This window comes from Cyclobacterium salsum (assembly GCF_010119245.1).
Taxonomy (GTDB): Bacteria; Bacteroidota; Bacteroidia; order Cytophagales; family Cyclobacteriaceae; genus Cyclobacterium; species Cyclobacterium salsum.
Window position 1 is genome coordinate 403,699 of sequence record NZ_WNKG01000003.1, and the last position, 57,671, is coordinate 461,369.

Consider the following 57,671-nt stretch of genomic DNA (forward strand, 5'->3'; position numbering starts at 1 on the left):
GCATTGGAAAAATACGTGGCCCGGGGAGGTGGATTATATATCCTTCATTCGGCCAACAACGCATTTGCCCATTGGGAAGCATACAATGAAATGATAGGGTTGGGTTGGAGATCCCAGTCGGTGGGCACGTCATTGGAAATCGATTCAAAGGGAAATATAAAGCGATATTCCCCGGGTGAGGGGAGAGGCACCGGGCATGGTGAGCGCTTTAATGCCCTTATCCAGATTTTAAACCGACACCCGATCAATCAGGGTTATCCCGAAGCCTGGCAGACGGTGAATACCGAAGTTTACTACTTTCCACGAGGGGACGCAAAAAATATTGAGGTGTTGTCTTATGCTAATGATAGCACAAGTACCCAACAAAACTGGCCAGTTGAATGGGTGGTTGAGTACGGGAAAGGCAGGGTTTATAATTCATCACTGGGGCACCTTTGGGAAGGGGAGATCTTTCCTCCGGCTTACCGCTGTGCGGGTTACCAAACCACTGTGGTCCGGGTCACCGAATGGCTGGCCACAGGCAAAGTGGATTTTCCGGTTCCATCTGATTTTCCTACTGCTGGTTCGCCTAGCCTGAGAAATCCAACTATGGAATAGAAATAGAAAGCCATAAGCACTTAAAAATCAAACCAAATTAAATGAAGAACCTGTTTGTTTGCCTATTCAGCCTGCTTTTGTGTAGCGGCATCTATGCGCAAGAGTTCGAAAAGCAGCCCGCTGCCAATTTTGATCAAGAAAGAACCGGAATTCCCAAGGGAAAAATAGACACCATTCACTATGACTCAAAAACGGTGGATACAGTCAGGCGGGCTTTCGTCTATTTGCCCCCTGGATATTCGGAGGCAAAGGACTACCCCGTCTTGTACTTGTTGCATGGCATAGGTGGAGATGAAGAAGAGTGGTTGAGGGGCGGGGCTCCCCAGGTTATTTTGGATAACCTTTATGCGGATGGAAAGCTTGAGCCCATGATCGTAGTCCTTCCCAATGGCCGGGCCATGAAAGATGACCGTGCCGGAGGAAATGTGATGGAGCCCGAAAAAGTGGCCGCTTTCGCCACCTTTGAGAAAGACCTATTGAATGACCTTATTCCTTTTATTGAAACCAATTACAGGGTGATAAAGGATAGAGAAAGCAGGGCTTTAGCCGGTTTGTCCATGGGAGGAGGGCAATCTCTTAATTTTGGGCTTGGTAATCTGGATACGTTTGCCTGGGTAGGTGGTTTTTCCTCTGCTCCCAATACCAAGGCACCTGAAGCGTTGATTCCCGACCCGGAGGCAGTAGAGGACCGATTAAAGGTGTTGTGGCTTTCCTGCGGAGATGAAGACCGGTTGCTCCGCTTCAGCGAACGCACCCATGAATACCTCGAACAGCATGGGGTTCCCCATATTTATTACATCGAACCGGGTGGACATGATTTTAAAGTATGGAAAAGTGGGCTCTACCTTTTTTCCCAATTGCTCTTTAAACCGGTGGACCCGTCGGTTTTTGGAAGTTATGAAGTTTCAAACTGATTTAGTTTTAATTAAGGAAGATATCTTAACAATTAAACTCTTTCAAGTTTCCATTCAACCTGTCGCCTGCGGTGCCTGAGCTCGCCGAAGGCCAATCCCTCTCAATCTCCTCCAATCTCTTTCAATCTCCTTCAATCTCTTTCAATCTCCTTCAATCTCTTTCAATCTAATTCAATCCCTCTTCAATCTCCTCTCAATCTCCCTTCAATCTAATTCAAACCCCTACAACTGCTTCAGCGGATTCACCAAGGGCTTCCCCAATTCCGGAATGGATATTTCAAACCGATCTCCGTCCCGTACATCAATGCCATCGGCAAAGCTGGCCACGGCGGTGCCAAAATAATGGACATGCACATCGCCAGGCTGCTTGAAAAGCTCGTATTTGAAATGATGGTGTTCCAGGTTGGCTATATTGTGACTCATGTTGGCATTTCCTGTTAGAAAATTCTTTTGCCAGACCACTTTACTTCCCCTTTTGATTGCACTTACTCCCTCCAGGTGATCCGGCAGTTCACTGATCAGCATTTCCGGACCGTAGGCGCTTTGGCGGAGTTTGGAATGGGCCAGGTAGAGGTAATTGATTTTCTCCATTTTGTGGTCTGAAAACTCATTTCCCAGGGCGAAGCCCACCCGAAAAGGGTTGCCATCAGGATCGATAACGTAGAGTCCTGCGAGTTCGGGTTCTTCTCCGCCATCCAGGGCGAAAGAAGGGGAGACCAGGGGATGACCGGAGGGCACCACACATAAACCGTTGCCCTTGTAAAACCACTCGGGTTGCACGCCGGGTTCACCATCTACCATTTTGCCATCGTCCAGCCCCATCTGAAACATTTTCATGGAATCGGTCAGTTCATCAGGCGCTGCACTTTCCAGTTTCTGGTGCATCTTGTCCCGGGAGGCAGCAGATCCCAGGTGGGTTAGTCCTGTTCCTGTAATCCACGATCGATAAGGGTCTGGATGCGCCAGGGGCAGCAGGATTTGGTTGTTGGCGATTAGGGGCTCATAGGGCACCTTTTCCTTGCCTACCAATTCTTCAACCAGTTCAACGAGGGACTTGTCCGTCTCAAATGTTTTTTGGGTCAAGCCATAGGTGCTTTTAATATCCTTTAAAACACGAAGATGATCCCCGTCTACCAGGCCTACCTGGCTGGTTTTGTCTTTATTTTTAAATTGTACGATTCTCAATTTTATATGGATTAATGGTTAGAAAAGGGAGAAGTTAGCATGGTCAGGGATAAAAGACAAGAAAATAGGCATCTAAACGGATTTCTCAATTCGGAAAAAGGAGCGGCTGTTTCTTCTAAACAGAAATTTTCCGGTTACCTGAAGTCTGATTACCAAAGAAACTATTCTCTTTCCCCAGCCCATCAATCTGATACCTGAGCCTGCCGAAAGCCCACCTCCCCTCAATCTCCTTCAATCTCCTTCAATCTCCCATCAATCTCCCTCCGAATTCAACCCCTCCAAATAAGCGGTAAGATGTGCCACATCGCTTTCATTCATGTCCAATTCGGCAGGTTCCGGCATGATGCTGCGGGCAAACCGCTTCCGGGAAGCAATATCTTCGGAAGGTATATTGTAGGCTTCATTTTGCATGCCTTCCAGTACCACAATGGGCCCATCTGCCTGGAGAAAACCGGCGGCTACCGTTCCATCTTTTAAGGTAATCAGCCACATTTCATAGCCAAAAGCTACCCCTGCACTGGGATGGATGATGGCATCCAATAAGCCCTCCTGATCCAGTTTGGCTCCGATCATGCTCAGGTCAGGACCAATGTTCCGTCCTTCCTCACCAATGCGGTGACAAGTGGCACACTTGCCCTGATAAACCAGCTTTCCTTTGGCAGGTTCGCCTTCCAGGGCGGTAATTTCCGACACGGATAGCGGGGCAGGTTTGGATGGATGGGTGAAATAATCTCCGGCCAGCACCCGCGTGGCTTGCTCCGGATTTTTGAATAGCTCCCCGCTGATTTCTGTTTTCAAATCTTCCGACAGGGCTTCTTTGTCTGCCAGGGCCAGCAACATTTGACCGCCAATTCGGTCCCCTGCCATTGTTTTAGCAGCCTTGATTTTATCAGCTTCGGAAACGTTGGTACTTACCAGGACGGATTTTAATTCCAACATTTCCTGCTGGATTTCCGGGCTGAGATTGGCTTCCAGCTCCGGTATTTCCATGGTAAAGGCATTCCATTCATTGTTTCTGCGGTAACGCAGCCACCAGAGCGCCCGTTCGTTTACTCCTAACAAGTCCGAGGCGGCTATTTCCTGCATGGCATTGACCGCTTCCTGATCATGGATAAATCCCAGCGTTGCTACCGACTGCTGCCGCTCGGCAGCGGATAGTTCTGGGGAAAGTGCCCTTTCCTTTAGGCTTTCGATCGCCTGATTTGGGTGCAGGCGCCAAATCAGGTCGGCATATCCAGGTTGCCAGGTAAGTGGATCGCCTCCCATTTCTTGTTGCAATACCGGGAAGATTGCTTCTTCTTTTCCATCCATGGCCAATCCCAACGCTTCTACGTAGTACCGGTCACCGCCTTCGTGCTGGGAGGCCAGGGCAATTAAAATTTCTTCTACTTGATCCTGGGGTAGATCCCGAAGGGCCACCGCCACTTCACGGCGAACTGCCGGAGAGGGATCGCTGCTCAATTGACGGGCATAGGGTAAAAAATCATCCTTCGCCTGACGCAACGCACGGAAAGCAGTTAGCCTTAGGTCTGGATTGTCGGCATCCAACTGACTTTCAACGGCCGCTATTCCTGCCTCACCCATCGTTGCCAGCAACCAAATAGCGCGGGCCTGATGGTAAGGGTTTTCGTCAGTCAAAATTTCCTTTACCGCTTCCACAGCTGCGTCTCCTTTTTCAGCCAACAGCGCAAAACCCGCATTTCGCACATTAACGGCTGGATTCAATAGTGCTGCTATTTGCCCTTCCGTGCTGTTTAGGTCAATTTCAGGTTTGGGCAGGTTTTTACCCTTGGGGGTAATGCGGTAAATTCTCCCGTATCCGGTACTGTCAATCATGCGATGACCTCCTACCATGCCGTCATACCAATCGGCCACATAGATGGCTCCGTCCGTGCCCACCACTACATCACTGGGCCGAAACCATTTGGATTTATCTTCATCTGTTGCCCGGCTTTGGGCTTCTTCTACCTCTTCTTCCCTGAGAGACGTGATCAGATTATGGCGTTTTAGTTTAAATCCGGCTCCCGTTGGTTCGGGTTTGTAGGCAAGAATTACATTACGGCCTGCCTCACCCGCAAGTAAGGTACCGCGGTATTTTTCTCCCATTAAATCACTTTCGTAAAAGGTGACTCCGGTAGGCGATCCGGCACCCGTACTGTCTCCCATTGGGATGACTCCCGGATCATCCTGGTGCCAGTGAGCGGTTACGGTAGACTGACCCGGACGACGGTCTGCCTGCCACCTTCGCGATCCATCCGCATTGAAATAGCCCATATTGCCCCCTTCCATCAGCCAGGAAACACGTACGCCTTTATTTCCATCATCGTCGTTGTCATTTTGCCACATATTCCCATAGGAATCAAGGGCCAGCTCGTAGGAATTTCTAAAATTATGGCCCAGCACTTTCATTCCGGTGCCGTCCGGATTGACCCGCAAGGCAATGCCTCCCACCCACATTTTCCCATCGTCGCTGACCATTCCCGGCTTGTTATCTTTCATATGCGGCGAACCACCATTGTATAAGCTTCCGGAGCGGAGTGTCCAGCCGCTTTTATCGGTGACAATATGTGGCCCGGCATTGCCAGCATTGAAGTAGTATTTACCGTCGGGTCCGGCCACCACTGCATGCAAGCCGTGGTCATGGTCCAAGCCCCCAAAACCCGTTAAAAACACTTCTTTATTATCCGGATTATCATCCCCGTTTTCGTCGGTATAAATGATAATGGAGGGACCACTGGAAACGATGACCTTGTTTCCAATAACCGAGATGCCCAATGGAGCCGTCAGATCACTGTCCTGAACAAATACTTTTGATGTATCCGCTACCCCATCTCCGTTCGTGTCTTCCAGAATCATCACCCGATCCCCTGCTTCATGGTTTTTGAATTTTTCCGGATCATTTCGGAACAACCGGTAATTTAACGCTTCGGTCACCCAAATCCGGCCCCTGGCATCCACATCCATATTGGTAGGATTAAAAAACTGAGGGGATTCAGCCCATAAGGTGGCTTCCAAATCTTCCGGTAAATACAATTGGGTGCTGTCTGAATAATATTTTTCACTCAATGAAAAAGGAGTTTCCGGTTCCTCTTTTTTACAGCTGAATGTAACTAACGAAATGACCAGAATGGTCATTCCATAAAGGGCTTTTTGGAAGATTTCCGGGCTTGATGTAAGCAAATTGCTAGGCATGTTGGGTGAAATTTAATTGGCCAATTGAGGGCGTTAATACTATGATTAATTTACAATTAGCTTTAAAAGTAATAAAAAATGAAATCAAAGGAAAGTATTGTTTTTTCAGGTCATCACTATTTTTATTCTTTCGGAAATAAATGGTAATTGAGCCCGAAAGAGATGCCCATCAGGTGATACCGATGGAAATTCCAAGTTTTTCAGCAATTTCCTTGTGGCTGAAAGCTTCTACCACATGTAGGGTAAAGACCATCCGATAGGCCGGAGGGAGGCATTGCACCAATTTAAGGATATCTTCAGCATGCAATTGGGATAGGGTCTTTTCAGCATCCGGCCGGTCTACATCCTGCACGATTTCCACATGTTGGTCATTGTATTTTTTATTTTTCCGATAATGGTCAATAGCCGTATTGATTAGGATTCTTCTTAACCAGCCGGCAAAGGATAGGTCAGGTGAATACCGCTTGATCTGCGTAAAAACTTTCAGGAACCCGTCATTGAGAATTTCTTTGGCTTCTTCAGGACCGGATGAAAAGCGAGCGCAAATACCCATGGCGTAGGGATAGGTATGTTTGAATAGCTCATATTGTGCTTTGGATTGGCCCTGGCAGCATTGGTCAATGATTTTTTTTAGTTTAGGGGAATCGTGCAGGTTCATATGTAACTACATCACGTTAAAAAGGAATGGATGGGTTGCCTGAGGGGCAAAAAGATTTTTGAACGGAGTATTAAATGCCTTGAATAGTGATACAAGTAGATAAAATTTCCTATTAAAGTGGGCTGGAACATGCTATATGGAAAAATTCACGAAACTAAAAATTGTTGTTTTCATTTTAATTAGTTAAAATAAACGATTAATATCCTGATTATACCAAGCTAATTACCTAATCTCATGACAAAACGCAGAGAATTTTTAAAGAAATCCGCCATAAGTTCCGCAGGAATTACCATTGGGGGGTTGGGATTCAGTGCAAAAAGTTATGCTTCCATCATAGGGTCAAATGATCGCATTAACCTTGCTCAAATTGGAATACGAAACCAGGGAACTGTACACATTAATGATTATTGCAGCCTGAAGGACAGTCATAATGTGGTTTTAAAGGTGCTTTGCGACACCGATGAAGCACTCTTTGATTCCAAATCCAAGATAGTTGCCGATAAGACCGGCACCAGGCCTGAGCTGGAATGGGATCTAAGGAAGGTGCTGGAAAACAAGGAAATCGATGCGGTATCCATGGCTACACCCAATCACTGGCATGCCTTGGGGACTGTTTGGGCCTGTCAGGCAGGAAAGCATGTCTATGTGGAAAAGCCTGCATCCCATAACCTATGGGAAGGTAGAAAGATGGTGGAAGCTGCCCAAAAGACTGGGTTGACGGTGCAGGTGGGGTTGACCAACAGGGCCTATAATAATGTAAGGGAAGCCATGCAGTTCCTTCATGAAGGAGGTATCGGAAAGCTATACATGGCCCGTGCGCTTACGTACAAATTACGCAATTCCTACGGCACCGCAAAAGATTCCAAGCCCCCGGCCAATTTTCACTATGACCTTTGGTTGGGCCCGGCACCTTACCGCCCCTACAATGAGAAGCGCAGTCACTACAACTGGCATTGGTTCTGGGATACGGGAAACGGCGATTCGGGAAACACAGGTACCCACCAGCTGGACATTGCGCGTTGGGGACTACAGAAGCATGAACATCCCGAAACCATCTATTCCATGGGAGGTTTATACGGTTTCAATCAGGATGAATGCCAGCCCGACAACTGCAGCCCCGGCACCATGGTTTATGGAGATGTGGAAACCTATGGGCATGACAAATCCATGCAGGAAACCCCCAATATTCAGACTGCCCTATTTAAATATTCAGATGGGACCCTTCTTGAATATGAGGCCCGGGGCAGGTATACCAACCAGGAGGGGAGCGACGGCAAGGAAGTGGGTAACCTCTTTTACGGATCGGAAGGTTGGCTGGAAATCGCCGGTAATAGCTGGAGAGCGTTCCATCAGGGGGAATCCCAACCATTTGCCAGCTCAAAAGACAGCAGTTCTGCGCAGGAGGCCACGCTGTTCTCCAATTTCATTGAATCAATCCGTTCCGGGAATCATAAGCTGCTCCAGTGTGATATGCGGGAAGGTTTTTATTCCAGCACCTTGCCCTTACTGGCCAATATTTCCTATCGGGTGAAGCGGGAACTGAAATTTATGGGCGATTATGAAAAATTCGCCAACGATTCAGAGGCGGACATCTTGCTTTCCAGGGTATACCGGGAGCCTTATTCCATTCCTAATTCGCTTTGATAGATCAATCTTTACGCATAGTTATTTACATTCGGAATTTTGGGGCTTTTCAATTTCGCATCATTTGCTCTGGCCGTTCCAATCGACGATGTTGCCAATTTTAAAGTAAAAACCTTGATTTTACTCTCCTGAATTATCTGGATATCGCGTATATTTAGCTATTTGAACGATTCAATTCCAATTGAAATGTTTCTAACACAAAAAAATAAAACAATGTTAAGAAAAAAGAAAATATTTACTACCCTCTTTATCCTCGTGATGATCAGCCTGGATAGCCTCCTGGCCCAGGGCAACCGACCCATTTTCGAAGAAATGCCGGGAATGGTTTCCTATACCTACCGGGATAGCTTCTCCAAAGACGTGGCAGCCACCCTCGACACCTTGCAGGCTATGGGCATCAAAGACATGGAATTTTCCAACCTCTTCGGTAAAACCGCTGCGGAAATAAGGCAACTGCTCGATGAGCGGGACATGTTTTGTTCTTCTTTTGGAGTCGGTTATCCTGATTTGGTCAATAAAACGCAGGAAGTGGCGGAGAATGCTAAAATCCTGGGGGCAAAATTTGTCCGTGTGGCCTGGATACCCCATGAGGCACCTTTTGACCTTTCAGATACCGAAAAGGCCATTGCGGATTTTAATAAAGCAGGAAAAATTTTAAAGGAGGAGCACGGGCTCACTTTTTGTTACCATAACCATGGGTATGAATTTTATCCCCATGAAAACGGGACCCTCTTCGACTACCTGATGGAACAGACCGACCCGGAATATGTAAGCTACGAAATAGATATCCTGTGGACCTTTTTTCCAGGTGTAGACCCTGCCGCCTTGATCCATAAATACCCAGACCGCTTTAAATTGATGCATCTGAAAGACCTTAAAAAAGGGGTGGAGGGCAACATGTCAGGAGGCACACCGAAAGAAAACGACGTGGTGCTGGGTACGGGCCAACTGGACCTTCCTGCCATACTTAAAGCAGCAAAGGAAGCGGGCATTGAGCATTTCTACATAGAAGATGAAAGCCCGATATATTACCAGCAGGTGCCCAAATCCATAGCATTTTTACAGGGTTTGAGGTATTGACCTTACCAAATTACCGTCAAGAAATCTTCTTGAATGGAAAATCCGTATTGTATTGTGTCAATCCCGCAAACAGGAACATGACACCCAATCTGGTGTCGTGATGGAGCGGGTTTTGATCGTGTTGATTGGCAGGATATCCGGACTCAAAGTTTGGATGATTGCTTTTAGCCGTTTAATTGGCTAATTTTAAGAAGGTAAATTATTAAATACCATGGCAACTGAAGTAGTGAAACGCTTGATCAATGTGGATGAATATTACAAAATGGCCGAAGTTGGAATCCTAAAGGCAGAAGATCCGGTAGAACTTATTCACGGAGAAATTTTTCAGATGAGCCCGATAGGAAGCAGACATGCAGCGATAGTTGATTCCCTTGCCAAGGTAATGATTCAACTTTTTGATGGTGAAGCCATTGTCAGAGTTCAAAATCCAATTAGATTTGATAATAATAATGAGCCAGAGCCAGATATCTCCCTATTGAAATATAGGTCGGATTATTATGCTACCGCACATCCAGGATCTGCGGATGTGCTTGCCCTTATTGAAGTGGCGGGCGCTTCCATCCGTTTTGACAGGGAAGTGAAAGCCCCACTGTATGCTGCACATGGCATTCCGGAATGCTGGATAATTGATCTGGAAAACAATCAAATCGAATTCCTTTCCAAACCTCAAGTGGATGCCTACACCGAAACCCGTGTTTTTGGGCCTGGTGATGAGGTATGGCTAATAGGTGAAAAATTTTCCGTAAATGAATTGCTTATTTTGGACTAAAAAAACATGTGTTGTGAATTGAGCCAGTAGAACCCGGAACTTTTTCTTATTGTGAAAAGCTTCATACTATTCCTAAGTTGAAAGATTTTTATTTGATTGGAGGTGCTGCCTTATCCTTTTTTTTAATAAGCTTAGGATTTCGATAGCTTTCGAATGGTTAACAAAGCAGGTTTTTAATAATCAACTTTTTGTGGTTCAAAAATTGCAGGTAGTTCTTCAAATTTGAAATATGAAACTTTTCCAATGCCAGCGTTGCGGGCAGCCAGCCTATTTTGAAAACACAAGCTGCAGTAATTGTAAAACCTTACTGGGTTTTGATCCCATTCAGTTGGACCTGCTTGCGCTTCCTGAAATGGGAAAGGAGGGAGAATTTATAGATACAGTTGGCAATGCTTACCGCTATTGTCAAAACCAAAAACAGGAAGGCTGCAATTGGTTGATTTCCCAATCCGATCCCAGTCGATTTTGCAGGGCTTGCGCCCTAAATCGGGTCATCCCGGATTTGGCTAACCCAGCCTACAAAAGAAGGTGGCAAACCATTGAAATGGCAAAGCACAGGTTGATCTATGCCTTATTGCGCTGGGACTTGCCGTTTTTTCCGCGGAATGAAACGACCGGAAGCGGATTGGGCTTTGATTTCAAGGCAAGTCAAAATCAGGAAAACGTCCTGACCGGGCATGCCTCCGGTATCATCACGATGAACATCGCTGAAGCAGACGATGTGGAACGGGCCATGGCTAAAAAGGAAATGGATGAGGTATACCGTACTGTTTTGGGCCATTTCAGGCATGAAATAGGACATTATTATTGGGAGGTCCTGGTCGCTGGATCGGAAGGCCTGGAAGAATTCAGGTCTCTTTTTGGAGACGAGCGGGTTTCTTACGCCAATGCCCTGAAAATACATTATCAAAATGGTGCTCCCTCCAATTGGCAACAAAACTACATTTCTTCTTATGCCAGTTCCCACCCCTGGGAAGACTGGGCAGAAACATGGGCGCATTACCTGCACCTGGTTGATACTCTGGAAACCGCCTTTTCCTTTGGATTGACCATCAATCCAAAGCTAGAAAATCATCCCGCCGGTACTTCCACCCTTATTTCGGAAGATCCTTATCTTTGCGCTGATTTTTCAAAGTTGCTCCATCAGTGGATACCCCTGTCTCTGGCATTAAACAGTCTGAATAGAAGTATGGGCCTTCCTGACAGTTATCCTTTTGTCATTTCACCCGTAATCGCTAAGAAAATGGCATTGGTTCACAAACTAATCCGAAAAGGAGCCGTTAGCCATTAATTCTTCTTTTTTTCCGTTGAATATTCCGGTGGGATACGCTGCTAATCCTATTTTTCCTGCTGTAATCGATTGGATCTTTGGTTCAAAAAACAGGGCAATGTTAATAGGTAGTTGAGTAACAGAAACAGTACTATAAATGGATAAATAATGTATTCGTAAATAATAGTACCTACTTGTATACGTAATTCATTATAAAATTCTATATTTATCCTGAATTTAAATTTTTATTGATTAAAATACAGATAAAAATGACGCGCATTTATTCACTTTTTTTAAGTCTGTTTGCTGCCGGATGGTTGCTGGCTTGTTTGCCGGAGGAGGGGGATACGAATCCACAAGCCAATTTACCAGCGAAAACACTTACAAATCAGGCTTACGGAACTCATCCGCGCCAAATTTTTGATATCTACCTTCCAACCAACCGGCATGAAAATACCCCCACCCTGATTCTGGTTCATGGGGGAGGCTGGAAAGAAGGTAATAAATCGGACATGAATCCATTCCGGGATTTTTTACGTGAGCAGCTTCCTTACCTGGCGGTAGCCAATCTTAATTATAGGCTGGCAGATGCTTCGAACAAGCCCTATCCTATGCAAATCGAAGATATCAGTTCCCTGGTGGCTTATTTGGAGGAACATCGGGAGGAATATCAGCTTGGTAGTCGGCTGGGCTTTCTTGGAGTTAGTGCTGGAGGCCATTTGTCGCTGCTATGGAGTTATGCCCATGATACGGAAAGCAGGGTAGAGATGGTTTGTAGTGTGGTAGGCCCGACTGACTTATTGGATGAATCCTACCGAACCACCACAAATGAATACTTGCGGGAAATGTTGGACTTATTTGGGGGAAATGAAGAGCTGCTGACGGCAGCGAGCCCGATCTATCAGTTGCAAGCCGAGTCGCCTGCTACCCTACTTTTTTATGGGGGGAATGATCCGTTGGTTCCCAGTTCGCAAGGAATGCGCCTTAGGGACAGGTTGTCGGAGCTTGAAGTAGCACACGAATTTCATTTTTATCCCAATGAAGGCCATGGATGGCTGGGATTGAATTTGCTCGATAGTATGGTTAAACTGAAAGCGTTTATAGACAGACAGCTCCCGGATATACCTTGAAACAGGGCGTTTGCTTTGTTTCAGGGATGGTAATTTTTAAGGGGCTGAAAGAAATCAGACGGTTTATTTTTGAATTTTTCCGGGATCGGGGAGTCATATTTTCAAATTCCGAAAAAAGATTTAATCCCCTACGAAATAGTATATTAGTTTTAAATTGATAAATAAAATAGCATATTAACAATAATTTTTAAGCTATTTCATTCTTAAGCAAATTTTTATAGCTTTGTCTTTATTGTATCAAACGAAGAACGAATGCATTATATGCTATTTTTGGTCTTACTTTTTGGAATTTCCCTAAAAGCTGAAGCAAAAGAAGATAGTTTAAAAAAAAGAGAGCACAATCGGGTACTGAAAATTGGCCAGGATTATGGTACAGATAAAAGTAGTCTGGAATTGCCGGTGAGCAGTCGTACGGAATTTTTGAACCGGGACACCACCTGGTTAAAGGTAGGAGGGGCTTTTCGCCTGAATAATATTTACACGCACTACGAAGGAGAGACCTTTCCTTTAGGAACTTTTTTAAGAAATGAATGGACCTGGGACACCTGGAGAATAAATGTGGATGCCTATAGTGAAGGGATTCAACTTTCCTTTGAATACCGGTTTTACCCAACCTTTAACACCCATTTTCTAAAATACGGTTGGTTAGGGTACCGGTTCAATGAAAAAACCAATCTTAAAATGGGGGTGACGCAAGTTCCATTTGGTCTGTTAACCTATGCTTCACATAGTTGGTGGTTTCAGCTCCCATATTACCTGGGGTTGGAAGATGATTTTCAGATGGGATTTCATCTTTCCCACCAGATAGATGACTGGCGACTGGATGGGGCCTATTTTTTATTGGCTGAGCCCAGAGGCACCAATGAAGCTACTTTTGGAGCCTTTTCTACCGCCAGGTACTCTTATGATGTGGTACCCATTCCTGGAAACTCCAACATCGAGCGGCATCAGGTCAATCTCCGGGCAGTAAGAACCTGGTCCGGGCATGAACTTGGAATTTCCCTGCAGCACCATGAATTGTATAATTTGCAAACCGGTCATAAGGGATCGAATTTGGCAGCATCAGTACATCATGAGGCGAATTGGGGTAATTGGAATTTGAAAGCAGAGGCGATTTATTATACCTATGACGATGTAAGAAACGATGATGGGGAGGTACTGGATGTGGTACAAATGGGTGCTTACGGCTTTGGCACGTATGATGTGGCCAATAGCGCAGCACTTTACGTGATTGGATTGGCCTATGACATTCCGTTGGATTGGGGGCCGGTCAGTAACGTTCAGTTGTACAATGATTACACCTTGATGGAAAAATTCACTTCAGAACAGGGACGGCCAGCCTTTGCCTACCGAAAATCCCAGCAAAATGTTTTCGGAGCATTGGTGAGCGCCGGTCAGGTATACGCTTATTTTGATGTGGCCATGGGCTACAATCATCCCTGGTTGACCAATACATTTGGTGGAAATGCCTTGGGTACCGGAAGGGGAGTCGATTACAGGCAGCCCATTTCGGATCTAAACCCCACTGCTTCTGATCCAGGTTGGAATACACGTTTGAACATAAATATTGGTTATTATTTCTAAATAAAAGATTTTATGAAAAATAAATACTTCGACATTCATGCGCCGGTATTTTGGCCTTCGGTAGCTTTGATCATCTTGTTTATAACGGTCACGCTTTGGGTGGGAGAACCCATGGAATTGATCTTTGCCTCCAGTAAGGCCTTTATTACAGATAAGACTGGCTGGATTTTTATTATCGCAGTAAATGCCTTTATAGTCTTCTGTTTTTACCTCGGATTTAGCAAGTTTGGATCCATTCGTCTGGGAGGCAAGGAAGCCCAACCGGAATTTTCTACAGGAGCCTGGTTTGCCATGCTTTTCAGTGCCGGTATGGGTATCGGGCTTTTATTTTGGGGGGTAGCCGAGCCGGTTTACCATTACGCTATTCCGCCATATGGGGAGGCTTATTCACTGGAAGCCGCCAAAAGGGCAATGAATCTCACCTTCTTGCATTGGGGCTTCCATGCATGGGCCATTTACGCCGTGGTGGGCCTATCGTTGGCCTTCTTTGCCTATAACCGAAAGTTACCTCTCACCATTCGTTCTGTGTTTTACCCCTTGTTGGGAGAAAGGATGAACGGATGGATGGGCAACGTTATTGATGTTCTGGCCGTACTGGCCACGCTTTTTGGTCTGGCTACTTCTCTGGGACTGGGCGTACAACAGATCAGCGGTGGCTTATTTTACCTTTTCGATATTCCCAATACCATTACTACGCAGGTGTTGCTGATCGCAGGAATTACCTTGGTGGCTACTATTTCGGTGGTTTCGGGTATCGACAAAGGAGTGAAATTTCTTAGTCAGTGGAACGTCCGAATAGCAGCGATTTTACTGATTTTTGTTTTGATTATGGGACCTACATTGTTTGTCTTTCGTTCGTTTGTCCAGAATATGGGCAACTATTTGGGAAGCATATTGGAAGTATCTACCTGGACGGAAGCCTATCGGGATAATGGCTGGCAAGGGGATTGGACCGTGTTTTATTGGGCCTGGTGGATTTCCTGGTCTCCTTTTGTTGGCATGTTCATCGCCCGGGTTTCCCGAGGCCGGACGATTCGTGAATTTATTTTTGGGGTATTGCTAGTCCCTTCTTTATTGACCTTTTTATGGCTTACGGCGATGGGTGGAACGGCGATTTTTCTGGACATGCAGGAACAAGTGCTCTCTGGGAGTCATATCTTAGCGGAAACCATTACGGGGGATGTTTCGATCGCCATGTTTGTTTTTCTTGAAAATTTCCCGTTTAGTGGAATCGGTTCTGTTATTGGCATTTTATTGGTAACCAGTTTTTTCGTTACCTCTTCTGATTCTGGATCCCTGGTGATAGACAGCATTACTGCGGGAGGTAAACTGGATGCTCCGGTGGGACAACGAATTTTCTGGGCTACGACGGAGGGAACGGTGGCTGCGGTATTGCTTATTGGAGGCGGGCTGACGGCCCTTCAAACCGCCGCGATCACTACGGGTTTACCGTTTTTGCTAATATTGGTTATCATGTGTTATTCTTTACAAAAGGGGTTGAGTCAGGAATATGCCCGTCTCAGCCAGTATGATAAAGATTTGGATCGTAAGTCTTACGAAAAAAGGTTGTCGGATGTGATTATGAAGAAACTGGAAAAAGAAAAGAAGTCATGAAAAAACTAAAGAAAATAGGGTTGTTTATTGACCTGTCGGATCTGGATGAACTGCTGTTGCAATACATCCAGCAACTGGATGAAAAATTTGATTTTGAGCAGCTGACCTTGATTCATTTTGTCGCTCTGGAAGAAATCTCCAAAGAAATAGGGGATATGTTGCCTTATTTGGATAAATCGTTGGATGAAATCCTGGAAGAGGAGGCCCTGGAAAAAGTAGAAGCCGTCTTCAACGAAAGGAAAAGCAGCATCAACGTCAAAGTCTATTCCGGGGGACAACTGGATCAGTTAGTGGAATGGGTAGATGCCCAGAAATATGACCTGGTGTTATTGGGAAAAAAATCGGTACATGGCGGGACAGGTATATTTAGCAGTAAGGTGGTTCGGCTAACGTCCTCCAATACCCTTTTTATTCCGGAAACTTCCAAGGCTTCCATTCAAAAAATTGTGTTGCCACTTGATTTCTCAGATTATTCCGAAACCCTGGCTGAAATGGTAAAAACCTTGTCTCAGCATACGGGAGCAATCGTATTGCCAATGCATGTTTTAAAAGTGGGCATGCAGTATTTTCCTTATATTCGTAAACCCTCTGAATTTCAGGAGGCGCTCGAAAAGAAAGCCATTTCAAATTATGCGAAACTTAAGAAGAAAACCGGGTTAGTCGAAGATTTGGAAATAATCAAAGGACAGGACGTACCGGTGAGCAGGAGTATTTATGACTATGCTATACGGAAAGGGGCTGACCTGATCGTGTTGGGAAATAAAGGAAAAACAGATGACGATACCCTTTTAATTGGATCTGTGGCCGAACGTCTGATTGCTTCGGATAAGCATTTACCAGTTCTGATTGTTAAATAAAAGTACAGTTTGCAGAATAGTTTTATAATTTTGTATTGCAATTGAATTTTCACTTTGAAATGGACTTATGCAAGCCGATATAAAAATAGCTGTGCTGATAGATGCAGACAACGTTCCTTCCAATCAGGTAAAAGAGATGATGGAAGAAGTGGCCAAGTATGGTAATCCCACCATCAAACGAATTTATGGGGACTGGACCAAGCCACAGTTGGGAAAGTGGAAGACTGTATTACTCGAAAATGCCATCAATCCCATCCAGCAATATGGCTATACTTCTGGCAAAAATGCCACTGATTCGGCCATGATCATAGATGCCATGGATATTCTCTACACCTCAAGAGTGGATGGGTTTTGTTTGGTGTCGAGTGACAGCGATTTTACCAAGCTGGCCACCAGACTCAGAGAGGCCGGATTAATGGTGATCGGGATGGGGGAGAAGAAAACGCCCGATCCGTTTATTGTCGCCTGCGATAAATTCATTTACCTGGAAATTTTACAAAAAGATGGGGATGGTCCGGAGGACAATAAGGAAAGAACCAAGTCCAGGCCCCAGGTCGACAAAATCAATCCAAAGCTTATCCGGCTGATTTCTTCTACCATTTCAGATTTGGCCGATGATGATGGTTGGGCATTTATGGGAGACGTGGGCAATCTGCTGCAAAAAAAACAACCCAATTTTGATTCCAGAAATTATGGTTTCCAGAAGTTAACACCCCTGATCGGATCCATAAACAAATTCGAAGTCGAGCAGCGGGAAAACCAAAAAGGTAAGTATAAATTAATATATGTGAGAAATAAGGTATAGGTTAATTATTGAGGATCAATTTTGGGGATGGTAAAGAAAAAGGAGGTACCCAGGCCTTCGCGTGATTCCAACCAGACTTCTCCCCCCAGATTTTCGATGATTTTTTTGACAATGGCTAATCCCATACCGGTTCCCTGATACTTATCCTTTTGATGAAGCCGCTGAAATAAGACGAATATTTTCTGAAAATAATCCGGGTGAATACCGATCCCGTTGTCAGTTACCTTGAAAAGCCATTTGCTCCCCTGATCCTCGCAGCTTAGGTGAATTTTGGGAGGGACATCTTTCTTGGAATACTTGAGTGCGTTACCCATGAGGTTTTGAATCACAAGCGAAAGAAAGCTGGAGTGGCTGGTTATTTTGGGTAGCGACCCATGCGTAATTTCCGCCTTAAGAGTCTCAATTTCCTCCGCCAGTGTGGTTTTGGCCTCCTCCCACAAAACGCTCATATCCACTTCATGAGCGGGGTCCTGAATGGATTGGATCCGGGAGTATTTGAGGAGGTCCAGGATCAATTGCCTCATTCGATTAGCACCATCCACTGCGTGCATGATATAGGATTTCCCTTTTTCATCGATCAGGTTTGCGTAGCGCTTTTCTATTAATTGCAGAAAACCGGTCACCATTCGTAAAGGCTCTTGCAAGTCATGGGAAGCCACGTAGGTGAAGTGTTCCAGTTCTTCGTTTTTCGATTCTACTTCCGCCAGGGATCGCTTTAAGGCATTTTTTTGCTGTTCTAGCTCTTCCCGGAGTGAATACTGCTCTTCCAAACTTGTCTGAAGCCCCTTGAAAAGGATGGGAATCAGTACGATAAAAACGACGTTTAAAAAAATCAGGTTGGTGAATATAGCGACCCACGTTTTTATATCTACCGACGCAGCGTACTGCGATTGAAACGGGTTACCTGCCTGAATTAGCCAACCAAAAACCAGACAACTGGCCATATTTAAATACAAACTTACCCAGCGGCTTTTCCCCGGTAAAACCAGGACCATAAAAACCGAAATGGCAAGTAAGTACAGCAGGCCTGGTCCGAAATTACCTAAATAGTAAATCAGTACAATCCCTATACCGTAAGTGATGCCTATAAAAAGCCACTTTCGGATGACAAGCCGAATACCCGGAAGATGGGTTATAAGCAGTAGCCCAGCAATGGCAACTCCGTCAACTACAATTAAACCATTAAGTGAGGTAATATACGAAAGGTATACACCAGGTATCAGCGTGATGAGGCACAGGGGGATGATGAAAAGAAGTGTAGTGACAAACAGGTAGTCTCTCCAGTAGTTGAGGGGGTCTTTGATTTTTCCGGCTTCCAGACAGGTACTGAAAACATGATGCCGGTATTTTTTCCATGCCCTTCCAACCAAACCTTCGCCGACGGTACGCCCCTTTTCCATTGATAATACAGCTGTGTAACAAAATAAAAATAACTAAAAATGACTTTTAGATACTTTTCAAAAGTAACCAATATTTTTCACAACTCTTACTTCTTTTACTTATGGGTATATGGAGGGACTTTAATCGGTAACTTCTATTTTTTTTCCTGGGTTGGAAGGTAAATTGGTAGTGAAGTATGTGGAGTCATTCAAAAGATGCATCATTTTTGTACCTTTCAGTAAAAACAAGGTTTTGAAAAGTAACATTGGAAATACCTCTCTTCTGCTGGCGATTGTTGGGTTTATAGCCCTGGAGGTAGGCATCCATGGCGGCTGGCTGGAGGGGGCTTTTTGGCGTATTTTAGCTACGGGGTTTGAAGCAGGGACCATTGGAGGGTTGGCTGATTGGTTTGCCGTCAGCGCACTTTTCTACGAGATCCCCATCCCATTTGTTCGTAAGCATACCAATATCATCGTCAAAAACAGAGAAAAGTTAACCGAAGGAATCGTGGAATTGGTCACGACCAAATGGTTATCGCCTGAGGTTCTTCGGGAAAAACTGGCAGGACTATCCATAGCTGATTCCTTGCTTCGATCTATGGAGGAAAAAGCGCAGGTAGAAAAGTGGTTGAATTTTATACGGTTGGTGCTTGTGCGATTAACAGGGGAGTTAAACCATCCGAAGCTTCCGGTTTTTTTGCAAAAAGTGCTTAAAGACCGGGTGCAACAAGTGGATATTGCCGGGCCTTTGGGCCGTTGGCTACAAGCGACGATCAGAGAAAAAAAGCATCATGGCCTGGTCCAAATGGCACTGGATCAATTTTCCCTGTCGATTCAGGAGCCGGACACCCGGCAATTAGTGCTTCAAAAATTACACGCCGCCCTCAAGCAATACGCGGAAAAAGATTGGGTAAAAAAATCGGCCGTTTGGCTGGGACAAAAAACCGGCGGGATAGATCCCGAAGTGCTTACCGATCGGATTCTTGATTTGGCACTGCTCCTGCTGGAAGAAGTAAAAAATGACCCCTCCCATCCGCTTCGGGAAAAACTGGACCAGTACCTGCTGGAATTTGCCAACAATCTAGAGAAAGGGGAAGAAAAAACCCTTGCGTATTTGGAAAGGTTGAAACAAAGCTGGGTACTGAATGAACAAACCAAAGCCATGATCCAGCAGGTGCTGGACCGGTTGAAAGACGGGATGCAGGCGCAACTGCAGCACACGGATACCATCTTAATGCAGCTTATTCATCGGCAATTGACTCGCTTACTAGATGATCTGCGCCAGGACAAGGAGGGAAGGGCTCAATTGGATGAATGGATCAGGTCCACCGTGACGCAACTGGTCAATCGGTACCATCATGAACTGGGAAATATGGTCCGAAGCAGCCTGGGCAAATTGGATGACAAGGGCATCATGCTTCAGATTAAGCATAAGGTTGGAAATGACTTGCAATACATTCGGTTAAATGGAGCAGTGGTGGGAGGCCTGGTTGGAATAGCCATTGCCTTGATTCGTTGGTTTCTACTATGATGAGATAGATATCAAGCAAAATGGGGCGATAGAGTCGCCCCCTAACTTGTCTGGGGGCTATTTCAGGGCGGGTATTTTAATACTTGCCAAAAAGCCCTATTTTTAGTAGCTTCATAGGTGATTTTTATACCCCTACAATATCCGGATTATGAGTCAGACCATTGCAAAAATTTTGGAAGTGCCCCCGCAGGCGGTTCTAGATGAAATTCGGGAGCTAAATCAGTTGCTGGATCATGAGCTCCCCTTCAAAAAACTAGATCACAATATATTGATAGCTACCTGGAATATCCGGACTTTTGGCGGGTTAACGGAAAAATGGGAAGCGGGAGATAGTGATTCTCCCAAACGGGACCTGCATTCCCTTTTGGCCATCTCTCAAATTATTTCCAGATTTGATATTATTGCGGTCCAAGAACTCAAAGGAAATCTTAAGGCTTTCCGTCACATGTTGAAGCTATTGGGAAATAACTGGAGTTTTATCCTTACAGATGTTTCCGGAGGCGACCTCGGTAACGATGAAAGGCTCGCTTTTTTGTTTGATACCCGCAAAGTGAAACTTTCAGGGCTGGCATGTGAACTGGTGGTTCCCAACGAAAAAATTGAGGCAATCAAACCAGGTGCTTTTTCCAGGCAATTTGCCCGAACGCCCTATGCCGTGGGATTCAAAGTGGAAGATAAAACCTTTGTATTGGTGAGCATGCACGTGTTGTATGGAAAATCTCCGACCGACCGGGAGGGTGAATTGGAGGCTATAGCAGCGTGGTTGAAAGCTTGGGCAAGTGATATGCGGTCGTTTGACCAAAGCCTGGTACTATTAGGTGATTTCAATATTGATCGAAAAGGAGATCCGCGATATGAAGCTTTTGTGTCTACCGGGCTTACCGTGCCGGAGGACTTGTGGCATATTCGCCGAACATTGATAGACAATTCGACTAAATTTTACACCCAAATTGCCTGGTTTGAAAATCACCTTCGGATTCCGCAACTTTCCATTAAATACCTTAACGGAGGCGTTTTTGATTTTGGACCTCATTTGTTAAAAAGCAGGCATTTATCTCCCTTCCAGATGTCCTGGAGAATTTCAGATCATTTGCCACTTTGGGCGGAGTTTTCGACCAAAAGCTGATTTTTTGATAAGTTTCGATATCTTTACATAGAACTAACATTTTTAATTTATGCATTTTAGGTATTTCATTTTAGGTATTGTATTCCTGTGCATGGCATGTGGACAAAAGCCTTCGAAGGAGCCAAATTCGCTTAAAATAAACCACCTTCAATTAATTGGAAGTCATAACAGCTATAAACTTCCGATACCACCCAAAATTATGGAGGCAATTGAATCGAGCGACCCGGATCTGGCCACCAGCCTGGATTATAGTCATCCATCGGTTTGGGAGCAATTGTCGATGGGGTTGCGGTTACTGGAACTGGATGTTTTCCGGGATCCGGAGGGCGGTCGTTTTAGTGAACCATTAGGTCAGGCCTATATGGAGGAAGCGGTAATGGATTCAGCAAGGAAAGCTGCTTTTGAGCAACCGGGTTTTAAGGTATTTCATGTGCAGGACATTGATTTTAGAAGCCATTATCCCTTATTGGAGGATTATCTGACGGAATTGAAAACCTGGTCCTCCTTGCACCCCGATCATTTACCGGTTTTTATAACGGTCAATGCCAAAGATGCCAATTATCCAGAACGGCAAATGACAGCGGCGCTGCCGTTTGGAAATAATGCGTTTCTTGAACTGGACGAATTGATTCGGCAGGTATTAGGGGAGGAGAAGTTGATCATCCCGAAGGAAATCATCGGCACCCATGCCGATCTGAAAACAGCCATTGCAGAATCAGGCTGGCCCGATATTCAGGACTTGAGGGGTAAATTCATTTGGATTTTGGATGAGAAGGGAGAGAAGTTAGATGCTTATTTGTCCCGGAGGGAAGGAAGCAGGGAACCACTTTTTTTCGTTAACGTTCCTGAAACGCATCCGATGGCCGGAATTCATATTCTCAATGATCCCATCGGCCAGCAAGAAGCAATAAAAGCGTTGGTTGAAAAGGGGTATTTGGTCAGAACGAGAGCAGATGCTGAGACCCGAGAGGCCAGGGCAAATGATAGGAAACGGATGGAAGCCGCATTTGAGAGTGGTGCCCAGCTAATCAGCACGGATTACTACCGGCCAGATCCCCGTTTTGAGGGAGGATACCAGGTAATATTTCCAGATGACTCGTACCAACGGATAAACCCATTTTTTTCTAGGGATAAAAAGCTATCGGAGGTATTGGAGGAACCAAATGACCAGGTCATAGCACTCGGTCCGCAGACCTTTCAGTATGCCTCCCAGCGAGAAAAGCCGCTGTTGCTGGATGTGCGCACACAGGCAGAAGTGGATGAAGGTATGATTACAGGGGCTGCGCACATTGATTTTATGCAGGCCGACTTTTCCCAGAGAATCGAAAAACTGGAAAAAGGGCAGCCCGTTTTTGTCTATTGCAAGGTAGGAGGGAGGAGTTCCAAGGCGGCCGAACAGATGAGAGAAATGGGTTTTGAAAAGGTATATCACCTAGAGGGGGGACTTGATGAATGGAAAGCATTGGGCCTTCCGGTATCCCGTTAAACTCGTATTGAATGAAATCAATAGTTAATTTTGAAAAATCGGTATGAAACTAAATATAGTTAAAGAGGATCCCTGGTTAGAAGATTACAAGGAGGAGATTTATCAGCGATGGATTCGGTTTCAATTGGCTAAAGAGGAATTGGTAAACGTGGAAGGAAGTCTTTCTGAATTTGCCAGCGGTCACCTGTATTTTGGAATCAACTTTGATACGAGGCGACATGGTTGGGTGTATCGGGAATGGGCACCGGAGGCTGACGCACTTTTCCTTACGGGTGACTTCAATGGCTGGGATCGGAATGCTCATCCCCTGGAAAGAAATCAATGGGGCGTATGGGAGCTATTTTTACCTTTTGAATCCTACAAAGAGAAGCTTGTTCATAAAGGCCTGGTAAAGGTTCATGTGAAAGGAGGGGGCAAGTCCAGGGACCGGATTCCTGCCTATATCCGAAGGGTAATTCAGGATGAACAGACCAAAGATTTTTCCGGACAACTTTGGTTTCCGGATACTCCTTTTGTATGGACAGATAGTGATTTTTCCCCGGCTTATAATCGAGAGGGGCCGCTTATTTACGAATGTCACGTAGGGATGGGGCAGGAGAAGGAAGGAGTGGGCACTTATAGAGAGTTTGCCGATGTCATATTACCCAAAGTAAAAAAGTTAGGATACAATGCCATTCAGCTTATGGCGGTCATGGAGCATCCCTATTACGGTTCTTTCGGGTACCATGTTTCCAATTTTTTCTGCCCTTCCAGCCGGTTCGGCACCCCAGAAGATTTAAAATACCTGGTAAATACCGCCCACAACCTGGGAATTGCGGTAATCATGGATGTGGTTCACTCCCACGCAGTCCAAAATGTGTCGGAAGGCTTAAACGAATTTGACGGTTCGGATCATCAATATTTTCATGCAGGTCCCAGGGGATATCATGACGTTTGGGACTCCAAATTATTTGACTATGGTAAGTGGGAAGTGAAACGATTTTTGTTGTCAAGTCTAAAATATTGGCTGCAGGAATTTCATTTCGACGGGTTTCGTTTTGACGGGGTTACGTCCATGCTCTACTTTCATCATGGTCTGATTACCTTCGATCATTTCGAAAAATACTTTCACAAGGATGTAGATTGGGACGCCATCATTTACCTGCAGCTGGCCAACGCCTTAATAAAGGAAGTCAAAGGCAGTGCCATTTCCATTGCTGAAGAGGTGAGCGGAATGCCCGGTGTATGCCGTCAGCCGGAAGAGGGAGGCATTGGGTTTGATTATCGGATGGCCATGGGCATTCCTGATTTTTACATCCGAATGCTTAAGGAAAAAAGAGACGAAGACTGGGATATTCTGGAATTCTGGAAAGAGCTCAGTGATCGCAGGTATCGGGAAAAAACAATCGCCTATGCCGAATCACATGATCAGGCGCTGGTAGGAGATAAATCGATCGCCTTCTGGCTCATGGACAAGGAAATGTATTTTCACATGCAGGTCGATGATAAAAATATCGTTATTGACCGGGGGATGGCCTTGCACAAGCTTTTTCGCTTATTCACCAGCAGCCTGGGAGGAGAGGGATACCTTAATTTTATGGGCAATGAATTTGGCCATCCTGAATGGATCGATTTTCCCAGGGAGGGAAATAACTGGAGTTACCAGTATGCCCGTAGGCAATGGAGTTTGGCGGAAAACCCCAAACTCAGGTATCCGTTTTTGCTTCAATGGGACAAAGCGATGATTCAGCTAATCAAAAAACACAAGGTTTTGTTAGCCCCATTTGCAGAACAATTGCATGCAGACCCTAAAAATAAGGTTTTGATTTTTCAGCGGGACGAATTGGTTTTTGCTTTTTCGTTTCATCCGGAAGCCTCCATTCCGGATTACCATTTCCGGGCTCCGGCAATGGGACAATATCAATTGATGCTCAATTCCGACGACCTGGAATTTGGAGGGTTTGGTAGGATTGATTCTTCCAAGACCTATTTTACCAATCAAAACCAGCAATTGAGCATCTATATGACCAACCGAACGGCTCTGGTCTTTAAACGAATTGATTGAAAACATCCAATTATTATTTGGATGAAATCCATAAAAACCGGAAATTAAGAAATAAGCATTGGTGTTTATTCTTATTTGCTTAATATTACGGTTAAATCGTTGAATACTAGCCAATGGCCATGAACGTCGTGATTGCAGGTGCAGGGGATATGGGATATCACTTAGCCGAACAGCTTAGCTACGAAAATAAGAACATTATTCTGATAGATCTTGACAAAGATGTTTTAGACAATATAGGCTCTCGATTAGATGTAATGACGGTAGAAGGAGATTCCGCCTCCATTGAAATATTGAAAAAAGCCAATATCCACAATGCGGAACTCATGCTGGCAGTTACTACCTCCGAGAAAACGAATATATGTGCAGCCGTGCTGGCCAAACAACTAGGGGCCAAAAAAGTGATCGCCAGGGTTCGGAATCACGATTACCTCTACCCTGAAAACAAAGTTTACTTTGAAAACCTGGGAATTGATTCCATAATTTCGCCCTCCATGCTTTGCAGTAAGGAGATTTCACGCCTCATGAAACGATCTACCTTTTCGGATGTGATCGAATTTGAAGGCGGGAAATTAAGTGTGGTGGGAATCACCCTGGAATACGATTCTCCCCTGGTAAACAAAAAGCTATCAGATGCCACCACCGACCCCATTTTTGAAGACATTCGGATCATCGCAATCGTCCGGGATCACCGGACCATCATTCCTCGGGGAGATACCTATATCCGAAATAACGACCATGTTTTTTTTATTTCCAATAACAAGTCCGTCGATACCGTCAAAAATCTGGTACGGCACAAAGAGAAGGAAATCCATAGTGTCATGTTAATCGGAGGAGATGATTTGGCCTACTCTACGGCGAAAGAGTTGGAAAACGAATACGGTGTCACCCTTGTGCATAACGAGAAAGAGCGCTGTAAATGGCTGGCGGAACGGCTGGATTCCACCTTGGTCATCCATGGAGATTATAAAAATATCAACCTGCTCATAGAAGAAGGGCTGGAAACGACAGATAGTTTTTTGGCACTAACAAGTAGTTCGGAGACCAATATCATCACCAGTCTGAGTGCAAAAAACCATGGTGTCTATAAAACCATCGCTCATGTGGACACCAGGGAATACATTCACATTTCTCACAGTATTGGCGTGGATTCTCTGATTAATAAAAAGCTGGTAGCTGCCAACCACGTGAGTCGATACCTGACCAAAGGAAAGGTGGAAGCCGTTTCAGGCATCCATGGGGTAGAGGCGGAATTTGTGCAATACCGGGTAACCAAAAATAACCGACTGACTAAGAAAAATCTAAAAGCCCTGCATTTTCCAAATTCGGCCATTGTTGCCGGAGTTATCCGCGGAGAGGATGTGTATATACCTGATGGAGAATTCCAGTTGAAGTTAAACGACAAAGCCATTGTTTTGGCACTTCCGGAGGCCAAACCCATTCTGGAAAAACTATTTAATTAATCATGATTCACTACAAGGCCATTTTAAAAGTAATGGGAGGGCTGATGATGCTTCTGGGTGTCCTGATGTTTCCCAGTATCGCCTTTTCTTATTATTACCAAAGTGGTGATGGGATTACCTTAATTGGTTCGGCGTTGATTTGTTTGGCGGTAGGCGGTACTTTTTTTTACTCTTTTGCCAATCAGGACCAAAATATCCGCAAACGGGAAGGGTACATGATCGTAGCGATGAGTTGGATGATCATGTCGGTGTTTGGGATGATGCCCTACATTTTTAGCGGAAGTATCCCGGTGGTTACCGATGCCATTTTTGAAACCGTGTCCGGTTTTACCACTACCGGTGCCTCCATCCTTACCGATATAGAGCGTCTCCCGGCGGGAATTTTGCTTTGGAGAAGCATGACCCAATGGATAGGTGGCTTGGGGATCATTGTATTGACGGTAGCCATCTTTCCGCTATTGGGTATCGGGGGGATTGAGCTATTTGTAGCGGAATCTCCGGGACCGACATCAGATAAGGTGCATCCTCGAATTCGGGAAACTGCCAAACGCCTTTGGTTCATTTACGTAGGATTGACCATTGTGCTGGTAGCCTTGTATTACCTGGAAGGCATGAGCTTCTTCGATGCCATGAATCATTCCCTGACCACCATGTCTACCGGTGGCTTTTCGACCAAGAATGCCAGCATGGCCTATTTTGACAGCCCGCTTATACAGTACACAGCCATTCTATTTATGTTTCTGGCAGGGACCAATTTCACGCTGCTTTATTTCGCCTTTAAAGGCAGGTTTAGCAGGATTTGGGCCAGTGATGAATTCAGAGCTTATTTAATCTCATTGAGCGTATTGGTTGTCGGCATCGCCATGGCCATCTATTACCTGGTGCCGGGAAATATAGAGAAAATATTTCGGGATGCCATGTTTCAGGTGGTTTCCCTTACTACCACAACCGGCTATGTAACAGCAGATTATACCTCCTACAGCAACGGCCTGACCATTATCTTCTTTATGATGCTATTTATGGGGGCCTGCGCCGGATCCACCAGCGGCAGTATCAAATTTATTCGCCACCTGACGTTTGTAAAAAATTCTAGCCTTGAATTCAAGCGGATTGTTCACCCCCGTGCCGTGGTTCCGCTAAAGATCAATGGTGAGCGCGTAACTGGTAAAATCATTACCCACATTATGAATTTTCTCCTTCTGTACCTGATGATTTTTGTGTTGGGATCAATCGTAATGTCCATTGCCGGATACGATATGATTACTTCCTTTGGTGCGGTAGCGACTTCCCTGGGCAACGTAGGACCGGGAATAGGCAGGGTGGGCCCGGTAGATAATTTCGCCTTTCTTTCCCCATTTGCGAAATTATTTCTTAGCTTTTTAATGTTATTGGGTAGACTGGAATTATTTACCATACTGGTCTTATTTTCACCCTATTTCTGGCGTGCCAACTAATTTATATTTTGCCTATGAAACCTATTGTCATCGCTGTTTTTACTGCCCGGGAATTGGGCTTTAAGGGAAATCCAGCAGCTGTACTGCTTTCCAAAAGCAGGCTTTCCGATGAAGAAATGCAGGATCAAGCCCGAAAAATAGGGATGCCCGCCACCTCCTTTATAGTTGAAGATAAAGAGGGGAATTTCTGGGTTCGCTGGTTTGCGCCCGACGAGGAAATCGGACTTTGTGGCCATGGAGCTGCCGCTGCGGGTATTTTCCTATCGAACGAAACGGGCCATGAAAAAGTCTACTTGCAGTATGAGGGCGGCACCATCGGTGTGGAACTGAAAGGAAATACTTTTTTTATGACCTTAGAGGGGATTCCTTTGACAAAAAAAATAGACGTGCCACAGGCGATAAAAGATGGATTGCGTATTCCCATTCTGGAAATGTACGAAACAGAAAACAAACACCTGATTGTAACCGATTCCGAGGTATCGGTGGCTCAAATGAAGCCAGATTTTTCTCGATTGCGGCAATCTTCCATTTTTGGTTATGCGGTGACAGGACCGGGAGATCGGGTAGACTTTGTAAGCCGCACCCTGGTGCCCCATGTGCAGCAACTGGAGGATCATGCCACCGGCTCTTCTCACGCACTCCTGGTTCCTTACTGGGCCGCCAAACTGGCAAAAAGCCGGATGGAATCCTATCAGTTAAGTCCCAGGGGAGGCCGATTTTTTAGCGAATGGAAAGAAGGTAAGGTGGTGCTTTCGGGAAATTTCGAAAAGGAATAGGGATTTAATGACAGGATGTCAGTATAAAGACGTTCGTTTTGACTATTTAAATATTGGATGGGAATATTTCAATTAAATCTTAATTTCATGGTTTTTCCATAGATTTTTTTTTCGCTGGTATAATTATTGCTTTTTTATTTTGCAACGTTTTTTAAATCAACGAGTAACAAAATTTATAAAGCATGGAATACCGGAAGGTTCTCATCAAATATGGTGGGAATGCAATGATAAATGAGGAGTTGAAACTTGCAATCGCCCAAAAAATAAAATCCCTGCAAGATCATGGTAGCCAGGTGATTCTGGTCCATGGTGGTGGCCCATTTATTAACAAATCCCTTGAAGAGGCAGGCATAAAAACACAATTTTTTGACGGTCACAGGCATACCAGCCAGGAGGCACTACGCTGTATCGAAAAAACCCTGAAAGGAGAAGTAAACAGTTCCCTGGTTAACCTGCTTAACAAACAGGGGCTAAAAGCCGTGGGACTGTCCGGAAAGGACGGTCAATTAGCCATCGCTCAAAAAAGGTGGCATCAGGGCAAAAATGAGAAGGGTGAAGCAACCCGACTGGACCTGGGGCAGGTAGGCGATGTAAAAGTAGTCAACTCAAAATTGCCTGAATTACTTCTTGAAAATGGTTTTACACCCGTTGTCACGTGCATTGCATCAGATGAGAATGGCAATGACTTCAATATCAATGGAGACGTATTTGCAGGTAAAATTGCTGCCGCACTGAAAGTAGATGCTTATATCGTGCTTACGGATGTGGATGGGCTGTATTTGGATTTTCCAGATCCGGCTTCCATATTAAATGAAGTGAACGTAAAGGACATGGCCAGTTATTTTGGTACCGTCATCAAAGGGGGAATGATTCCCAAAATCGAATCCTGCCTGGCCGCTGTGGAGGCGGGCGTTAGAAAAGCTGTTATTCTGAACGGTACCCGGCCAGATCAGATTTCAGATTACATCATCAATCATCAATCGATAGGAACAACTATAACTCAATAAACATGCAAATTTCCAACGAGTTTTTATATGAGGAGGACAAAAAATACTATTTACCCACCTTCAAGCGCTTTCCGCTTGCCCTGATTAAAGGTAAAGGAAGTAGGGTATGGGATGCAGATGGAAAAGAATACATAGACATGCTGGCTGGAATAGCCGTAAATAATGTCGGCCACTGTCATCCCAAAGTCGTGAAGGCCATTCAGGATCAGGCAGCTGAATTGATTCATATTTCCAATTTTTTTGTCAGCCCGCCTCAGGTGGCATTAAGCAAGCTTCTAGTGGATCTTAGCCGACTGGAGCACGTCTTTTTAAGTAATAGCGGTGCCGAATCGGTAGAGGGTGCGATAAAAGTAGCCCGAAAATACGCTTCCAAGCAGGGGCGGGGAGGAGAAATCATTTCCATGAAAAATTCCTTCCATGGCAGAACCCTGGCAACCATTGCTACGGGGCAGAAAAAGTACCAAAAGGGATTTGCCCCTATACCGACCGGGTTTGTCCAGGTCGATTTCAATGATATTCAGGCACTTCAGGCCGCCATTACAACGGACACCGCAGCCGTTATCCTCGAGCCCGTACAGGGAGAAGGTGGTATCGTCCCGGCTCAAAAAGAATACTTGCAGGCGGTCAGAAAACTTTGTGATGAAAATGACGTGTTGCTTATTTTCGATGAGATCCAATGTGGAATCGGTAGGACCGGACACTTTTTTGCAAAAGATCATTACGGGGTGCAGCCGGATATAATGACCCTTGCAAAAGGGTTAGGTGGAGGAACCCCCATAGGTGCTTTTCTGTGCAATAAAAAAGTTGGCGATGCCATCGATTTTGGGGATCATGGAACAACCTTCGGTGGAAATCCCCTGACTTCTGCTGCGGCCCTGGCAACGATCAAAGCGATCATGGAGGAAAACCTGATCCAGGCCGCTCGTGAAAAAGGCAATTGGCTTATGGGAATCATCCGATCCTGGTCCAAAGAGCACCCCATGATCCGGGAAGTTCGCGGGCTGGGATTAATGATCGGGGTTCAATTGGATCGTCCGGCGGCAACCCTGGTAAAAGCCCTTATGGACGAAGGAGTCATTGCGAATGCCACTGCCGAATCGGTATTGCGTTTGGTTCCTCCTTTAAATATTCCCGAGGAAGACCTGGTCAAGGTCTTGGATAAATTAAAAGCTATCATCAGTTCGATCGAAAAAAATGAACAATAAAAACTATCAAATAGGCATTATCGGTGCTTCGGGTTATACCGGATCTGAGCTTGCCCGGATTCTGATTAACCACCCTCAAACGAATATTGCTGCGATTACCTCCGAATCCCACAAAGGAAAGAAATTTTCAGACTTACACGGACAATTTTCAGGCATTGTGGATCAGGAGCTGGTAAGTGCAGACGAGTTGGATATAAAAGGGTTGGAGGTATTGTTTTTGGCGCTTCCCCATGGGGTTTCCATGGAGTTTGTTAAGCGGTGGAAGGATTCCGGCATTAAGATCATTGATTTATCCGGTGACTTCAGGCTTTCCAGTCCCGAAACATATGAAGAGTGGTACAAAAAGGATCATACCTTTCCGGAAGGCTTTGATGCGGCGGTTTATGGAATGCCTGAGCTACATGAAGAAGCCATTAAAAAGGCCCGATTGGTAGCCAATCCCGGCTGCTATCCCACCGCTTCCATATTAAGCCTGGCTCCGCTATTTTACTCCGGGCTAGGGATAGATCCCAATGGAGCCATTATCGATGCGAAATCGGGTATCACAGGTGCGGGAGTTAAGGCCAGTAATACCACTCATTTTTCGAATGTGAATGATAATTTCAAGGCCTATGGTATTGGGAGTCACCGACACACCGTTGAAATTCAGGAACAGCTTTCGTTTTTAGTGAAAAAATCGGTTAATTTACAATTTACCCCCCATTTATTACCCGTGGACAGGGGGATATTGGCAACCGCTTACCTGGCATTGGATACGGGAATGACTCAGAAGAAACTGGATGCAATGTATCTGGATTTTTACCGGGACAAGCCTTTCGTCCGAATCAGAAAGGAGGCTCCTTCCATTAAAGATGTACGGGGTAGTAATTATGCGGATATATTTCCATTTTGGGATGCCAGAACAAGCCGGGCAATTATTATTTCCGCCATTGATAACCTGGTAAAGGGTGCTGCCGGACAAGCGGTTCACAACATGAACCTGATGTTGGGATTGGAAGAATCCATGGGCTTGCACCAGGTACCCATGCAACCATAAACGAAACGTTGATATGATCAAAAATATTACCAGTGTAAAAGGAATTAAATGCTGGGGAGCACATTCTGGCATTAAATCCATGCGTAGGGATCTAGCCATTATCTATTCGGAAGTTCCCGCTGCGGCCGCTGCTACTCTTACTCAAAATAAAGTTCAGGCAGAACCGATTAAGGTTACAAAAAGGAATCTTAAAAATAACAGAGCTCAGGTGATCGTCTGTAATGCCGGAAATGCAAACGCCTGTACCGGAGAACAAGGAAGACGAGGGGCAGAAGCCATGGCATCCACCATTGCCGAAGCCCTGGGCATTTCTCCGGATGATGTGATTGTGGCATCTACGGGGCTAATTGGTGAGCCTTTTCCAACAGAAGATGTCATTGAGGGAATTAAAACTACTGTTCCTAAACTATCCGATGATGGCAAAGCAGGCTCCTTTTTAGCCAATGCTATTTTGACCACGGACACCTTTGCCAAAGAAGGATTTGTGGATTTTGAATGGGAAGGCAATACCATCGCCATAGGAGGCGTGGCCAAAGGATCGGGAATGATCCACCCAAATATGGCTACCATGCTTTGTTTTCTGGCTACGGATATTGACATTGAGGAAAAACTGCTACAAAAGACGCTTAAATACTGCGTGGATCGCTCGTTTAATATGATTACCGTGGATGGGGATACCTCTACCAACGATATGGTCGCTATCCTGGCCAACGGGATGGCAGGTAATAAAAAGGTTACAAGCGAAGATGATCCGCTTTTTCTAAAATTCAAAGACAAACTTCAGGAGCTATTGATTCACCTGGCGAAATTGATCGTCTCGGATGGAGAAGGAGCTTCCAAATTTGTAGAATACAAAGTTTCCAAAGCAATTTCAGAAAATGTTGCCATGAAATTGGTGCGGGCCATTTCAGATTCAACGCTGGTAAAAACAGCCATGTTTGGTCGTGATCCCAATTGGGGAAGAATCATCGCTGCCTGCGGGAATGCGGGCATAAACTTCAATTATAAGAAAGCTAATTTATACCTGGGAGATGCGAATAATCAAGTGTTGGTGCTGCAACGAGGTACACCCACTGAATTCGACAAGAACTATATGAAAAAATTGCTTCGGGAATCACATATTAAAATTAATGTGGAACTCAATACTGGAAAACAAGAGGCAACCGGCTGGGGCTCTGATCTCACAACCGATTATGTGATGTTTAATTCGGTATATACGACCTGAAATCGTTTTTTTTCAAAAAAGGCCGGGGGAGCTGGGAATAGTTATTTCCTGCCTCCCCCGGCCTTTTTTATAAGACAGAGGTAGACCTACCTACCCGTCAGAATGTAAGCGGCCCGAATACCCAGTAATCCTAAATGAAAGGGAGAAGGACCGGCATGTTGGTAGCGCAGACTGAGTTCCAAACTTTCCATGGCATATCCCAATTCCGCGGCAAAAGCAAATTCCAACTGGCTTTCGGAATAGGTAGTTGGAGCGTTTTTAAATCGATTGATAAATACAGCTCCTCCCAGTTGGGGTTCCAGAAAAAAAGGCTGAAAATTAAGGCGATACCCGGCCAGTACCGGGATCAGGTGCAAACTGAGATTTTCTCCGGTAGGTAGCGGAGCATCAATGGGGAAATAGAGGTAGTTTCCAGTCAGGGAAAGCTGCCCCGAAGTACTGGCTCCCATAAGGCCTTTTATAGAGCCTCCAAAACCCGCTGGAAATTGATTCTGATAGTAGTCATTCAAGGTGATCCCCGCATCGAATCCCAGGTTAACCTGGACATCTCCCTGCTGGGCCAGGCTTTGCCAGGAAAGGAAAATTAAAAACAGCCCGATGAAAGTGAATTTATGCATGTCCTTAGTATTAGTAGAAATTTAAGTGAATCAAATTCGAAGATAAGAAATAAAAGGAAATTAGTCGTTCTGCTCCAGCAGGTATTGAATGTAGATAATGGCTGAATTCATCGGTAACTCGTTTTCCTGAAATGATGGTATTTTAGAAAAAGTGTTTAAATTAAAGGGTTTTTTACTTGATTTCCATGTATAAAACCCGAAATACCCTTATAGTGCTCATTGGTTGTGTCGGCCTGATTTCTTCCTGTACCCAGGGGCGGAAAAATGCCGACGCGCTTTGGGATCTCCCTGACAGTGTGTCGAGGCTTTCCAGCCCGCTCCCGGAAGGGGAAACCCATATAAAAGCAGGGCAGGAACTTTTTAACTTGTATTGTGCCGCTTGTCATGGTGAATACGGCAGGGGAGATGGAGCCGCCGGTCAGGCCATGGGAGCTCAGCCAGCAGACTTGCATTCCGAAAGGATACAATCGCAATCGGATGGGGTTTTGTTTTATAAGATCACGGAGGGAAAGGAGGTGATGCCTTCCTTCAGAGAGGTACTGACCGAAAAGCAACGCTGGCAACTGGTTCGTTATTTACGAAATTTAAAGAATTCCCTAACCTTAGAGGATTCCACCCGGATTCCCCAACCACTGGTTCCGGAACTTTCCATCACCCGATGGGCAAAAGTAGCTCCACGAGCGGTCCGTATCTGGGAGAGTGAGAACGGCAAATACCTCTGGTATGCCACTTTGCGAGGGGAAGTTTATCGATTATCCAGGGAGTTTCCGCAGGTATTTGAAAAAATGTTGGATGAGAGGGATCATGGAATTCCCCGATTGCAGGGAGCCACCATGTGGGAAGGCCAGCTTTATTTAAGTGGGAATACTCCTCTAAACGATGGGAAAGGAACGGCAGGTCGGATGGTGCGAGTTTTTTGGGATGGAGAAGGAGAAAAGACAGTAGAAGTTGTTTTTACGACGGAATCCTATGGGACGACCAATACGCCCTTTGACCACGGGTGGTCCGCTTTGCAGGTCAGCCAGGACGGTCAGTCCATTTACGTAGTCAGCGGAAGCCGCACCGACCATGGAGAGGTTCAGGATAATCTGGGAGCCTATCCTCATTCGCGGGACGAAGCACTCACGGCGAAAATGTTTGAGATACCGATCGATACCACCAGACTTTTTCTGCCAAATGATAGGGAAAAACTGGCGGAAATAGGGGTTATTTTTGCCGAAGGCATTCGCAACGCCTATGATTTGGGGCTGGATAGTCAGGGAAGGTTATTTGCGGTAGTCAATTCCGGAGATTATGACCAGAATGAGGATCTATTTTGGGTTCGAAAAGGGGAGCATTACGGGTATCCATGGGTGATGGGCGGCATGCTTACCCCGCAGCAGTTTGAAGATTGGAACCCGGACCCGATGACGGACCCTTTTCTAAATCCCGGAGCTGCCGCATGGCCCGATGATTTTTACAACGATCCGGGATTTCCGAAAGCACCGGAGGGAGTCACATTTAGTCCGGGAATTATTAATTATGGTCCAGATGCAGATAAATTTCGGGATCCGGATACCGGATTGATCCGGGATGCATCGGAGCTTGGAATGGGGATGAGTACCTTTACGCCTCATTCGTCTCCATTGGGTTTGGTGTTTGATCGAAAGGATCAGTTACCTGGCCGGTTCAAAGGCAAGGCATTGGTCCTGAGGTACACCAGCGGGCAGCGATCGGTACTCTTGCAGCCATTCACCCGGAAAGGAGAGGATTTGTTGCTGCTTGACTTCCGGTTGGATGCTGCTGAAAATAACTTTAAGTTACATACCTACCGGGTGGCAGCTGGTTTTTACCAACCGGTAGATGCCGTTTTGGTGGGTGAGTCCCTGTTTGTTATTGAATACGGTGGCAGCGAAAAGGGAGGGAATATTTGGAAAGTTACCTTTAAATAAATTAGCTAGGTTGCGAAGATTTTGTTTGGTGTGGTTAGAAGTAATTCTAATCGCGATTTCTGGCTAAAGGAAAACCAGGAATGGGAAAACAAGGTAAGATCGTACCCCGCTACCGTTTGCTTCACAGATGCGCAGCTATGGGAAAGTTAACCATGCGCATGCTCGCTGGGGAGGATGCCCCATGCCCCTGGCAGCAAAAACCAAAAGCTGGAAAAAGGACGGAAACGGGTATAGCGAAGAAAATCTGATAATTAAAGAAGAACTTCTCAAATAATGAAATAGTATATGGTTAATCGATATTGATTTTCTCAAATCAAAATATAATATGGTTAAAATATGCTTTTGTTTCGGTTGTGTATTTTTGATATTAATAAATTTTGGTCTAAAAATTTAAAATAAAGTAAATTTTTCTTAAAATCAGCGATTTCTTTTCTAAAATAATTTTTTTGTTTACCTTTGTAATGTTAAATCATTGGAACAGGTATTGCCTCGAAAGGGGAGCAGGAGATGGTAACAAGCATCGGAGGTTCAAATCCTTCCCTTACTACTTGGTTATTTTGGGTTTATTGTTAATTGACTTAAGCTATGAAATTTTATTTCATAGCTTATTTTTTTGTCTCCAAAGCAAGTTAGATGGAGCTTTGTTTCTTCGAACAAGCTATTTTTAGTTCTTTTGAATCCCTCAAAAAAGGTTGCGCCCCATTGTGCGTAATAGATCATGGTATTGGATGATTTTCGTCATGTTTTTCTAAGATTGTCTCAGCTACCTTTGAAGTGTCAAAGAAATAAGACAGCACCATTTTAAGGGGGAAAACCCCATCGAGTTGACCTAAACCAAATTATTATGTACCAGCAATCAAAATGGATCGTACTGGCATTTATCTTTATTTTCAGTGTTTTTGCTCTCCCGGTTTTTTCTCAGAAGACATATGAGGTTGGATCCGATCCTTTAATGAAGGTGTCGGGTACTTCCACCTTGCACGATTGGGATATGGTTTCCAATGAAGCCAGTGGCACGGCCACACTCAGACTTTCAGCAGGAAGGGTTACGACCATTCAGGCAGCAGAAATGACCCTGCCCGTAAAGACACTAAAAAGTGGTAAAGGACAGATGGACAATAATGCGTATAAAGCATTGAACGCCGATGATCATCCTGAAATCACCTTTACCCTGATAGAAGCCCACCAAGATGGAGGAAACGATTGGAAAGCCACCGGGCGACTCGAAATAGCCGGGAAGGCGGAAACGGTTCCCTTCCTACTTGAAATCACTTCCTCGGGGACAAACCTGATGCTGAGCGGATCTGCAGCTATAAAATTAACCGATTTTGATGTGGATCCTCCCACAGCGGTTTTTGGCACGATCAAAACAGGCAATGAAATGACCATTGCCATAGAAATGAAACTCATTCCAATTAAATAACAATTAAACTTTTACTATCATGAACAAGAATATTTTATTCCTGGCATGCGCTATTTTATGGTCCTTCAGTGGTCAGGCGCAACAACGAGACATGCAATTCTGGAGGGCCTATGACCAACGAGGTATCAATGTATTTGAGACGGGTAAGGCCGATACCGTCGCCTATGATGGGGTTCGGGTTCGAATAGGAGGGGCCTTTGCCCAGCAATTCCAATCATTGAGTCACGAAAATTCCGCCTCTCCGGTCATGAATGATAATGGGGTCAATACCAATCAATTAATGGATATTGGTTCTGGATTTAACCTGGCTACTGCCAACCTTAATATTGATGTGGCGCTGGGCGATGGGATCAGACTGAATTTGATCACCTACCTTTCTTCTCGGCACCACCCTGAAACCTGGGTAAAGGGAGGGTATTTGCAGTTTGACAAGCTTCCCTTCCTGAATAGTCCAACGTTCGATCAGATCATGGAAAAGGTAACGATCAAGGTGGGACACATGGAAATTAACTATGGGGACTCCCATTTCCGACGGTCTGATAATGGCAATGCATTCTATAATCCCTTTGTAGGAAACTATATCATGGATGCATTTGCAACGGAGATAGGTGCGGAGGTCATTTATCAAAATAATGGATTTCTTGCGGTAGGATCTATGACCGGTGGTGAGATCCAGGGTGGAGTGACCAACCCAACGCGCAGAAAGCCATCATTTATTGGTAAATTGGGCTACGATAAAACACTTGATAGCGAAGTGCGGCTTAGACTTACCGGTTCGGTGTACACCACCGCAGGCTCTGTCAATAATACCCTTTGGTCCGGGGACCGAACCGGATCCAGGTATTATTTGGTGATGGAAAATACCATGGCATCTACTTCAGGTAATTTTACTTCAGGACGTTTTAACCCAGGTATGCGGGATAATGTTACCGCCATGGTATTGAATCCATTTGTATCTTTCCAGGGACTGGAGCTTTTTGGTACCTTGGAGCAATCCAAAGGAAAGGCTGCCAATGAAACCGAAGACCGAACCTGGAATCAGGTGGGGCTGGATGCGGTTTACCGCTTTGGGGCCATGGAAAACTTTTACCTGGCAGGTAGGTACAATCAGGTGGGAGGAGAAATGCCCAATGGCCTGGAGCCTTCTATCTCCCGTGTACAAGTCGGAGGGGGTTGGTATATAACCAAAAATATCCTGGCCAAGCTTGAGTACGTAAGCCAGCAATACAGTGATTTTGCAGCGACGGATATCCGAAATGGTGGTTCATTTAACGGAATCATGATTGAAGGCGTGATTGGTTTTTAACGAATAATTAATAAGAATACCATGCGTATCGCTCTTTTACTCGGCTGTTGTTATTTCCTGATGGGTGCCATTGAAAAAAATGCGCTGGTCATCCATCATAAAGAAATCATCGTAAAAGGAAAAACCTCTGTAGGAAGTTTTGAATGCAGTTACGATAGCCAGGTTAAAAGCGATACGCTTATTTTTGATAGCGAATACCCGAAAGCGCATTCACTGGATTTTGAGATACTTGTGAATGATTTTGGATGCGGTAATTTTTTATTAAACAATGATTTTAGAAAAACGCTGAAAGCAGATGATTACCCACTTTGCCTGGTTTCGGTCAATCAATTAACCAGGGACTCGCAGCAGATTTTAGGGGATATCTACTTACAAATGGCAGGTACCGAAATGCTGCTCGAAAAGGTAGTTTTTCAGTTGTTGGAAGGCAAGTTACAGGGCACCCTTCACCTGTCTACCGAACAACTAGGCTTGGATGCCAGTAGCCGCCTGGGTGGGCTGGTTACCGTGGAAGAATCCATCGACCTGGAAATCAACCTGTATTTGGAGCCTTCCTGATACGTCTATTGTGCCTTAATAGGTAGTTCCAGCGGCACTTTATCCTAACTCATACTTAAAATGCCTTCAGCCTCTCCTATATTTTTGATATAATAGGTAAGTCGCTGAACGGTATCTTCCAGGGTGATAGGAGTAGTTTCAAGGCGAAGCAGATCTTCTGCCGGATCGTATTCTTCTGCCAGGTGCTGATCGTAATTTTCGTTTAGAATCAAGGTCCATTTTTCTCTTCCCGGTATGGTGAAAAAACCGTACCAGCCGGGTTTAACCGATTGATCGTTAATATGAACTTCATCTGAAAAAGGGACGGCTGTTCCCGACCGAAATGAATTAACGCTCCTTTTTACCTTTTCCCAGGCTGAATTCGAAATCATCCGACGTACCCTTAACATTGATGTTCACAAACCGAATCCGCTTATCCTGATTTCGGTAGACAATGGCATCCTCCTTATCCGAATCGATCTGCTCGCTATTTTTTCCTCCAAAAAGAGACCTGACTCCAGCTTGTGTCACCAATCCGAGCGGAATACGAATAAAGTAATCCATGTTCAAGTCCAGTCCCTGCATACCGGAAAGTTCTATAAATCCCAAACTGGAATTTACGGTCATTTTAGGTATGTGTAAAATCCCATTTTTCAGGTCAAATGTATTCTGAAGGGTGTCAAAACGCACCAGATTTAGGTTTTTATTTTTGAAATACGAGGACATCGCCTGAAACGGAGTGAAATTTACCAAACTGCCCTGATATACGGTCAGGTCCATGTGGGCTTCACTTTTTTCAATAATTGGCGTAAGGTCCGGATGCACCAGGAATTTGCTGGTGATGGTGCCACTTACTTTTCCGTGAAGGTTCTCATTGATCAGGAAATCCTGACCGAAATTCTCAAACTTGATCATCAACTGATCCAGGTCTAATAATTCGGCCTTCATGGTACTGTAAAAATAGATATTGCTGGGATCTGATCCATTGAAATATCCCTTCATTCCTAGTTTTCCCCTGGCCGTTCGTAACGATAAGCTGTCCACGTGCAAAAAATGCTCTTTAGTGGTGTGAAAAGCGGCCTCCACCTCTTCCAACCAATATGTATGGTAGTTCAGCTTACCAATATCAGCCGTAAATTCCATATTTGAAAAAGGCAGGTCGAAAATATTAAAGGCACTATCATGGGCCACCTGCCGGGTAGCTACCGTATTGAAATTCATCAGGGCATCCAGGTCCAGGGTATTCGCGCTTAAATGAAACGAATTGGGGCGGACCTGCAAGCTGCTATCCCTTCCGGAAAAGTAGGCCAAATCGATTATAACGTCACTTTTACCCAAATACCCCCCAAATTTCTCTACCAGGGTGTTGCCGTTTTCATAGTGAAACCGTCCTTTAACGCTCTGCAATGCCAATGGATGGAGGCCTAATTTACCTTCCAGTTGCTTAATGGTGAGGTCTGCTGCCTGAAATACCGTGTCATAGTGAAGGTCCAGGTTTGCCGTCAGGTGTAAACCGGAAATCTCCTCATTGTGGTAGGATTCGGGCAAATAATTTTCCCCATTATAGGTCAAAAGGTCTTTCAGGTTTAGCTGCCTGGAATCAATTATAAAGTCAAAGCTGCTTTTCCCGGATTTTACGGGTTGGAACCATTTGGGATAGTTGGACCAAAGTCCGGAAATTTGAAAATCACTGCCGTCAATTTCTCCAGTAAAATGGTTTACCGCCAGGCTTGTGTCTCCGATGGTGATAGCAGCATCAAAATCATGAAAGGCGTGGGGGTAATTTTTGAGTTTCGCATAAAAATCTTCCACTTTTAAAACGCCTTTTGGCAGGTGTTGAAAACCGACCAATTCTTTCGCATTGCTTTCCATCTCCAGTTTAAGCCGGAGGTCGGAGATTTCCTCATGGCGTTTATTCGTCAATGCAGAATCAGCAGAGAGTAGTTTCGCTGGGTAGATATGATTCGAACCTAAATTCAGCGCAATTTTTATTTCCTCGTCCAACCCATGAAAAATAGCCGGAAAATCACTGATAGCACCTTTGAAACTAAAATCGGAATCCCCCAAATTAAAGTTCAGGTAGTCGAGGATTATTTCCCCATCCTTCATCTTTGCCAGGCCGTTGGCATTCGTAACAGGCTGTGAAAAACCCGGAATAAGAAAGGATAAATTTCGGATGGTTAACTCGCTGTCAATGCCTTCTTTTAGCTTGGCCATACCCATTTTTGGGATGTCCATTTCCACGATTTCATCCAGATCCATATCCAGGATTACCTGTCCTTTCAGCTTTTTGAGTCCCTCCACTTCGAAGAATTGGCCCAGGAATTCCAGGTCCAGGTCGGCATGGAGTTCCACATTTACATAAGGGTCTTCAAAATCTCTAATCACGAATTTCCCTTGAAACGCTCCTTCCTCGGGTTTGGCATAAAAGTTTTGTAGGCGGATTTCGGACGTTTTCAGGCTCTTTTCCTTTCCATTGGTGTAAAAACCAGAAAAATTCAGTTTATCCACCCGCTTATCGTACCGGGTGTTTACAAAGTAGGCATTTTCACAGCCAAATTCGACAGCGATTGCGGGAGAATGGCCACCGATCGCTTTTCCGTTAATCGTTCCAAGAAAGAAGATATTCCCTTCGTTTTGATAATTTTTCAAGGCCTCAGCCACCTCTACAGGGGCAAAGGCTGCAAATAGGGAAAAGTCCGGCTTTTCTCCGTAGAGTTTCAAATCGGTATTCAGCTCATCTTCAATATCGACCGTGCCTTCCAGGGTAAAATGCGCCTCCTCCAATTTTAATTGGGATGGCATCACCGACAAGCGATTTTCCGAAAGATGGTAGTTTAATTGCCAATCAAGGTTTACTTGTTTATCTGAAAAAAACGTAGGGTTTTGACCCTCCAATACATTTAGAATCAGATCTCCCTGCAGGTCCAGAAAAAGGGTTTCACGGTCCATTTTAAGGCTGGATTGCAGCTGGCTGATGGTAGCCCGTATATCCTGAGAGCTTGTCTGACTGGTATAGGAAATGGTAAAATCACGGAGCGTCAGTTGTTTCAAATCAAACGAAAAGGAATCGGTTTCTTTCTCTTCGCTGGAAGCATGCGTTATATTTTTTGCGTTGAGCAGGTTAATATCTCCCGTTTCTGTCTTTTCCAGTCGTAATTGCCCATCACTGATCTGTATACTTTTTACCCTATAGTTGCCGAGCAAAACATCCAATAGGCTGAAGCCAATATAGATGTCTTTCGCCTCGTAAATAGGGGCTGTGTTTTTTGATTTTGTTTCAAAAAAGGCAACGTTTTTTAAATCCACCGAGATATAAGGAAAATTTACAAATGGAGAAATTCGGGATTCCTCAATCACCAATTCTCCCAAAAGCCCATCGTTAATAGATGATAGTGCCTTTCTTGTTAGAAATTCCTGATTTTTATATAGGCCGACCAATCCGGCAAGCACTAAAAAAAGCAGCACAAAAAAGAGTGCTGCGGCCACGATTCTTTTTCTACTTCGCATTTTCCCCAAGCTAAAACGGAAACAATTAGACAAATAAAATCAAAAAAATATAAATGCCATTTGATTTCAATAAAAAATAGGATGGGATTAGAGCAAGGGATCTACTTCCTGGTTTTTAGATTCCTTTTTTCGTTTGGTAAAATCAAGGTTGTGGTACACACTGAAACGAATGATATCCCGGTTGTTTAAATCAAATCCCCGCTCTTTCTGTTGAATACTTTTCATGTATCCTGCCTGAAGTTGAAAATTTTCATTAATCACATACCCTAGTCCCAAAAAGAGCCGGTTATCTTCAAAATAATTGTATAGTACCGGTTTGCCAGCCTGGATGAATAGCTCATTGTAACCGGAAAAGAACACCGTTTTATCCTGTAGCTTGGGTTTGTTTAGGGGGATATAGGTGGATATTTTGTAGCGCATTCGGTGGGTTAATTCAAAAGGGGAGTTGACGAGGTAATCCCGTTTCCACCTTTGCTCGGTACGTATTTGATGGTAGATCTTAACCCTACCCATGCTTTGGATAAATAAGAACTGTTGCCAGAATCGAAATTGATTGACCACTTTGTCAATTTGCTCCTCGTCGGAATACTGGTCTTCAGGTGCCCAATAAAAGGGAGTAACAATGCCCCCGGTCACTTCAAATTTTTCATTTACCAAATAGGACAGACCAAAACGCAGGTAGATCTGTGCCATGTTTTCTATCAGGTGATCCCTTCTTCTCATATGGTATTCCCCATAGTAGAATAATTTCTCTCCTATTCGGTATTTGGTATACATTCCCAGCCACAATCCGGATTGCCGGGTGTATTTTTTTTCTGGCAAATCGGTATCTCCGGCCTGGTTTTCCATGTATTGCGCAAGGCAAACACTTGTCCACAGACAAAAGGCTACCGTACATAGGCTGCGCAGGATATGTTTTTTACCGGTTGCTGTCATTATTATTTCCTTGATCATTCAAAATAAGGCCAGGGTTGGATTACGAGTTGGCGTTGTATTGGGTTAAATGCAGATTACTCTCTGTCTCAGGGAAGATCTAGCAGGGAGGCTATTTTTTCAGGGTTTTTGGTTCTTCCGAGCCTGCGCTCCAGGCTTTTGGTAGACTTGTCCCGCAGATCAATTAGTTTTTGCTGCAAAAGTGCTATTTTGTCCAAATGCTCCTTGATCTTGGTATAATCCTCCTCACGAATCATTTCAGCCAGGTAGTAGGGAAATAAATTTTCCATTCCGGCCTCATACAACCGTTGTTTGGCCCGGGCTTTATAACGGGTGTAGGTAAAGGGATCAAAGGTTTCTTCCTTATAAACCTCATCAATCTCCCTGTTTCGAGGATAAATGGCCGCAAGTTCCGGGTAAAGGGTCTCCAGTTCGTTTAGGAAATCCAGCAATTCCCGACCTTTTTCTATCTTGATGCTGGCTTCATCCGTCTCGGCATACCTGGCTAGCTTTTCTTCAAATAAACGTTCCAAGATGCCCTGTCTGAATTCATCGAAAAACTGTTCTTCCGCTTCAGCGCTTGTATCATGGTTTTCATATAATGTTTCTACCAGTGAACGCTTTTCGGTGATTTCATCTTCAAGATCCACCAGGCGTGTACTGACTTCGATGGATTGTAATTCACGGTTGGCATAGCTGGCTAACCCAGCAGAAAGACCTATTTCTTCCTGTAGATTGCTTTCTACCCGCTCTAAAAAGGATCGGGCACCACCGTAGGCCACTTCGCGGGTCAGAAATTTCCTTTTTTCCTCATCCCTGTAAGAATATTCAATCAGATCCAATGGAGATAAAAAGGGAACTCCGGCTCGGGTATAATTATTCAAATCAACGTAGCGGATGTCCCCTGTGCGTATCAGTTCCATTAATTCCTTCATTTGGTCCAGTTTTTTGGTACGGCTTCTAAAATAGGCATGCGTGAACGCCAGGGAATCGCTTTTATCCTTATTCAGTGCCAGCGCATTCATTTCCGAGTAATTTTCGACCGTGTCCCTGAATAAGGCGAATTTCTCTTCCAGAGAACCTAATAGTTCATCCAGGCCATCGTAAAGCGTGTACTCAAATCTTTTTGTCAATAGGGGATAATGGCCATTATTTCCTTCGTCAGAATTGCTCTCATCATATTGAAGCAGTTTGGATAGGAAATCTTCGACAAAGCGATTACCGGGTTTTTGAATTTGAAGGTGGGGACTTTCGGATTGGAAACCATCGTTGTAAGTCAAACCAAAATCTGCTGCTGCAATTTTGAACCGGTTTTGGCTTTCCGATTCAAGGTTTTGCAACTTCTCGATGGTTTCATAAAAGATTACTTCCTGGATAGCCGCACCCGTTTGCAGGTTTCGTTGCTTGACTCCCAATAAAAATCCATTTTCATAATTTCGGACTTCGGAAACCAACACGCTGTCTTTAAGATACACAAGGGACCATTCACCATCCATATAGCCTTTGGAATTGATTTCTCCCCGAATCAATTGGGTAAAATCTCCCTCGAAGTTCCGGTAGTCAAAATCTTCTACAATTTTACCATCGGAAAAAACGATACCCGTTGCCTCTGCTTTCGGATTTAGCTCGCCGTCTACATAGTCATTTTGCTTAAATGTCCAGGTACCCGTCTTTACCCCCTCGGAATACATGGCCTCTACGTGGATGTTTTCGCTTTTCAGCCGGCTGACAATCTCAAAGTTTACCACATCTTCCAGACTTATGCGGTGGATTTCCCGATCAAAAATCCAGGTACCATTTCGCTCATTCCGGACGTGTTCTCCAGTGACTTGAAATTTATGAAGGATGGTTTGGTCGGCACTGTCTTTTTCCAGGTAGTCAAAACGAAAAAAACCGTCCATCACCATCTCCTCATCCTCTTCAAGGAATTCAAAGGTAGCCGTACCTTCTTTTCCATGAAAGGTATACGCCCCTTCGTAAACGCTTTTTACCTGAGCAAAACCATTGCCCGCATGGAATAAGAAAAGAAAAATAAGAGAGACTTTATGATTCATAGGTACTCCTAATCAATTTCGATGCTAAGTTTGCATGAAGGAGAAAAATTATTAAAAAAATAATTGCAAATAACCTGCCAAAAAAAAGAGGGCCAAAACCCTCGATGATTATTTGTATCCTAATATTTTCATCATGTCCTTACTTTCCTGTTCCGGAGAAAATAACCAGTGATGGATGCTTCCGTCACTATTCCGATCGATGATCACGTGTTTTGGAGCAGGGATCAGGCAGTGCTGGATCCCTCCATAGCCTCCCAGGGATTCCTGATAAGCTCCAGTATGGAAAAATCCGATATACTGTGTCTTGTTTTTTTCCAGTTTAGGAAGGTAAATATTGAATTGGTGGGCTTCCGAATTGTAATAATCCATGCTATCACAGGTTAATCCGCCCAAAGAGATGTTATGGTATTCCTTATCCCAATGGTTGATTGCCAGCATGATGTATTTCTGATTAAGCCCCCAGCTGTCGGGTAGTTGGGTGATAAAGGAGCCGTCTATCATGTACCACAATTCCTTGTCGTTTTGCAATTTTTCGTCCAGAATAGAGTATAATACCGCACCACTTTCACCCACGGTGTAACTTCCGAATTCGGTAAAGATATGGGGCTCTACGGTGTTGTTTTTGGCACACATCCATTTGATATTCTTGATGATCTGGTCGGCCATGTACTGGTAATCGTAATCAAAAAACACGTTGGTTTTGATGGGCCAACCGCCTCCCACATCCATGGTGTCCAAATCGGGAGCTATCTTTTTTAACTCCACATATTTTTGAATAAATCGCGTGAGTTCGGACCAGTAATACGCCGTATCACGAATGCCGGAGTTGATAAAAAAATGAAGCATTTTGAGGCTTACATGGGGGTTGGATTTTATTTTTTCCTCATATAGCTTGATAATATCATGGTACCTTACTCCCAGCCGGGAGGTGTAGAATCCAAATTTTGGCTCCTCATCTGCTGCTATTCGAATCCCCACCTTAAAAGGCACCTTAACATGTTCCAGGTAGTAATCAATTTCCGTCAGGTTGTCCAACACGGGGATGCAATTGGTAAAGCCCTCATTGAGTAGTTCCGACACATATTGCTTATAAAGTTCACGTTTGAAACCATTGCAAACGATGTAGGTGTCTTTGTCAATTTTACCTTGCTGGTAGAGGCTTTTCACCAGCGGGATATCAAAGGTAGAACTGGTTTCGATATGCACCTCATTCTTTAATGCCTCGTCCATTACAAAGCTAAAATGGGAGGATTTGGTGCAATAGCAATAGGTATAAGATCCTTTGTAGTCATGCCGCTGCATGGCGTTGCCGAAGTAGGTTTTGGCGTTCTGGATATTTTCAGAAATTTTTGGGAGATACGTTAATTTCAAGGGTGTCCCGTATTCCCGGATGATTTCCATCAAGTTTACCCCATTGAAATTCAGTTGGTTGTCTGCTACTGAGAATTCTTTGGTTGGGAAGTCAAAGGTTTGCTTAATGAGATCTATGTAGTTATTCATGGCTAACGTTTATCACAATTTTAAAGGGTACAAAATTGGTACTATTACTCCAAATTTCAATCCAAAAGGGAAATCAGCTTTTTGGTGCTTTGGGATCGATTGGAATTTCGACAAAAAAGGTAGTACCGTTACCTTCCTCCGTTTCAAACCAAATACTTCCTCCATGGGCGCTGACGATTTGTTTGGAAATGGCCAGTCCCATTCCAAAGGGTTTCTCCCCATCTGTACCGCTTCTTTTACTATCGGTAAACCATTCAAAAACCTTGTTTTTAATCGAGTCTGGAATGCCGATTCCTTCATCTTTTATGGAAAAAACGGCCTTGTCTGATTTTTTAAGCAGGTTGATATGAATGGATGTTCCTTTGGGGCTGAATTTGATTGCATTGGCAATTAAGTTGCTGATGACCCGCCATAATTTCTCCCTACTGACAAAAGCGGTTACCGGAATGGTGTCCAGAACTAGTTTTTGATGTTTTTCGTGTGCTTTATGTTGAAGCAAATCGACACAATAACGCAGCAGGCGATCCAGATCCACCGGCTCTTTGGTAAGTGTTTCGGTGTTTCTGTTGGACTGCATCATTTCGGAGACCAGGTTGATCGAATGGTTGCAGGAGGTCTTTATATGTTCCAATAACACCCTGTTTTCCCCGGTGATTTGCTCATCGGCCAACAGGATGTCAGCCATCATGACCATGCTGCTAATAGGGTTTCTCAGATCATGTGCGACCATGTACATGATTTTGGTGTTTTCTGCCTGGCTTTGTTCCAGGGCACCCAATGTTTCCTGTAATTCTATGTTTTGCTCACTGATTACCTTATTGATTTTTTTGGACCGTTTGAGCCCCTTGGCCGCCAATCCCAGAAAAATCACTAATAATATCGTAAAACCTAACGTGGCCCCCAGATAGATATTCTTTATGTGATTATCCCGGTTAATAATGGATAGTTGGTATTGTTGTGCTGCATTCTCATAAGAGGCTTCCATGTCTACAGCACGTAGGTCATCATCGACCTGATCAATGGAATCTTTTAAATGATAATAGGCTTTTAAAAAGGGATATGCCTGCTCCGGGGCACCTGCCTGCTCAAAGTAGCTGCTTTTCACCTTATTCCAGTGAATCAGCGTTTGGACATACGACCGGTTTTTTAACTCCGAATTGGAAATTGCCAGCTCCAGGTCATCCATCAGTTGCTGTGCTTCATCCAGTTGGTTCCGGGCAATGTACAGGTCGGCCAGCTTGGTCTTTGCAGTAAGGGCATCTTGTGTGTCGAAATTGGGACGGCTGTTAATAGCGATGCTTTTTAGCAGCAAGCTTTCTGCTTCTTCGTATTGTTCCAGCTTGGCCAGAACACCACCCAGGTTGCCCATAAAGACTCCTTTGGCCAGGAGAATAAAGTTTTGCTCTTCAGGATAATCTTTTTCAGCGTCTGTTAAAAACTGCAACCCGTCCCGGTAATGGAAAGCAGCACTGTCCAGTTTACCGGTCTTTTCGTACGCCAGGGCCAGCGTATTTCGGTACATTTGTGGAAAGTATAGTTTTTGAACCACCTTATCCCCATCCCAGCAATCCTGGTTTTCCTGAATGGCCTGTTTAAAGTATGGAATGCTTTCGGAATATTGCATCTGTCCGTAACGGAACATTCCCAATTGATAGGTAAGGTTACTAATCAGGCAATTGCTTAAATTTTTAAGACCAAATTCCCGGCCTTCAAAATAGCTCGCAAAAGCGTCACCAAACTGTTTTTTGGCTTTATACCAGTCGCCTTCCAGAAATTTGGTTTGGGCATATTCCTTTTTATAAAGTTGTCTCCTATTTTCCAATACCCCAAACATACTATCCAGATAGGTTTTCGAACGCTCCAGATCAATGTCGTAATTCAGGTAAATTCGAGATAAAAAATTATACCTTTCCCATAAATCAAGCGGCGTTTTTTGCTCCATCTGCTGATAAGCACTATCCAGAAATTGAAGGGATTTTCGATATTGCCCACTATTGAGCAGGTTGCTCGACCGGTCCAGAATACCGGAAGTAGTTTTGGAAAGGGGCTGGTACGTTTCATTCGGCTCCTGACAAGCTAAAAAACAGCAGGCACAGAGGCAAAAAATAAAACCCGGGAACCCTTTCCTAAGGTTCCGAAAATAATACCCTCTCTTTCTTTGCATAGGCTGCCAAAATAATCTAAAATTCTCCAAAAAGCCTAATTTTCAGAACCTAAAAGTATACGCCAATTTCACGGTGGATTGGGTCTCTAAAACATCAAAACGATCCTCAAATTTCTGCCAATTATGATTGTGTACTACAAAAAGGGTATTACCGGGGTCGATCACCCAAATAAACCGACTGTTGGTTCCCAGCATGTTGGTTACATTATCGTATTGAATGTTGAAGTTTACCGATACCCATGGAGAGAAATCATAGCTGCTGATGAGCCGAAACAGATGGGTGTCAAAAGCTCCTTCCTGCAACCGTACCTGACTGAAAAGGTAGCTGCCCGTAAGATTTAGGCCTGCAAACGGACGAACGAACAAATCCATTTCCAGGTTTACTTGCCTACCCGTCCAGAATCCCATGTTTTCGATCGTAAGGTTCCCCCCGATTTTTCGGAAAGGAGCCGTTTGAACCTCCAGGGAATAACCATTATTCTGGTATATTCCTTCCTGAATGAGGTACCGACCATCCCGAAGCACATCAAAAATAAAATTAAGGTTCTCGTAATTATGATGAACATTTAAGTATAGGATGTCCCCAGTCTCCAACCGGATCCCCAAAAAGCGTACATTATGATTGATGGTGGCCGGTCGCCAGTCCATAAACATCAGGTATTCGAAATCATATTCCCAGCTGAGTTCCCGAATGGCTTTACTCTTATCGATCAAGGGGTTAAAAGTAAAGGTAGGTTGCAGGCGCCGAAAGCCATTTCTGGGCACGAAACCCACCGCTGGCGCGTATTGCTCACCAAACTCTCGGTAGGATACATGGGCATCCCAGGGTTGGTTGGGGAAATTTACTCTGAATCCCCGAACCGATCGATCCATCAAATTGCTGGATTCTTCATAAAAGGTAGGGGTATGGCCTACAAAAAAGGCCTGGAACTGTAAGTTGTTGTCGTCCAGAAAGCGGGAAGTGCTGAGACTTAAATCGGCACCAAACGTTTCCCGTACCGGAAGGCTGTCTCCATCGGTATCCCGGCGGGTGTAAATGACTCCAATGGTACTTTCCGAAGCAAAATTTTGTAACACCCGGCCCACGGTGAAATGCTCTCCCGGTATACTACCCTCCGATCCGGTTCTGACTTGTAAGAAACCCACATCTGTTTCTTTGATTCTACCGATTAGCCTGGCACCGTGTTTTATGGGAATAGGATTGCCCCCTTCCAAACCGATTCTTCGGCTAAAATAGGGGTTGGGATTGCTCGAAGGGGCAAACTGAAAGACATTAGAACCCTGCAAGAAAAAATCCCTTCTTTCCGGAAAAACCAAGGGAAAGCGGGTAAGGTTTACCTGGCGATTGTCTACTTCGGTTTCGGCAAAATCGGTATTGACGGTGATCCCCGCTTTTAGGTTTGGGGTAATATTATAGTTTAGTTCTCCTCCTGCGTTGTAGGTAAAGGTCTGCCTGGTAGCCGTTTCCGGAACGTCTTTTGCACTGGATTGGGAAACGATCGCATACGGAATGGCTTCCAGCCCCAGCCCCTGATTGATTCCGCGTAACCCGGTTAGCTTACCGGCATTTTGCGGACGTTCTATGCCTTGGTTTCGCTGATGCCCTACCCATAAGCTGGTTTCATTCTTCCGCCGGACGGTGCGTAGGAAATTAATTCCCCAGACCTCATCGGAGGGGTCAAAGTTTAAGGTCATAAATGGAATCCGAATCTCAGCCGACCAGCCCTGATCGTCTATACTCACCCAGGCTCTCCAGATCCCGTTCCAATCTCTGTTTAAAGTGCTTCCCTGTCCCGTACGCAAGATCCCGTCACCCATAAGGCCTACCGGATTGATCTCGAAATAGAAACCGGAGCGTTGATCATTATAGGTGTCAAGGATTAAAGCAAACACGTCATCGGTGGATAGGTCGGCATCCCTTCTTCGTTGAAACGCTTTGATTTGATCAGGCTGGCTATCGTATAGCCTGACCCCTATATACAGGTTTTTCTCATCAAATACCACCTTCACTTCCGTTTGCTCAGAAGCCAATTGTCCCTCCAGGGGTTCCTGCTGCCGGAACGCCGTGGCCACCTCTGCTTGCTGCCAAAAGTCCTCTTCCAGTCGGCCATCCAGTTCTGGTTGTACCTCGGCAGGGAGCGGATAGGCCCCTAAATCCTCCGATTGCCGGGCTATCCCCGGGAACAAAACAGAAAGTAAGCATCCTATGATTAGTATAGACTGTTTGATAAGGCAGGTGATTTTATGAACCACAAATTAGGGGAATACAAATGGACTGTTCCATGTTTTTTTTACGAGAGGTTGGAATTTGCCACTTTTACCAATCCATCCCGGCAAAAATAAAAAGACTATCCCCCGCTAGAATACATGCCTTTGCCTGATTGTATGCGGTTGATTTCTGCGTAAATGAGATCATATACCTGGTTTTTGAATAGTTCCAGTTTTTGATCGTATTCCCTGGCCTCATCCATCATGGACAAATAATAGTAGGCTCCCTCAATCACGACAAAAATTTTTTCCGCCAACAGCCCCGTATCGCCGCTTACGAGTACTTCGTCTTTATCCAAAAGGTTTTTGAGGGTTACCCGCAGTTTCACATGTAGGTTTTTGTACTCCTTTTTAATGGATTGATCCCGGAAGATAAAGGCATAACAGCTGAAAAACACGCCATCATCAAAAAGCAGGTTCCATTCTCTGGAAAAAAGCCGCTCGACCAATAACTCAGGGTCTACCCTGGGATTATTTTCAAGCTTACTGATAATGGGTTTGTAGATAAGTTGGTATTGATGGAGAATATGATCAATTAACCCAAGAATCAGTAGGCGTTTGTTTGGGAAGTAATGCATGACCAAACTTGGGGGCATGCCCAGGTGTTTGCCGATTTTGGCAATGGACACATTTTCCAACCCTTCCCGGCGGGACAACTCATACATACCGGAAATTATCTCCTTCTTTCTTTCCTTTCGGATCGTATTTTTCATATTGTTTAAGAATAAAAATCGCAATTTAGCGATAAAAATATTCTTTATGCGGATTTTTTATTAGTTTTGAATTATTTAATATTGAATGAATATTCAATAAATAATTAGTAATTCTAAGGTAACAGCAAGGTAATACAGACGAAGTAACTTGCCGGAAATCGCAAATCAGTATTTATCACCAATACCTAAATAATATGCAAAAAATGTTACAACAATTTAAAGAAATCAAAAGGAAAGCAGGTTTTTTAACCTTGCTGCTCAGTTTGATGCTACTGGGGGCCGCACAGGCTCAAATAGTGGTAACAGGAATGGTTAAAGATGGGGTGGAAGACCTGCCCCTGCCCGGTGTCTCCGTTTACCAAAAGGGAGGAAACAATGTTAGCATCACGGATATCGATGGTGAGTACAGGATTGAGGTGGCATCCCCTCAGTCAGAACTCGTTTTTTCCTTTATCGGTTTTGAGACACAAAATATCATCGTAGGCGACCGTACGACCATTGATGTCACCCTTTCGGCAGAAGAAACGCTGTTGGAACAGGTGGTGGTCGTTGGATATGGCACTCAAAAGAAAATCAACCTGACCGGTGCAGTCGATCAGGTATCCGGAGAAGACATCATCAACCGGCCCGTTGCCAATGTCATGCAAGGCTTACAGGGAGCCAGCCCCGGTTTGAACATCACCTATTCCGGAGGCCGTCCCGGTACCGTTCCGGATATCAATATTCGGGGTTTTACCTCCATCAATGGGGGAGGTCCTCTGATCGTGATCGACGGCATCGCCGTAGCTGACGAAGATTTGCTTCGTTTAAATCCGGCAGATATTGAGTCGTTTTCTGTATTGAGAGATGCGGCTTCTGCAGCGATCTATGGCGCAAGGGCAGCATTCGGAGTGGTGCTGATCACTACCAAGCAAGGCGGTAGTAAACAGAAGATATCCTACAACAGCAATTTCTCCTGGGGAAAGCCTACCGTGCTTCCCGGGCCGGTGACCGATCCTTACATCTATTCCCGAGTCATGGACCAGGCTACCAGCAATACGCCCTGGAATTATATTAATTTCAATGACTTTCATTATCAGTGGGCCAGAGAACGTTCCGCGGATCCCAGCGTGGAAGACGTGCGTGTAGATCCCAATAACCCCAATCAATGGGCTTATATGGGGAATAATGACTGGTACGGGTATTATTTTAACGATGCCAGTTTCTCAACCAATCAAAGTATGTCCATCAGCGGGAGTTCCAATAACGAGAACCTGCCCATGACCTATTATGTGTCCGGGGACTATACCCGTGAAAACGGTATGAATAAGCTTCAGCCCGATAATTGGGACCGCTATTCCCTTCGAGCGCGGGTAACAGCGACCCCTAAGAAATGGTTGAAACTGGATAATAACCTGAATATTTACCAAACCAAACGGGCAGAGTCTACCAATGACATCACCGATATTTATTATTTGACTCCTATTGAAGTGGCCGAAAACCCTGACGGAACCTGGGCCAATACCGATGCCGGTAGACTGGCTGCCCGTCTGGTAGATGGAGGCAGGAACCGCGAAGACATGTTTGGGTTTCATAATATACTCCGTGCCACCGGTACGTTCCTTAACGGCGACCTGACCGTGACGGGAAATGGGAGCTTTAAGCGGGAACAGTGGATTTATGGATGGGACCGAAGAAAATTTGAGATCGGTTTTGGTCCGGATGATGTGCGAACCGAAGGGGGAGATGGCCTGGTAGCCGAAAGAAATGGCAACCTGCAAAATACCATCTTTGATCTTTATGGAAACTATACCAAATCCTTTGGGGATCACTCCATCAACATTCTGGCAGGATATAACCAGGAGAGTTATTCCTACTCCTCTGTCGAATCGGAAAGAAGGGTCTTGATATCCTCCTCTTTGCCCTACCTGGGCCTCACTACCGGGGATTCGTTTATTCGCCCGGGATATAGTTCCTATGCTACCCAAAGTGTGTTTGGGAGGGCTAATTATACCTATGACAACAAATACATCCTGGAATTTAACGGCCGGTACGACGGTTCGTCCCGATTCCCTTCCTCCAACCGATGGGGCTTCTTCCCTTCCATTTCAGGAGCATGGATTATCAGTGATGAAGGATTTTTTCAGGACATGGCCATGGGAGCCGCTCCCACACTTAAAGTTAGGGGCTCTTACGGAAGTCTGGGAAATCAGAATGTTTCCAACTTTGGTTACCTGCAGGCATTGCCCACCGGACTATCCGATTACCTGATCGGTGGCGACCGACAGGTAATTGTTGAAAATGCCCCGGAACTAGCCGTGGATCCCAATTTCTATACCTGGGAGCGGGTTATTACGACCAATTTTGGCCTGGATCTGGGATTATGGGAAGATAAGTTCTTTGCCACCTTCGATTATTTTATCCGGGATACCAAAGACATGCTGACCAATCCGGTGGAACTACCTGGCGTATTGGGCACCTCTCCCCCTCAGCAAAATGCAGCCGACCTGCAAACCAAAGGCTGGGAGCTTTCTTTAAATTACCGAAATCAATTTGGTAGTTACGAAAAGCCGGTTCAGTTCTCGTCTAAGTTCTTTGTCTCCGATTCCAGGTCCTTTATTACCCGATTCGAAAACGAGCAGGGTTTGCTATCTAACTACAGAGTAGGCCAGGAAGTAGGCGAGATCTGGGGCTTGGTAAATGACGGAATGTTCAGCACAGAGGATGAGATCAGTCAGTTGGACCAATCGGCAATTGTTCCCTGGGGCGCACTGGATATCGTCCCAGGATGGCCCCGATACCAGGATTTAAACAACGATGGTAAAATTGAGCAGGGCCTTACGGAAACGGATTCCAAGGACCTTACCATCATCGGCAACAGCCGAGCCCGGTACCAATTGGGAGCCAACCTGAATGTATCCTGGAATGGCTTTGACATGTCCATGTTCTTGCAAGGAGTAGGCCGTCAGGATTATTATCCCCAACACTACCTCTTCTGGGGACCCTACCAGCAGCCTTACGCCAATATTTACCCCTGGAACCTGGATTTCTACCGGGGACAGGCTGACGGGGAGGCGCTGCGGGCCCAGCACAGCCAGTCCTATCTGGATGCCGGTTTAGCCGATCAGAACCTGGACTCCAGGTATCCGGTACTCCAGTCCTGGTTGGCGGACAACAATTATGGAACCGGACTGGATATCCCTCAAACCGGCTATTTACTAAATGCCGCTTATGTAAGGGTAAAAAACCTGACCGTTGGTTACTCGGTTCCGCAGGAAATCGCTGCCAAAATCAATGCCAGCCGAATACGGTTTTTTGTGACAGGTGAAAATCTATTCGAGTTTTCGGCCATCAAATCCTTTGTGGATCCCGAATCGGTTAATAATGGCTACGGCTGGTCTTACCCTTTCCAGAGAAGGTATTCATTTGGTGTAAACATTGACCTTTAATTCTAGAAAAAAATGAAAAGATATAGCATATATACCCTGATACTAAGTCTATTCTGTTTTTCGGCTTGCGATGAAGAGTTTATGGACAGGTATCCCCAGACATCCATATCACCCGAAGAATTTTTTAAAACCGAGGAAGACCTGAGGTTGTACGTGGATGGGTTGCTTTCCCTGCCGGATATGTTTGAATATCAGGCGGATCAAAGCAGTGATAATATGGCCACAACGGGGGCCGTGGAGATAAAAAGTATCATGACGGGTACTCCTAATTCGCAAAACATCACCAGCGGATGGGATTGGGAGCGGCTCCGTAACATTAATTATTTTCTGGAAAACAGTCCAAATGCGGATGCCAGTCCGGAGGCCATACAGCATTACGAGGGCCTGGCCAGGTACTACCGCGCTGTATTCTACTTTGACAAGGTAAAGCGGTACTCGGATGTGCCTTGGTACGGTCAGCTTTTAAACCCCTCGGATGAGGAGTTGTTGTACAAAGGCCGTGATTCCAGAGAGACCGTTGTATCCGGTATAATGGAAGATTTAGACTTTGCAGCAGCGCATGTCTGGGAAGATGTCCCCAGCGGTACCCCAGGCAACTGGGCGGTTAAAGCCTTCTATGCTCGCGTTGCCTTATACGAAGGCTCCTACCGAAAGTATCACGAGGAGTTGGGGCTGCAGGGATCTGCCAATGATTTTCTTACCCTGGCGAGAGACCTGTCAAAGGAAATTATGGATTCCGGTAATTTCTCCCTTCACCAAACTGGCAATCCTGAAAGTGATTACAAGGCCTTATTTAACAGCCAGGACCTTTCCGGCAATAGCGAAGTAATGCTCTTCAATCCCTACGATCTGAATAAAGATAAAAATAGCGATATCAATTATACGGTTTTTGGCACCTACGAACAATCCCCATCCAGAGACCTGGTGCAAACCTACCTGATGCGGGACGGTTCCCGGTTTACAGATCGACCCGGATTCGAAACCCTGCTTTATGTGGACGAATTCGAAAACAGGGATCCGCGCATGTCCCAGACCCTGGTCTATCCGGGTTGGGTGAGAGCACCGGAGCCGGATGCGTTTATTCCTATCCTAAACCGAAATTTTACGGGCTACTTTCAGCAAAAAGGATATAATAATACGACCGATAACATTGCCCTGGGTAGCCTTGATTTCCCGGTATACCGGTATGCGGAAGTATTGCTTACTTATGCGGAGGCACTGGCCGAATTGGGTAGCCTGACACAGGCGGATGCCGATATTTCGGTGAACCTGCTGCGCCAGCGAGCCGGCATGCCGGATTTGCAGGTGTCGCAGGCCAATGCCTTGCCGGATGCCTTTCTTACTGCCAAGTATCCCAATGTAAGCGGTCCGATGACGGGAGCAATATTGGAAGTACGCAGGGAACGAAGGGTGGAATTTGCCCTGGAGGGGTACCGATACGATGACCTGATGCGCTGGTCAGCAGGTGAGTTACTGGAAAACATCCCTGAAGGCATGTATTTTCCAGGCCTTGGAAAATACGATATGACTGGAGATGGTATCGAGGACATCATATTGATAGACAAGGATGCGGACGTTCCGGGCGATCCCGAAAAAGAAACCAATTCCCTGGGCAATATGCTCATCTATTACAAAACCGGTACGGTCGATGATAACGTGACCGTATACATGGAAAATGGCGCCCAGGGGGGTACCTTGGTGACAGAGACCACAGAACGAAGTTTTGAAGACCCCAAGTATTATTACCGTCCGATTCCTTTTCAACAAATAAGCTTAAATCCGAATCTGGAACAGATCTTTGGATGGGAATAATACCTTCTTAAAATTATTAATGGTAAGCTGCCGGAATTTCCGGTGGCTTACTTTTTTTCTATACCCGGTAAAATGTAACCTGAAACAACATATGATGAATAGAATGTATATCCTGACGGTCCTTTTTTTAGGCATTTTCCTGACTGCCTTTCAGGCTAGTGCTCAGGAAAAGAAAACCTTATTTATAATCTTAGACGGGATTCAGCGCGAACTGCTGCTCAAAAACCCTACTCCCAACCTGGACGATATCATCTCCGAAGGAGGTTATTTTCCGGCCTACGTAGGAGGAGCAAAGGGGGGATACTCCGAAACCCCCACCATATCGGCTGTGGGTTACAATAGCCTGCTTACCGGTGTTTGGGTCAACAAACACAACGTAAAAGGAAATAGTATCCGCCGGCCTAATTATAATTACTGGACGATTTTCAGGCATCTCCAGAACAATTA

At 44.9% G+C, this 57,671-nt stretch carries 42 protein-coding genes (2 of these 42 only partly in view); 29 read left to right on the forward strand and 13 right to left on the reverse strand.

Annotated elements, in window-relative coordinates; translation table 11 throughout:
• Window positions 1–597: the 3' portion of a ThuA domain-containing protein gene (locus GJS45_RS07060; RefSeq protein ID WP_162340761.1), read on the forward strand. Its footprint begins 366 nt before the window's first position; the window shows 597 of its 963 coding nt (coding positions 367–963); its start codon lies off the left edge, out of view; the stop codon is at window positions 595–597.
• Between the two features lie 41 nt (window positions 598–638).
• Window positions 639–1,511 carry an alpha/beta hydrolase gene (locus tag GJS45_RS07065; RefSeq protein ID WP_162340762.1) on the forward strand — a complete coding sequence of 291 codons (873 nt, stop codon included), beginning with the start codon at window positions 639–641 and terminating at the stop codon, window positions 1,509–1,511.
• Window positions 1,512–1,733: 222 nt separating this feature from the next.
• On the opposite strand, the gene araD1 is transcribed toward GJS45_RS07065, so the two are convergent.
• The 3 genes from araD1 to GJS45_RS07080 form a co-directional block, all read right to left on the reverse strand.
• Window positions 1,734–2,696 carry an AraD1 family protein gene (gene araD1, locus GJS45_RS07070; protein ID WP_162340763.1) on the reverse strand — a complete coding sequence of 321 codons (963 nt, stop codon included), beginning with the start codon at window positions 2,694–2,696 and terminating at the stop codon, window positions 1,734–1,736.
• A gap of 252 nt (window positions 2,697–2,948) precedes the next feature.
• On the reverse strand, window positions 2,949–5,888 hold the full coding sequence (locus GJS45_RS07075) for a PVC-type heme-binding CxxCH protein (protein ID WP_162340764.1): 2,940 nt from the start codon (window positions 5,886–5,888) through the stop codon (window positions 2,949–2,951).
• Between the two features lie 169 nt (window positions 5,889–6,057).
• Window positions 6,058–6,546 carry an RNA polymerase sigma factor gene (locus GJS45_RS07080; RefSeq protein ID WP_162340765.1) on the reverse strand — a complete coding sequence of 163 codons (489 nt, stop codon included), beginning with the start codon at window positions 6,544–6,546 and terminating at the stop codon, window positions 6,058–6,060.
• Window positions 6,547–6,780: 234 nt separating this feature from the next.
• Here GJS45_RS07080 and GJS45_RS07085 point away from each other — a divergent pair, with 234 nt between their 5' ends.
• The 9 genes from GJS45_RS07085 to GJS45_RS07125 all read left to right on the forward strand — a co-directional run bounded on the left by GJS45_RS07085 (window position 6,781) and on the right by GJS45_RS07125 (window position 17,299).
• Complete coding sequence (locus GJS45_RS07085) at window positions 6,781–8,190, forward strand: Gfo/Idh/MocA family protein (protein WP_162340766.1); 1,410 nt, start codon at window positions 6,781–6,783, stop codon at window positions 8,188–8,190.
• Between the two features lie 213 nt (window positions 8,191–8,403).
• The gene (locus GJS45_RS07090) at window positions 8,404–9,270 is read left to right on the forward strand and encodes a sugar phosphate isomerase/epimerase family protein (RefSeq protein ID WP_394366574.1); all 867 of its coding nucleotides are present in this window, start codon (window positions 8,404–8,406) and stop codon (window positions 9,268–9,270) included.
• Between the two features lie 211 nt (window positions 9,271–9,481).
• Window positions 9,482–10,039: a Uma2 family endonuclease gene (locus tag GJS45_RS07095; protein ID WP_162340767.1), complete on the forward strand. Its 558-nt coding sequence runs from the start codon at window positions 9,482–9,484 to the stop codon at window positions 10,037–10,039.
• Between the two features lie 229 nt (window positions 10,040–10,268).
• Window positions 10,269–11,330, forward strand: coding sequence for a zinc-binding metallopeptidase family protein (locus GJS45_RS07100; protein WP_162340768.1), 1,062 nt, complete (start codon window positions 10,269–10,271; stop codon window positions 11,328–11,330).
• 248 nt (window positions 11,331–11,578) lie between these two features.
• Window positions 11,579–12,439, forward strand: a complete 861-nt coding sequence (locus GJS45_RS07105) for an alpha/beta hydrolase (protein ID WP_202928047.1) — start codon at window positions 11,579–11,581, stop codon at window positions 12,437–12,439.
• Between the two features lie 252 nt (window positions 12,440–12,691).
• Window positions 12,692–14,023, forward strand: a complete 1,332-nt coding sequence (locus GJS45_RS07110) for a hypothetical protein (RefSeq protein ID WP_162340769.1) — start codon at window positions 12,692–12,694, stop codon at window positions 14,021–14,023.
• A gap of 12 nt (window positions 14,024–14,035) precedes the next feature.
• Window positions 14,036–15,637: a BCCT family transporter gene (locus GJS45_RS07115; protein ID WP_162340770.1), complete on the forward strand. Its 1,602-nt coding sequence runs from the start codon at window positions 14,036–14,038 to the stop codon at window positions 15,635–15,637.
• A complete protein-coding gene (locus GJS45_RS07120; protein WP_162340771.1) occupies window positions 15,634–16,494 on the forward strand; it encodes a universal stress protein in 861 nt (286 codons plus the stop codon). The genes GJS45_RS07115 and GJS45_RS07120 overlap by 4 nt, the downstream gene beginning before the upstream one ends.
• 67 nt (window positions 16,495–16,561) lie before the next feature.
• Window positions 16,562–17,299, forward strand: coding sequence for an NYN domain-containing protein (locus GJS45_RS07125; protein WP_162340772.1), 738 nt, complete (start codon window positions 16,562–16,564; stop codon window positions 17,297–17,299).
• A 5-nt stretch (window positions 17,300–17,304) separates the two neighbouring features.
• Here GJS45_RS07125 and GJS45_RS07130 read toward each other — a convergent pair whose 3' ends face one another.
• On the reverse strand, window positions 17,305–18,699 hold the full coding sequence (locus tag GJS45_RS07130; RefSeq protein ID WP_162340773.1) for a sensor histidine kinase: 1,395 nt from the start codon (window positions 18,697–18,699) through the stop codon (window positions 17,305–17,307).
• A gap of 232 nt (window positions 18,700–18,931) precedes the next feature.
• On the opposite strand from GJS45_RS07130, the gene GJS45_RS07135 reads away from it, so the two are divergent.
• The 11 genes from GJS45_RS07135 to argJ all read left to right on the forward strand — a co-directional run bounded on the left by GJS45_RS07135 (window position 18,932) and on the right by argJ (window position 33,028).
• Complete coding sequence (locus tag GJS45_RS07135; protein ID WP_162340774.1) at window positions 18,932–20,209, forward strand: DUF445 domain-containing protein; 1,278 nt, start codon at window positions 18,932–18,934, stop codon at window positions 20,207–20,209.
• 148 nt (window positions 20,210–20,357) lie between these two features.
• The gene (locus tag GJS45_RS07140) at window positions 20,358–21,335 is read left to right on the forward strand and encodes an endonuclease/exonuclease/phosphatase family protein (protein ID WP_162340775.1); all 978 of its coding nucleotides are present in this window, start codon (window positions 20,358–20,360) and stop codon (window positions 21,333–21,335) included.
• Between the two features lie 91 nt (window positions 21,336–21,426).
• Window positions 21,427–22,821 (forward strand): Ca2+-dependent phosphoinositide-specific phospholipase C, encoded by a 1,395-nt coding sequence (locus GJS45_RS07145; protein WP_235954667.1) that lies wholly within the window; start codon window positions 21,427–21,429, stop codon window positions 22,819–22,821.
• Window positions 22,822–22,864: 43 nt separating this feature from the next.
• Window positions 22,865–24,865 carry an alpha-amylase family glycosyl hydrolase gene (locus tag GJS45_RS07150; protein ID WP_162340777.1) on the forward strand — a complete coding sequence of 667 codons (2,001 nt, stop codon included), beginning with the start codon at window positions 22,865–22,867 and terminating at the stop codon, window positions 24,863–24,865.
• A gap of 113 nt (window positions 24,866–24,978) precedes the next feature.
• On the forward strand, window positions 24,979–26,325 hold the full coding sequence (gene trkA / locus GJS45_RS07155) for a Trk system potassium transporter TrkA (protein WP_162340778.1): 1,347 nt from the start codon (window positions 24,979–24,981) through the stop codon (window positions 26,323–26,325).
• A 2-nt stretch (window positions 26,326–26,327) separates the two neighbouring features.
• Window positions 26,328–27,779: a TrkH family potassium uptake protein gene (locus tag GJS45_RS07160; RefSeq protein WP_162340779.1), complete on the forward strand. Its 1,452-nt coding sequence runs from the start codon at window positions 26,328–26,330 to the stop codon at window positions 27,777–27,779.
• Between the two features lie 14 nt (window positions 27,780–27,793).
• Window positions 27,794–28,555 (forward strand): PhzF family phenazine biosynthesis protein, encoded by a 762-nt coding sequence (locus GJS45_RS07165; RefSeq protein ID WP_162340780.1) that lies wholly within the window; start codon window positions 27,794–27,796, stop codon window positions 28,553–28,555.
• Window positions 28,556–28,737: 182 nt separating this feature from the next.
• Window positions 28,738–29,562, forward strand: coding sequence for an acetylglutamate kinase (gene argB / locus GJS45_RS07170; RefSeq protein ID WP_162340781.1), 825 nt, complete (start codon window positions 28,738–28,740; stop codon window positions 29,560–29,562).
• A 2-nt stretch (window positions 29,563–29,564) separates the two neighbouring features.
• On the forward strand, window positions 29,565–30,767 hold the full coding sequence (locus GJS45_RS07175; protein WP_162340782.1) for an acetylornithine transaminase: 1,203 nt from the start codon (window positions 29,565–29,567) through the stop codon (window positions 30,765–30,767).
• A complete protein-coding gene (argC, locus tag GJS45_RS07180; RefSeq protein WP_162340783.1) occupies window positions 30,757–31,803 on the forward strand; it encodes an N-acetyl-gamma-glutamyl-phosphate reductase in 1,047 nt (348 codons plus the stop codon). The genes GJS45_RS07175 and argC overlap by 11 nt, the downstream gene beginning before the upstream one ends.
• A gap of 13 nt (window positions 31,804–31,816) precedes the next feature.
• Complete coding sequence (gene argJ, locus GJS45_RS07185; protein ID WP_162340784.1) at window positions 31,817–33,028, forward strand: bifunctional glutamate N-acetyltransferase/amino-acid acetyltransferase ArgJ; 1,212 nt, start codon at window positions 31,817–31,819, stop codon at window positions 33,026–33,028.
• 86 nt (window positions 33,029–33,114) lie between these two features.
• Here argJ and GJS45_RS07190 read toward each other — a convergent pair whose 3' ends face one another.
• Window positions 33,115–33,645 (reverse strand): porin family protein, encoded by a 531-nt coding sequence (locus tag GJS45_RS07190; protein WP_162340785.1) that lies wholly within the window; start codon window positions 33,643–33,645, stop codon window positions 33,115–33,117.
• Window positions 33,646–33,830: 185 nt separating this feature from the next.
• Here GJS45_RS07190 and GJS45_RS07195 point away from each other — a divergent pair, with 185 nt between their 5' ends.
• The 4 genes from GJS45_RS07195 (at window position 33,831) to GJS45_RS07210 (ending at window position 38,863) form a co-directional block, all read left to right on the forward strand.
• Window positions 33,831–35,576, forward strand: a complete 1,746-nt coding sequence (locus GJS45_RS07195) for a c-type cytochrome (RefSeq protein ID WP_162340786.1) — start codon at window positions 33,831–33,833, stop codon at window positions 35,574–35,576.
• 844 nt (window positions 35,577–36,420) lie between these two features.
• Window positions 36,421–36,999: a YceI family protein gene (locus tag GJS45_RS07200; RefSeq protein ID WP_162340787.1), complete on the forward strand. Its 579-nt coding sequence runs from the start codon at window positions 36,421–36,423 to the stop codon at window positions 36,997–36,999.
• A gap of 19 nt (window positions 37,000–37,018) precedes the next feature.
• Window positions 37,019–38,305, forward strand: a complete 1,287-nt coding sequence (locus GJS45_RS07205; RefSeq protein WP_162340788.1) for a hypothetical protein — start codon at window positions 37,019–37,021, stop codon at window positions 38,303–38,305.
• A gap of 21 nt (window positions 38,306–38,326) precedes the next feature.
• Window positions 38,327–38,863, forward strand: coding sequence for a hypothetical protein (locus GJS45_RS07210; RefSeq protein WP_162340789.1), 537 nt, complete (start codon window positions 38,327–38,329; stop codon window positions 38,861–38,863).
• A 44-nt stretch (window positions 38,864–38,907) separates the two neighbouring features.
• Here the strand turns inward: GJS45_RS07210 and GJS45_RS07215 are convergent, their stop codons facing one another.
• From GJS45_RS07215 to GJS45_RS07250, 8 genes are all read right to left on the reverse strand, one after another.
• On the reverse strand, window positions 38,908–39,234 hold the full coding sequence (locus GJS45_RS07215; RefSeq protein WP_162340790.1) for a DUF2911 domain-containing protein: 327 nt from the start codon (window positions 39,232–39,234) through the stop codon (window positions 38,908–38,910).
• Entirely contained in the window at window positions 39,191–42,352 is a 3,162-nt protein-coding gene (locus tag GJS45_RS07220) for an AsmA-like C-terminal region-containing protein (RefSeq protein WP_162340791.1), read from the reverse strand. Before GJS45_RS07220 ends, GJS45_RS07215 begins: the two co-directional genes overlap by 44 nt.
• A gap of 87 nt (window positions 42,353–42,439) precedes the next feature.
• The gene (locus GJS45_RS07225) at window positions 42,440–43,306 is read right to left on the reverse strand and encodes a DUF2490 domain-containing protein (RefSeq protein ID WP_162340792.1); all 867 of its coding nucleotides are present in this window, start codon (window positions 43,304–43,306) and stop codon (window positions 42,440–42,442) included.
• 68 nt (window positions 43,307–43,374) lie between these two features.
• Window positions 43,375–45,339: a hypothetical protein gene (locus GJS45_RS07230; protein ID WP_162340793.1), complete on the reverse strand. Its 1,965-nt coding sequence runs from the start codon at window positions 45,337–45,339 to the stop codon at window positions 43,375–43,377.
• Window positions 45,340–45,447: 108 nt separating this feature from the next.
• Entirely contained in the window at window positions 45,448–46,839 is a 1,392-nt protein-coding gene (locus GJS45_RS07235) for an arginine decarboxylase (protein ID WP_162340794.1), read from the reverse strand.
• Window positions 46,840–46,912: 73 nt separating this feature from the next.
• Window positions 46,913–49,003 (reverse strand): tetratricopeptide repeat-containing sensor histidine kinase, encoded by a 2,091-nt coding sequence (locus tag GJS45_RS07240; RefSeq protein ID WP_162340795.1) that lies wholly within the window; start codon window positions 49,001–49,003, stop codon window positions 46,913–46,915.
• 42 nt (window positions 49,004–49,045) lie between these two features.
• The gene (locus tag GJS45_RS07245) at window positions 49,046–51,190 is read right to left on the reverse strand and encodes a carbohydrate binding family 9 domain-containing protein (protein ID WP_235954660.1); all 2,145 of its coding nucleotides are present in this window, start codon (window positions 51,188–51,190) and stop codon (window positions 49,046–49,048) included.
• A gap of 161 nt (window positions 51,191–51,351) precedes the next feature.
• Window positions 51,352–51,984 carry a TetR family transcriptional regulator gene (locus GJS45_RS07250; protein ID WP_162340796.1) on the reverse strand — a complete coding sequence of 211 codons (633 nt, stop codon included), beginning with the start codon at window positions 51,982–51,984 and terminating at the stop codon, window positions 51,352–51,354.
• Between the two features lie 203 nt (window positions 51,985–52,187).
• Between GJS45_RS07250 and GJS45_RS07255 the strand changes: the two genes are divergently transcribed.
• The 3 genes from GJS45_RS07255 to GJS45_RS07265 form a co-directional block, all read left to right on the forward strand.
• Window positions 52,188–55,412 carry a SusC/RagA family TonB-linked outer membrane protein gene (locus tag GJS45_RS07255; protein ID WP_235954662.1) on the forward strand — a complete coding sequence of 1,075 codons (3,225 nt, stop codon included), beginning with the start codon at window positions 52,188–52,190 and terminating at the stop codon, window positions 55,410–55,412.
• A gap of 12 nt (window positions 55,413–55,424) precedes the next feature.
• The gene (locus GJS45_RS07260) at window positions 55,425–57,224 is read left to right on the forward strand and encodes a RagB/SusD family nutrient uptake outer membrane protein (RefSeq protein ID WP_162340798.1); all 1,800 of its coding nucleotides are present in this window, start codon (window positions 55,425–55,427) and stop codon (window positions 57,222–57,224) included.
• A gap of 91 nt (window positions 57,225–57,315) precedes the next feature.
• Window positions 57,316–57,671, forward strand: the start of a protein-coding gene (locus tag GJS45_RS07265) for an alkaline phosphatase family protein (RefSeq protein WP_162340799.1). It continues 877 nt past the right edge of the window; only the first 356 of its 1,233 coding nucleotides appear in the window; the start codon lies at window positions 57,316–57,318; the stop codon falls past the right edge of the window.

Coding starts and splice junctions, on each gene's coding strand:
- GJS45_RS07100 (WP_162340768.1), top strand. CDS start 10,269: ATGAAACTTTTCCAATGCCAGCGTTGCGGGCAGCCAGCCTATTTTGAA.
- GJS45_RS07110 (WP_162340769.1), top strand. CDS start 12,692: ATGCATTATATGCTATTTTTGGTCTTACTTTTTGGAATTTCCCTAAAA.
- GJS45_RS07125 (WP_162340772.1), top strand. CDS start 16,562: ATGCAAGCCGATATAAAAATAGCTGTGCTGATAGATGCAGACAACGTT.
- GJS45_RS07065 (WP_162340762.1), top strand. CDS start 639: ATGAAGAACCTGTTTGTTTGCCTATTCAGCCTGCTTTTGTGTAGCGGC.
- GJS45_RS07115 (WP_162340770.1), top strand. CDS start 14,036: ATGAAAAATAAATACTTCGACATTCATGCGCCGGTATTTTGGCCTTCG.
- GJS45_RS07220 (WP_162340791.1), bottom strand. CDS start 42,352: ATGCGAAGTAGAAAAAGAATCGTGGCCGCAGCACTCTTTTTTGTGCTG.
- argB (WP_162340781.1), top strand. CDS start 28,738: ATGGAATACCGGAAGGTTCTCATCAAATATGGTGGGAATGCAATGATA.
- GJS45_RS07175 (WP_162340782.1), top strand. CDS start 29,565: ATGCAAATTTCCAACGAGTTTTTATATGAGGAGGACAAAAAATACTAT.
- GJS45_RS07200 (WP_162340787.1), top strand. CDS start 36,421: ATGTACCAGCAATCAAAATGGATCGTACTGGCATTTATCTTTATTTTC.
- argC (WP_162340783.1), top strand. CDS start 30,757: ATGAACAATAAAAACTATCAAATAGGCATTATCGGTGCTTCGGGTTAT.
- GJS45_RS07205 (WP_162340788.1), top strand. CDS start 37,019: ATGAACAAGAATATTTTATTCCTGGCATGCGCTATTTTATGGTCCTTC.
- GJS45_RS07210 (WP_162340789.1), top strand. CDS start 38,327: ATGCGTATCGCTCTTTTACTCGGCTGTTGTTATTTCCTGATGGGTGCC.
- GJS45_RS07150 (WP_162340777.1), top strand. CDS start 22,865: ATGAAACTAAATATAGTTAAAGAGGATCCCTGGTTAGAAGATTACAAG.
- GJS45_RS07255 (WP_235954662.1), top strand. CDS start 52,188: ATGTTACAACAATTTAAAGAAATCAAAAGGAAAGCAGGTTTTTTAACC.
- GJS45_RS07250 (WP_162340796.1), bottom strand. CDS start 51,984: ATGAAAAATACGATCCGAAAGGAAAGAAAGAAGGAGATAATTTCCGGT.
- trkA (WP_162340778.1), top strand. CDS start 24,979: ATGGCCATGAACGTCGTGATTGCAGGTGCAGGGGATATGGGATATCAC.
- GJS45_RS07105 (WP_202928047.1), top strand. CDS start 11,579: ATGACGCGCATTTATTCACTTTTTTTAAGTCTGTTTGCTGCCGGATGG.
- GJS45_RS07225 (WP_162340792.1), bottom strand. CDS start 43,306: ATGATCAAGGAAATAATAATGACAGCAACCGGTAAAAAACATATCCTG.
- GJS45_RS07240 (WP_162340795.1), bottom strand. CDS start 49,003: ATGCAAAGAAAGAGAGGGTATTATTTTCGGAACCTTAGGAAAGGGTTC.
- GJS45_RS07080 (WP_162340765.1), bottom strand. CDS start 6,546: ATGAACCTGCACGATTCCCCTAAACTAAAAAAAATCATTGACCAATGC.
- GJS45_RS07160 (WP_162340779.1), top strand. CDS start 26,328: ATGATTCACTACAAGGCCATTTTAAAAGTAATGGGAGGGCTGATGATG.
- GJS45_RS07190 (WP_162340785.1), bottom strand. CDS start 33,645: ATGCATAAATTCACTTTCATCGGGCTGTTTTTAATTTTCCTTTCCTGG.
- GJS45_RS07140 (WP_162340775.1), top strand. CDS start 20,358: ATGAGTCAGACCATTGCAAAAATTTTGGAAGTGCCCCCGCAGGCGGTT.
- GJS45_RS07215 (WP_162340790.1), bottom strand. CDS start 39,234: ATGATTTCGAATTCAGCCTGGGAAAAGGTAAAAAGGAGCGTTAATTCA.
- GJS45_RS07145 (WP_235954667.1), top strand. CDS start 21,427: ATGGCATGTGGACAAAAGCCTTCGAAGGAGCCAAATTCGCTTAAAATA.
- GJS45_RS07090 (WP_394366574.1), top strand. CDS start 8,404: ATGTTAAGAAAAAAGAAAATATTTACTACCCTCTTTATCCTCGTGATG.
- GJS45_RS07120 (WP_162340771.1), top strand. CDS start 15,634: ATGAAAAAACTAAAGAAAATAGGGTTGTTTATTGACCTGTCGGATCTG.
- GJS45_RS07130 (WP_162340773.1), bottom strand. CDS start 18,699: ATGGAAAAGGGGCGTACCGTCGGCGAAGGTTTGGTTGGAAGGGCATGG.
- GJS45_RS07195 (WP_162340786.1), top strand. CDS start 33,831: ATGTATAAAACCCGAAATACCCTTATAGTGCTCATTGGTTGTGTCGGC.
- GJS45_RS07230 (WP_162340793.1), bottom strand. CDS start 45,339: ATGAATCATAAAGTCTCTCTTATTTTTCTTTTCTTATTCCATGCGGGC.
- argJ (WP_162340784.1), top strand. CDS start 31,817: ATGATCAAAAATATTACCAGTGTAAAAGGAATTAAATGCTGGGGAGCA.
- GJS45_RS07095 (WP_162340767.1), top strand. CDS start 9,482: ATGGCAACTGAAGTAGTGAAACGCTTGATCAATGTGGATGAATATTAC.
- GJS45_RS07260 (WP_162340798.1), top strand. CDS start 55,425: ATGAAAAGATATAGCATATATACCCTGATACTAAGTCTATTCTGTTTT.
- GJS45_RS07235 (WP_162340794.1), bottom strand. CDS start 46,839: ATGAATAACTACATAGATCTCATTAAGCAAACCTTTGACTTCCCAACC.
- GJS45_RS07085 (WP_162340766.1), top strand. CDS start 6,781: ATGACAAAACGCAGAGAATTTTTAAAGAAATCCGCCATAAGTTCCGCA.
- GJS45_RS07165 (WP_162340780.1), top strand. CDS start 27,794: ATGAAACCTATTGTCATCGCTGTTTTTACTGCCCGGGAATTGGGCTTT.
- GJS45_RS07075 (WP_162340764.1), bottom strand. CDS start 5,888: ATGCCTAGCAATTTGCTTACATCAAGCCCGGAAATCTTCCAAAAAGCC.